General features: G+C 69.6%; 52 protein-coding genes and 2 riboswitches (1 of these 54 only partly in view). Of the genes, 21 read left to right on the forward strand and 31 right to left on the reverse strand.

Translation table 11 applies throughout. The features are described 5' to 3' along the window. Positions 1-229 carry the end of a PhoX family protein gene (locus V4F39_RS26680; protein ID WP_332293284.1) on the forward strand. The gene continues 1,262 nt to the left of window position 1, outside the view, so 229 of the gene's 1,491 nt are visible here — the last part of the coding sequence; the start codon falls outside the window, past its left edge; it ends in the stop codon at positions 227-229. A gap of 51 nt (positions 230-280) precedes the next feature. Here V4F39_RS26680 and V4F39_RS26685 read toward each other — a convergent pair whose 3' ends face one another. The 4 genes from V4F39_RS26685 to V4F39_RS26700 are packed head-to-tail and all read right to left on the reverse strand — an operon-like array spanning position 281 to position 3,661. Continuing rightward, positions 281-1,309 (reverse strand): TRAP transporter substrate-binding protein, encoded by a 1,029-nt coding sequence (locus V4F39_RS26685; RefSeq protein ID WP_332293285.1) that lies wholly within the window; start codon positions 1,307-1,309, stop codon positions 281-283. A gap of 42 nt (positions 1,310-1,351) precedes the next feature. Then, positions 1,352-2,644 (reverse strand): TRAP transporter large permease, encoded by a 1,293-nt coding sequence (locus V4F39_RS26690; RefSeq protein WP_332293286.1) that lies wholly within the window; start codon positions 2,642-2,644, stop codon positions 1,352-1,354. A 10-nt stretch (positions 2,645-2,654) separates the two neighbouring features. Next, positions 2,655-3,158, reverse strand: a complete 504-nt coding sequence (locus V4F39_RS26695) for a TRAP transporter small permease (RefSeq protein WP_332293287.1) — start codon at positions 3,156-3,158, stop codon at positions 2,655-2,657. Further along, positions 3,155-3,661 (reverse strand): gluconokinase, encoded by a 507-nt coding sequence (locus V4F39_RS26700; RefSeq protein WP_332293288.1) that lies wholly within the window; start codon positions 3,659-3,661, stop codon positions 3,155-3,157. The genes V4F39_RS26695 and V4F39_RS26700 overlap by 4 nt, the downstream gene beginning before the upstream one ends. A gap of 183 nt (positions 3,662-3,844) precedes the next feature. On the opposite strand from V4F39_RS26700, the gene gntR reads away from it, so the two are divergent. Together gntR and V4F39_RS26710 are read left to right on the forward strand one after the other, a co-directional pair. Then, positions 3,845-4,867: an HTH-type transcriptional regulator GntR gene (gene gntR, locus V4F39_RS26705; protein WP_332293289.1), complete on the forward strand. Its 1,023-nt coding sequence runs from the start codon at positions 3,845-3,847 to the stop codon at positions 4,865-4,867. Positions 4,868-4,893: 26 nt separating this feature from the next. Next, entirely contained in the window at positions 4,894-5,226 is a 333-nt protein-coding gene (locus tag V4F39_RS26710) for a cupin domain-containing protein (protein ID WP_332293290.1), read from the forward strand. 6 nt (positions 5,227-5,232) lie between these two features. Here V4F39_RS26710 and V4F39_RS26715 read toward each other — a convergent pair whose 3' ends face one another. Both V4F39_RS26715 and V4F39_RS26720 read right to left on the reverse strand, forming a co-directional pair. Then, on the reverse strand, positions 5,233-7,359 hold the full coding sequence (locus V4F39_RS26715) for a catalase (RefSeq protein WP_332293291.1): 2,127 nt from the start codon (positions 7,357-7,359) through the stop codon (positions 5,233-5,235). Between the two features lie 99 nt (positions 7,360-7,458). After that, positions 7,459-8,412: an AraC family transcriptional regulator gene (locus V4F39_RS26720; RefSeq protein WP_332293292.1), complete on the reverse strand. Its 954-nt coding sequence runs from the start codon at positions 8,410-8,412 to the stop codon at positions 7,459-7,461. Between the two features lie 125 nt (positions 8,413-8,537). Between V4F39_RS26720 and V4F39_RS26725 the strand changes: the two genes are divergently transcribed. After that, positions 8,538-9,689: an FAD-dependent monooxygenase gene (locus tag V4F39_RS26725; protein ID WP_332293293.1), complete on the forward strand. Its 1,152-nt coding sequence runs from the start codon at positions 8,538-8,540 to the stop codon at positions 9,687-9,689. Between the two features lie 37 nt (positions 9,690-9,726). On the opposite strand, the gene V4F39_RS26730 is transcribed toward V4F39_RS26725, so the two are convergent. Continuing rightward, the gene (locus V4F39_RS26730) at positions 9,727-10,734 is read right to left on the reverse strand and encodes a DUF3616 domain-containing protein (RefSeq protein ID WP_332293294.1); all 1,008 of its coding nucleotides are present in this window, start codon (positions 10,732-10,734) and stop codon (positions 9,727-9,729) included. A gap of 122 nt (positions 10,735-10,856) precedes the next feature. Between V4F39_RS26730 and V4F39_RS26735 the strand changes: the two genes are divergently transcribed. Then, positions 10,857-11,648, forward strand: coding sequence for an SDR family NAD(P)-dependent oxidoreductase (locus V4F39_RS26735; protein ID WP_332293295.1), 792 nt, complete (start codon positions 10,857-10,859; stop codon positions 11,646-11,648). Between the two features lie 25 nt (positions 11,649-11,673). Here the strand turns inward: V4F39_RS26735 and V4F39_RS26740 are convergent, their stop codons facing one another. The 3 genes from V4F39_RS26740 to V4F39_RS26750 form a co-directional block, all read right to left on the reverse strand. Further along, on the reverse strand, positions 11,674-13,497 hold the full coding sequence (locus V4F39_RS26740) for an ATP-dependent nuclease (protein WP_332293296.1): 1,824 nt from the start codon (positions 13,495-13,497) through the stop codon (positions 11,674-11,676). 135 nt (positions 13,498-13,632) lie between these two features. Further along, the gene (gene kynA / locus V4F39_RS26745) at positions 13,633-14,472 is read right to left on the reverse strand and encodes a tryptophan 2,3-dioxygenase (RefSeq protein WP_332293297.1); all 840 of its coding nucleotides are present in this window, start codon (positions 14,470-14,472) and stop codon (positions 13,633-13,635) included. A gap of 40 nt (positions 14,473-14,512) precedes the next feature. Then, positions 14,513-15,385: an alpha/beta hydrolase gene (locus tag V4F39_RS26750; protein WP_332293298.1), complete on the reverse strand. Its 873-nt coding sequence runs from the start codon at positions 15,383-15,385 to the stop codon at positions 14,513-14,515. A gap of 288 nt (positions 15,386-15,673) precedes the next feature. Beyond that, positions 15,674-15,762: riboswitch (glycine riboswitch) on the forward strand. Positions 15,763-15,769: 7 nt separating this feature from the next. After that, positions 15,770-15,860, forward strand: a riboswitch (glycine riboswitch). A 118-nt stretch (positions 15,861-15,978) separates the two neighbouring features. Here V4F39_RS26750 and V4F39_RS26755 point away from each other — a divergent pair. Together V4F39_RS26755 and V4F39_RS26760 are read left to right on the forward strand one after the other, a co-directional pair. Then, the gene (locus V4F39_RS26755; RefSeq protein ID WP_332293299.1) at positions 15,979-16,593 is read left to right on the forward strand and encodes a trimeric intracellular cation channel family protein; all 615 of its coding nucleotides are present in this window, start codon (positions 15,979-15,981) and stop codon (positions 16,591-16,593) included. Positions 16,594-16,683: 90 nt separating this feature from the next. Beyond that, positions 16,684-18,924: a penicillin-binding protein 1A gene (locus tag V4F39_RS26760; RefSeq protein WP_332293300.1), complete on the forward strand. Its 2,241-nt coding sequence runs from the start codon at positions 16,684-16,686 to the stop codon at positions 18,922-18,924. Between the two features lie 34 nt (positions 18,925-18,958). Here V4F39_RS26760 and V4F39_RS26765 read toward each other — a convergent pair whose 3' ends face one another. From V4F39_RS26765 to V4F39_RS26795, 7 genes are all read right to left on the reverse strand, one after another. Then, positions 18,959-20,320: an MFS transporter gene (locus V4F39_RS26765; protein ID WP_332293301.1), complete on the reverse strand. Its 1,362-nt coding sequence runs from the start codon at positions 20,318-20,320 to the stop codon at positions 18,959-18,961. A 24-nt stretch (positions 20,321-20,344) separates the two neighbouring features. Next, the gene (gene benD / locus V4F39_RS26770; protein ID WP_332293302.1) at positions 20,345-21,139 is read right to left on the reverse strand and encodes a benzoate diol dehydrogenase BenD; all 795 of its coding nucleotides are present in this window, start codon (positions 21,137-21,139) and stop codon (positions 20,345-20,347) included. After that, positions 21,136-22,155 (reverse strand): benzoate 1,2-dioxygenase electron transfer component BenC, encoded by a 1,020-nt coding sequence (gene benC / locus V4F39_RS26775; RefSeq protein ID WP_332293303.1) that lies wholly within the window; start codon positions 22,153-22,155, stop codon positions 21,136-21,138. The genes benD and benC overlap by 4 nt, the downstream gene beginning before the upstream one ends. Before the next feature lie 19 nt (positions 22,156-22,174). Continuing rightward, the gene (gene benB, locus V4F39_RS26780; protein WP_332293304.1) at positions 22,175-22,666 is read right to left on the reverse strand and encodes a benzoate 1,2-dioxygenase small subunit; all 492 of its coding nucleotides are present in this window, start codon (positions 22,664-22,666) and stop codon (positions 22,175-22,177) included. After that, positions 22,663-24,027, reverse strand: a complete 1,365-nt coding sequence (locus V4F39_RS26785; RefSeq protein WP_332293305.1) for a Rieske 2Fe-2S domain-containing protein — start codon at positions 24,025-24,027, stop codon at positions 22,663-22,665. The genes benB and V4F39_RS26785 overlap by 4 nt, the downstream gene beginning before the upstream one ends. A 114-nt stretch (positions 24,028-24,141) precedes the next feature. Next, complete coding sequence (gene catA, locus V4F39_RS26790; protein WP_332293306.1) at positions 24,142-25,077, reverse strand: catechol 1,2-dioxygenase; 936 nt, start codon at positions 25,075-25,077, stop codon at positions 24,142-24,144. Positions 25,078-25,144: 67 nt separating this feature from the next. Further along, positions 25,145-26,332 (reverse strand): muconate/chloromuconate family cycloisomerase, encoded by a 1,188-nt coding sequence (locus tag V4F39_RS26795; RefSeq protein WP_332293307.1) that lies wholly within the window; start codon positions 26,330-26,332, stop codon positions 25,145-25,147. A 143-nt stretch (positions 26,333-26,475) separates the two neighbouring features. Here V4F39_RS26795 and V4F39_RS26800 point away from each other — a divergent pair, with 143 nt between their 5' ends. After that, positions 26,476-27,477, forward strand: a complete 1,002-nt coding sequence (locus tag V4F39_RS26800; RefSeq protein ID WP_332293308.1) for a LysR family transcriptional regulator — start codon at positions 26,476-26,478, stop codon at positions 27,475-27,477. Positions 27,478-27,601: 124 nt separating this feature from the next. Continuing rightward, positions 27,602-27,802: a hypothetical protein gene (locus tag V4F39_RS26805; RefSeq protein ID WP_332293309.1), complete on the forward strand. Its 201-nt coding sequence runs from the start codon at positions 27,602-27,604 to the stop codon at positions 27,800-27,802. Here the strand turns inward: V4F39_RS26805 and V4F39_RS26810 are convergent. The 3 genes from V4F39_RS26810 to V4F39_RS26820 form a co-directional block, all read right to left on the reverse strand. Further along, positions 27,792-27,968 (reverse strand): hypothetical protein, encoded by a 177-nt coding sequence (locus tag V4F39_RS26810; protein ID WP_332293310.1) that lies wholly within the window; start codon positions 27,966-27,968, stop codon positions 27,792-27,794. The two genes, V4F39_RS26805 and V4F39_RS26810, sit on opposite strands and share 11 nt — an antisense overlap. 75 nt (positions 27,969-28,043) lie before the next feature. Further along, the gene (locus tag V4F39_RS26815) at positions 28,044-28,466 is read right to left on the reverse strand and encodes a VOC family protein (RefSeq protein ID WP_332293311.1); all 423 of its coding nucleotides are present in this window, start codon (positions 28,464-28,466) and stop codon (positions 28,044-28,046) included. 105 nt (positions 28,467-28,571) lie between these two features. Beyond that, positions 28,572-29,645: an NAD(P)-dependent alcohol dehydrogenase gene (locus tag V4F39_RS26820; RefSeq protein WP_332293312.1), complete on the reverse strand. Its 1,074-nt coding sequence runs from the start codon at positions 29,643-29,645 to the stop codon at positions 28,572-28,574. A 121-nt stretch (positions 29,646-29,766) separates the two neighbouring features. On the opposite strand from V4F39_RS26820, the gene V4F39_RS26825 reads away from it, so the two are divergent. Together V4F39_RS26825 and V4F39_RS26830 are read left to right on the forward strand one after the other, a co-directional pair. Beyond that, positions 29,767-30,861, forward strand: a complete 1,095-nt coding sequence (locus tag V4F39_RS26825; protein ID WP_332293313.1) for a S1C family serine protease — start codon at positions 29,767-29,769, stop codon at positions 30,859-30,861. 71 nt (positions 30,862-30,932) lie between these two features. After that, the gene (locus tag V4F39_RS26830; RefSeq protein ID WP_332293314.1) at positions 30,933-31,196 is read left to right on the forward strand and encodes a hypothetical protein; all 264 of its coding nucleotides are present in this window, start codon (positions 30,933-30,935) and stop codon (positions 31,194-31,196) included. A 22-nt stretch (positions 31,197-31,218) separates the two neighbouring features. Here V4F39_RS26830 and V4F39_RS26835 read toward each other — a convergent pair whose 3' ends face one another. Continuing rightward, positions 31,219-32,439, reverse strand: coding sequence for a multidrug effflux MFS transporter (locus tag V4F39_RS26835; RefSeq protein WP_332293315.1), 1,221 nt, complete (start codon positions 32,437-32,439; stop codon positions 31,219-31,221). A 93-nt stretch (positions 32,440-32,532) separates the two neighbouring features. On the opposite strand from V4F39_RS26835, the gene V4F39_RS26840 reads away from it, so the two are divergent. The 3 genes from V4F39_RS26840 to infA all read left to right on the forward strand — a co-directional run bounded on the left by V4F39_RS26840 (position 32,533) and on the right by infA (position 35,243). Then, on the forward strand, positions 32,533-34,443 hold the full coding sequence (locus V4F39_RS26840; protein WP_332293316.1) for a B12-binding domain-containing radical SAM protein: 1,911 nt from the start codon (positions 32,533-32,535) through the stop codon (positions 34,441-34,443). 262 nt (positions 34,444-34,705) lie between these two features. After that, the gene (locus tag V4F39_RS26845) at positions 34,706-34,939 is read left to right on the forward strand and encodes a DUF6566 family protein (RefSeq protein ID WP_332293317.1); all 234 of its coding nucleotides are present in this window, start codon (positions 34,706-34,708) and stop codon (positions 34,937-34,939) included. Between the two features lie 34 nt (positions 34,940-34,973). Continuing rightward, on the forward strand, positions 34,974-35,243 hold the full coding sequence (gene infA, locus V4F39_RS26850) for a translation initiation factor IF-1 (RefSeq protein ID WP_332293318.1): 270 nt from the start codon (positions 34,974-34,976) through the stop codon (positions 35,241-35,243). On the opposite strand, the gene V4F39_RS26855 is transcribed toward infA, so the two are convergent. Next, positions 35,240-37,576 (reverse strand): penicillin acylase family protein, encoded by a 2,337-nt coding sequence (locus V4F39_RS26855; protein ID WP_332293319.1) that lies wholly within the window; start codon positions 37,574-37,576, stop codon positions 35,240-35,242. The genes infA and V4F39_RS26855 overlap by 4 nt on opposite strands. A 315-nt stretch (positions 37,577-37,891) precedes the next feature. On the opposite strand from V4F39_RS26855, the gene V4F39_RS26860 reads away from it, so the two are divergent. The 5 genes from V4F39_RS26860 (at position 37,892) to V4F39_RS26880 (ending at position 41,864) form a co-directional block, all read left to right on the forward strand. Continuing rightward, positions 37,892-38,518 (forward strand): TetR/AcrR family transcriptional regulator, encoded by a 627-nt coding sequence (locus V4F39_RS26860; RefSeq protein ID WP_332293320.1) that lies wholly within the window; start codon positions 37,892-37,894, stop codon positions 38,516-38,518. A 135-nt stretch (positions 38,519-38,653) separates the two neighbouring features. After that, the gene (flhD, locus tag V4F39_RS26865; protein WP_250194931.1) at positions 38,654-38,977 is read left to right on the forward strand and encodes a flagellar transcriptional regulator FlhD; all 324 of its coding nucleotides are present in this window, start codon (positions 38,654-38,656) and stop codon (positions 38,975-38,977) included. A gap of 54 nt (positions 38,978-39,031) precedes the next feature. Continuing rightward, positions 39,032-39,595, forward strand: a complete 564-nt coding sequence (flhC, locus tag V4F39_RS26870) for a flagellar transcriptional regulator FlhC (RefSeq protein ID WP_332293321.1) — start codon at positions 39,032-39,034, stop codon at positions 39,593-39,595. Between the two features lie 122 nt (positions 39,596-39,717). Further along, the gene (locus V4F39_RS26875; RefSeq protein WP_332293322.1) at positions 39,718-41,121 is read left to right on the forward strand and encodes an APC family permease; all 1,404 of its coding nucleotides are present in this window, start codon (positions 39,718-39,720) and stop codon (positions 41,119-41,121) included. A gap of 89 nt (positions 41,122-41,210) precedes the next feature. Beyond that, entirely contained in the window at positions 41,211-41,864 is a 654-nt protein-coding gene (locus tag V4F39_RS26880; RefSeq protein ID WP_332293323.1) for a PEP-CTERM sorting domain-containing protein, read from the forward strand. Between the two features lie 6 nt (positions 41,865-41,870). On the opposite strand, the gene V4F39_RS26885 is transcribed toward V4F39_RS26880, so the two are convergent. The 8 genes from V4F39_RS26885 to V4F39_RS26920 all read right to left on the reverse strand — a co-directional run bounded on the left by V4F39_RS26885 (position 41,871) and on the right by V4F39_RS26920 (position 50,781). Then, the gene (locus tag V4F39_RS26885; RefSeq protein WP_332293324.1) at positions 41,871-43,031 is read right to left on the reverse strand and encodes a serine/threonine-protein kinase; all 1,161 of its coding nucleotides are present in this window, start codon (positions 43,029-43,031) and stop codon (positions 41,871-41,873) included. A gap of 50 nt (positions 43,032-43,081) precedes the next feature. After that, a complete protein-coding gene (locus tag V4F39_RS26890; protein ID WP_332293325.1) occupies positions 43,082-43,471 on the reverse strand; it encodes a hypothetical protein in 390 nt (129 codons plus the stop codon). A 34-nt stretch (positions 43,472-43,505) separates the two neighbouring features. Then, positions 43,506-46,628, reverse strand: coding sequence for an efflux RND transporter permease subunit (locus V4F39_RS26895; protein ID WP_332293326.1), 3,123 nt, complete (start codon positions 46,626-46,628; stop codon positions 43,506-43,508). 1 nt (position 46,629) lies between these two features. Further along, positions 46,630-47,742 carry an efflux RND transporter periplasmic adaptor subunit gene (locus V4F39_RS26900; protein ID WP_332293327.1) on the reverse strand — a complete coding sequence of 371 codons (1,113 nt, stop codon included), beginning with the start codon at positions 47,740-47,742 and terminating at the stop codon, positions 46,630-46,632. Then, the gene (locus V4F39_RS26905; RefSeq protein WP_332293328.1) at positions 47,739-48,302 is read right to left on the reverse strand and encodes a hypothetical protein; all 564 of its coding nucleotides are present in this window, start codon (positions 48,300-48,302) and stop codon (positions 47,739-47,741) included. Before V4F39_RS26905 ends, V4F39_RS26900 begins: the two co-directional genes overlap by 4 nt. 38 nt (positions 48,303-48,340) lie before the next feature. Further along, complete coding sequence (locus tag V4F39_RS26910) at positions 48,341-49,606, reverse strand: TolC family protein (RefSeq protein WP_332293329.1); 1,266 nt, start codon at positions 49,604-49,606, stop codon at positions 48,341-48,343. Positions 49,607-49,746: 140 nt separating this feature from the next. Next, complete coding sequence (locus V4F39_RS26915; protein WP_378235151.1) at positions 49,747-50,055, reverse strand: hypothetical protein; 309 nt, start codon at positions 50,053-50,055, stop codon at positions 49,747-49,749. 60 nt (positions 50,056-50,115) lie between these two features. Next, positions 50,116-50,781: an NUDIX hydrolase gene (locus V4F39_RS26920; protein ID WP_332293331.1), complete on the reverse strand. Its 666-nt coding sequence runs from the start codon at positions 50,779-50,781 to the stop codon at positions 50,116-50,118. A gap of 132 nt (positions 50,782-50,913) precedes the next feature. On the opposite strand from V4F39_RS26920, the gene V4F39_RS26925 reads away from it, so the two are divergent. Beyond that, the gene (locus V4F39_RS26925; protein WP_332293332.1) at positions 50,914-51,366 is read left to right on the forward strand and encodes an SH3 domain-containing protein; all 453 of its coding nucleotides are present in this window, start codon (positions 50,914-50,916) and stop codon (positions 51,364-51,366) included. A gap of 9 nt (positions 51,367-51,375) precedes the next feature. Here the strand turns inward: V4F39_RS26925 and V4F39_RS26930 are convergent, their stop codons facing one another. Further along, positions 51,376-52,254 carry a DUF4394 domain-containing protein gene (locus V4F39_RS26930; RefSeq protein WP_332293333.1) on the reverse strand — a complete coding sequence of 293 codons (879 nt, stop codon included), beginning with the start codon at positions 52,252-52,254 and terminating at the stop codon, positions 51,376-51,378. A gap of 192 nt (positions 52,255-52,446) precedes the next feature. On the opposite strand from V4F39_RS26930, the gene V4F39_RS27255 reads away from it, so the two are divergent. After that, a partial coding sequence (locus V4F39_RS27255; RefSeq protein ID WP_378235152.1) for a PIN domain-containing protein occupies positions 52,447-53,292 on the forward strand: 846 nt, incomplete at its 3' end.

The following is a 53,292-nucleotide window of genomic DNA, read 5'->3' on the forward strand; positions in this document are numbered from 1 at the left end:
GCTGCGCGGCCTGACGCTCGACGGCTCGATCTTCCCGTTCTGCCACAACAACGTGAACTTCACGGCCACCGGCGCCTACACGCGCCCCTCGGGCCGCCGCTTCACGGGCGACCAGCGGGGCTCGGAGTTCTGCGGCGCGACCTTCCACAACGAGTGGCTGTTCGTGAACATCCAGTCGCCGGGCATCACCTTCGCGATCACCGGCCCGTGGGACGACGGCGCGCTCTGAGGTGAGGTGCGCGGGCCCGCGCCCTGGCGGCGCCGGGCCCGCGGCGGCGGCTTACTTGCCGCTGCGCAGCTTGGCCAGGGCGGCCTGGGTCTCGTTCCACAGGTCCATGCCCACCTGGGTGCCGATGCCGGCGTTCACGTGGGTGAGCTTGTCGCGCATGCGCGCGGCCTCGGCGGCCGGCAGCTCGTTGATCTGCATGCCCTTGGCCTTCAGGTCGGCCAGGGCCTTGGCGGCTTCCTCGCGGGTGTCCTTGCGCTCGAAGTCGCGGCTGGCGACGGCGGCGTCGCGCAGCACCTTCTGCTCGTCCTTCGACAGGCCGTCCCACCACTTCTTGCTCACCGTGACGATCCACGGGCTGTAGACGTGGTTGGTGATGCTCAGGTACTTCTGCACCTCGTAGAACTTGCTCGACAGCACCGTGTTGAACGGGTTCTCCTGGCCGTCGACGGTGTTGGTCTCCAGCGCGCTGAACAGCTCGGAGAAGGGCAGCGGGATGGCGTTGGCGCCCAGCATCTTGAAGCTGTCGAGGTAGACGTTGTTCTGCATCACGCGCAGCTTGATGCCGTTCAGGTCTTCCATCTTGGTGACCGGGCGCTTGCTGTTGGTGAGGTTGCGGAAGCCGTTCTCCCAGTACACCAGGCCGACGAGGCCCTTTTCCTGGAGCTTGTCCATCACCTTCTGGCCGATGGGGCCGTCGAGCACGGCATCGGCCTCCTTGACGTTGTTGAACAGGAAGGGCGTGTCCCACAGCGCCATTTCCTTGGTGATGCCCACCAGCGTGGCCGTGGAGCCGACCATCATCTCCTGCGCGCCGCCGATCAGCGCCTGCTGCATTTGCGTGTCGGGGCCGAGCGCGGCGGCGCCGATGGCGCGCACCTTCATCTTGCCGCCGGAACGCTTGTTGACCTCGTCGACGAAGACCTTGGCCGCGCGGCCCTGGTTGCTCTGTTCGTTCAGGCCGTAGCCGAAGCGGATGATGCGCGGCTTGATGTCCTGCGCCTGGGCGATGGCCGGCGCGAAGGCGGCAACGCAGGTGGCGGCGGCGGCCACGGCCAGCAGGGTGCGGCGGATGAGGTTCATGGGGGTGTCTCCTTCAGTGGACAACGGGGGTGCAAAAGGGGCTCAACGCATCCACGCGACGGGCGCGGTGACGATCTGCGGGAAGATGACGAACAGCACCAGCAGCAGCGTGTAGGTGATCAGGAAGGGGTTCACGCCCTTGATCACCTGGTGCAGCGGCAGCCTGCCGACGCCGGCCACCACGTTGAGCACGGTGCCCACGGGCGGCGTGATCAGGCCGATGGCGCCGTTGAGCACGAACATGAGCCCGAAGTACACCGGGTCGATGCCCGCCTTGACGGCGATGGGCAGCATCACCGGCGCGAAGATCAGGATGGTCGGGGTGAGGTCGAGCGCCGTGCCCACGAGCACCAGCACCACCATCATCACCGCCATCAGCAGGCGCGGGTTCTCGACCAGCGGGCCCAGCCAGCCGGTGAGCACGCCCGGCAGGTCGGCCAGCGTGATCATGTAGCTCGCCACCTGGGCGCCGGCGCACAGGAACATCACGATCGCGGTGGTCTTGGCGGCGCGCACCAGCACGCCGCGCAGCTCGGCCACCCGCATCTCGCGGTGCACCAGCAGCGCGACGGCCAGCGCATAGAACGCCGCCACCACCGCAGCCTCGGTCGGCGTGAACACGCCGCTCTTCATGCCGCCGATGATGATGACCGGCATCAGCAGCGCCCAGAAGGCCTTGCCGGTGGCGCGCAGGCGCTCGCGCATCGGCAGCGGCTCGCCGGCCGGCAGGTCGAGCTTGCGCAGCACGAGCTTCCACGCCACGATCAGCCCCACGCCCATCAGGATGCCCGGCACGATGCCGGAGATGAACAGTGCCGAGATCGAGGTGTTGGTCGTCACGCCGTAGATCACGAAGGGCATCGACGGCGGGATGATCGGCGCGATGATCCCGCCCGAGGCGATGAGGCCGGCCGAGGTGGGCAGCGGGTAGCCCTGGCGCTTCATCATCGGCAGCAGGATGGTCGCGAGCGCGGCGGTGTCGGCCAGTGCCGAGCCGCTCATGCTGGCCATCAGCACCGCGGCGCCGATGGCCACGTAGCCCAGCCCGCCGCGGATGTGGCCGACCCAGGCCTGCGCCATGTCGATGATGCGCCGGCTGATGCCGCCGGAGTTCATCAGCTCGCCCGCCAGGATGAAGAAGGGCACCGCCAGCAGCGCGAAGCTGTCGACGCCGCCCACCAGGTTCTGCGCCAGCAGCTGGGTGTCCCAGAACTCCAGCACCCAGGCCATGCCCGCGCCGGTGAGCACGAGCGCGAGCGCCATGTTCATGCCGATGCCCATCAGCACCAGCATGCCCCCGCAGAAGACGATGAAAGCCAGACCTTCGCTGCTCATGACGGCCACCTCACTCCGTGTCGCCGGCGTGCCCGAGGTCGAGCGGCTTGTGGCGTACCAGTTCAATCAGGGCCATCACGCCGATGGCGGTGGCGCACAGCAGGGCCGGCAGCGGCAGCAGCGCGACCGGGTAGCCGAGCACGACGGAGCGGCTGCCCATCCCGACGACGACCTGCTGCCATGCGCCCCAGCCCAGCATCACGCAGGCGGTGATCACCAGCACGCGGATGAGCACCGTCATCACCGCCATCGCCGCGGGCTTGTGCTGGAGCATCCCGACCAGGCTGGTGAAGGCCATGTGCTCGCCGGCCGGGTAGGCCGCGGCGGCGCCGATGAAGACCATCCACACGAAGAGCAGGCGGGAGAGTTCCTCGCTGGCGGGGATGCCGTCGCCGAAGCCGTAGCGCAGCACGACGTTGATGAACACGGCCAGGGCCATCACGCCCATGCAGGCGGCCATCAGGTTCTCGGTGAGGCGGTACAGGCCCCGGGAGCGTTCGGTGGGTGCGTTCATGCCGAGGCCTCCTGGCCGTGCAGCCATCCGCTGGCCTGCTGCTGCAGTTGTTCGAGCGGCAGCCGGGCGTCGAGCCGCAGCACGCCGGGCTCGCCGACCGGCGATTCGAGCGTCGCGAACTGGCTGTCGACCAGGCTGGCGGAGAAGAAGTGCGACGAGCGCCCGGCCACGCGGGCCAGTGCGTCGTCGCGGGTGATCTCGAGGAACGCGAAGCGCAGGCCCGGCGCGGCGGCGCGCAGCGTGTCGCGGTAGCGGCGCTTGAGCGCCGAGCAGGTGAGCACGATGCCCTGGGGCTGCGCCCGCAGCTGCTCGCCCAGCGTGGCGAGCCAGCCTTCGCGGTCCTCGTCGGTCAACGGGGTGCCGCGGCTCATCTTCTCGCGGCTGGCTGGGCTGTGGAAATGGTCGCCCTCGACCAGGGGCAGGCCCTCGGCCTGCGCGATGGCGGCACCGAGACTCGATTTGCCGCAGCCGGCCACGCCCATCACAACGATCGAACCGTTCATGCTGATTGGATAGCGCTATCCCGTTGGAATCATGAAAAGGCGGCTGCATCCGCATGCTCGCCGCCCTGGGCCACCAAAGTCTTGCGTCAGGGAGAAACCTGACTATCGCCTGGCTTGGATAGCGCTATCCTACGCAAGAATCGCCAGCGCACGCACCGTGTTTTCCCTGATCCCACCCTCCCGATGACGCCTCCCACCCGATCCCGCGCCACCGGCCGCGTCACGCTGGCCGACGTCGCCCAGGCCGCTGGCGTCAGCCCCATCACGGTGTCGCGCGCGCTGCGCGGCGAGCGCGCCGTGGCGCCCGAGCTCGTGGCGCGGGTGCAGTCCGCGGTGCAGAAGCTCGGCTACGTGCCCGATCCGGCCGCACGCGCGCTGGCGTCGCGCCACAGCACGCACGTGGCGGTGCTGATCCCGCTGCTGACCAACGCGCTGTTCGTCGACCTGCTGGAGGCGGTGCAGTTCCACCTGCGGCGCGCCGGCTACCAGACGCTGATCGGCATCACCCACTACGACCCGAGCGAGGAGGAGCAGCTGCTGCGCGAGCAGCTCGTGCACCGCCCGGCGGGCCTGATCGTCACCGGCCTTGACCGCAACGACAGCACGCGGGCGCTCATCGCGCAGAGCGGGGTGCCCTGCGTGCACGTGATGGAGATGTCGGATGCGGCGGGTGTCTACAGCGTGGGCCTGTCGCAGGCCGACGCGGGCGCGGCGCTGACGCGCCACCTGCTGGAGCGCGGGCGCCGGCGCATCGCCTTCGCCGGGGCGCAACTCGACCCGCGCGTGATGCAGCGGCTCGACGGCTGGCGCCGCGAGCTGCAGGCCGCGGGCCTCTACGACGCGCGGCTGGAGTGGCTGAACCCGTCGCCGTCCTCGCTGGCGCTCGGCGGGCGCATGTTCGAGCAGATCGTCGCGCACAAGCCGGCGGTCGATGCCATCTTCTTCTGCAACGACGACCTGGCGCAGGGCGCCCTGCTGGCGGCGGCACGCCACCGTATCGCGGTGCCCAAGCGCATCGCCATCGCCGGCTTCAACGACCTCACCGGCAGTGATCTCACGCTGCCCACGCTCACCACCGTGCGCACGCCGCGCGCGGCGATCGGCGCCGCCGCCGCGGCGATGCTGCTGAAGCTGATGCGCGGCGAGGGAGTGCACCCGGGGTGCATCGACGTCGGTTTTGAGCTGGTGGTGCGCGAGAGCACCTGACGCCGCGGCGAGGCGCATACTGGCGCATGGCCCTGCAACATGCTCGATCTGGCGAACCCCTCGACGTCCAGCCCTTCGGCGCCGCGCTGCCGGGGCAGAAGACGACGGCACTCTTCAAGTCGGCGCAGCTCGAGGTCATGCGGCTGGTGCTGATGGCCGGCAAGGCGCTCCCGCCCCACCAGATGCCGGGCGAGGTCACCATCCAGTGCATCGAGGGCGAGCTCGATGTGACCGTGGCCGGCGAGAGCCACCGCCTTGCCGCCGGGCAACTGCTGTTTCTCGAGGGCGGCACACCGCACGGCGTCGTCGCGCTGCGCGACGCCTCGGCGCTCGTGACCCTCGTCCTGCCGCAGCCCTGACCCCGTTCAGTCGGTGCCCGGCTGCCCTTCGCGGGCGAAGAACTTGCCTTGGCCGGCGGCCTTGAGATAGCGCGCCACGCTGCGCCGGTCCGCCAGCGCCACCACCGCGTCGTCGCTGCCGATGCCTGCCGCCTGGGCGAGCTGCTGGCCCGCGTCGTCGAGGCCGATCGCCTTCAGGTGCCGCCACGCGTCGCGCAGGAAGTCGAGTGCGGCCGGATGGGTGAGCCAGGGGGCGATGCCGTCCTCGCTGCCCAGCACCACGACCGCGCCGAACAGGCACGAGGGCGAGCCCGCCAGTGCACCGTCCGCGGGAAGCAGCGTGCCGTCGGAGAGGGTGACCCCGGAGATCTTGTCGGCGATCACCGAGACACGGGCGCGGGCCTTCTCCAGCGCGGTCTTGACGGTCTCCACGGTTTGCGCATCCGCGCCTTCGGCCACCAGCAGCGCGAGGTGACGGCCCTTGAGGCTGCCGCTGCGGCTGGCCACCTGGCTCAGCGCCGGCGAGGGTGGCAGGTTCTGCGGGGGCCGCGCCGGCGTGGCCGGCGTGATGCTGCCCGGCGGCAGGCCCAGCTTGTCCATCACGCCGCGGGCCAGGGCGTCGTCGATCAGCAGCAGGTGCGCCACCACGCGTTCGCGGACGGCCGGCGTCTCCACCTTGCCCAGTTCGAAACCCAGCGCCGAGATCATGTGGTACTGCTCGGGCGGCGTCATCGAGCGGAAGAACAGCCGTGCCTGCGAGTAGTGGTCGGCGAAGCTCTCCGGGCGCAGGCGCGCCTTGGGGCCGGTTTCCGACAGCGCCAGGCTGTTGAAGCCGCGCTGCGGCGATTCGCGCGGGCTGCTCGGATCGAGCGAGCTGGGCTCGTAGTTGACACGGCCCTTGGGCACCATCATCTGCATCTGCGCGTCGCGCTGCAGGTTGTGGAAGGGGCACTTGGGCGCGTTGATCGGCAGCTGGTGGAAGTTGGGCGTGCCCAGGCGCTTCAACTGCGTGTCGAGGTACGAGAACAGCCGGCCCTGCAGCAGCGGGTCGTTGCTGAAGTCGAAGCCCGGCACCAGGTGGCTGGGGCAGAAGGCGACCTGCTCGGTCTCGGCGAAGAAGTTGTCGGGGTTGCGGTCGAGCACCATGCGCCCGACGATCTCGATCGGCACCAGTTCCTCGGGGATCACCTTGGTCGGATCGAGCACGTCGAACGGCAGCCGGTCGGCGGTGGCCTGGTCGAAGACCTGGAAGCCCAGCTCCCACACGGGGAAGTCGCCGCGCTCGATCGATTCCCACAGGTCGCGGCGGTGGTAGTCGGGGTCGGCGCCGGCGATCTTCACGGCCTCGTCCCAGGTGGTCGATTCGACGCCCAGTGCGGCCCGCCAGTGGAACTTGACGAAGCGCCACTGGCCGGCCGCGTTCACCAGCCGGAAGGTGTGCACGCCGAAGCCGTCGATCATGCGCAGCGAGCGCGGGATGGCGCGGTCGCTCATCGCCCACATGATCATGTGCAGGCTCTCGGGCATCAGCGAGATGAAGTCCCAGAACGTGTCGTGCGCCGACGCGGCCTGCGGGAAGGCGCGGTCGGGCTCCATCTTCACCGAGTGGACCAGGTCGGGGAACTTCATCGCGTCCTGGATGAAGAACACTGGGATGTTGTTGCCGACCAGGTCGAAGTTGCCCTCGTCGGTGTAGAACTTGACCGCGAAGCCGCGCACGTCGCGCGGCGTATCGACCGAGCCGGCGCCGCCGGCCACGGTGGAAAAGCGCGTGAACACCGGCGTGCGCTTGCGGGGCTTGGAGAGGAAGCTGGCCTTCGTCCAGTCGGAGCAGTCGCGCAGGCACTCGAAGTAGCCGTGCGCCGCGGAGCCGCGGGCATGCACGATGCGCTCGGGAATGCGCTCGTGGTCGAAGTGCGTGATCTTCTCGCGCAGCAGGAAGTCTTCGAGCAGCGTGGGGCCGCGGTCGCCGCCGTGCAGCGAGTTCTGGTTGTCGGCCAGCACGACGCCCTGGTTGCTGGTGAGCAGCGCCTGCCCCGGGCCGGCCACCTGGTGCGTCTCTCCGCCCTGGCCCGTGCCGAGGCCGGACCCCGGGCCGGCGGCGAGCTTGCGTTGGCGGTTGGTGGCGGGCGGGACGGACTTGCGGCTGGCCATGGATGTCTTCCTCGTTGGTACAACCAGCAGGCTAATGCCGCCCGTGCTGCGCGCCCTGTCGGCCAGACGCGTGGCGCGGTGTAGGACGATGCCCGCTGCTCAACCCAGCAACGTGCGGCGGCCGGCCTCGCGCCGCGTCCACGCCGCCGGCGTGAGCCCCGACCATCGGCGGAAGGCGCGGGCGAAGACCTTGTCCGATTCATAGCCCGCCTCTTCCGCGATGCGGCTGACGGGCAGCACGCCGGCCTCGAGCCGCTGCGCGGCCAGCGCCATGCGGTGCGCGGTGAGGTAGCCGATGGGCGTGGCGCCCATCAGCGTGCGGAAGCGCTCGCTGAAGCGCGAGCGCGACATGCCCGCCTGCGCGGCCAGCGACTCGACCGTCCAGCCCTGCTGCGGTGCGCGGTGGATGGCCATGATGGCGCGCGCGATCGCCGGATCGCCCAGCCCGCGCAGCCAGCCTTCGCCGGTGCCGGCGGCCTTGCCCAGGTGCTCGCGCAGGAGGTTGATCAGCAGCAGCTCGCCCATGCGCGCGGCCGAGGCGCGCCAGCCGGGCCGCCGGTCGAGTGTTTCGGTGACCAGCGCCTCCATGGTGCTGGCCAGGCTGCCGGCGATGGGCAGCGCCGAGGCCCGGATGTGGACCAGCGGCGGCAGGAGGCCGAAGACCGCATGCCGGCAATAGGCCGAGAACCACACCAGTGCCGAGAACATGTCGGTGGCCGCGCCGCCGCCGCCGTGCGCGAACACCAGCGGGTTCTCGTCGAGCGGCCCGACGGCATGGCGGGCGATCATCGTGGCGAACGGCACCGGGCTCACACCCGGTGCGGAGGCGATGGTGTGCGCGGCGCCCAGCGGCAGCATCAGCAGGTCGCCGGGCTCGGCGCGCACGGGGCGGGCGCCGGCCAGCGTGATCCAGAACGGCGCGCCGCGGGCCATGCGGATCATCGCGCCCGACACGCCTTCGGAACGCAGCGCCCACGGCGCCGAGAGCTCGAATCGCGCGGTGACGGCCCCCTCCGATCGGCAGATGGAGAGCACTTCGCTCAGGACGTCCATGGATCGGCGGGGCGGGGCAGGCTGGGACGAATGGTGCCCAATGCGGGCGTCTCGGCGGTTGAGGGCCGGGTGGCGCCTGCAAACAATGCAGTCCATCTTATCGGCAGCCTTCACGGAGAACGGACATGGCGGCACTCAGGATCGGCATCGTCGGCGCGGGCATCGGCGGCCTGGCAGCGGCCAACGCGCTGCATCGCGGCGGGCATGACGTGACAGTGTTCGAGCAGAGCCAGCGGTTCCTGCGCGTGGGCGCCGACATCAACCTCACGCCCAACGCCGTGCGCGCGCTCGACGGCCTGGGCGAGGGCATCGCCCAGGCGGTGCGCGCCTCGGCCGCGCGGCCCACGCACCGCATCAGCCGCACCTGGGATACCGGCGAGGAAACCTCGCGCCTGCCGATGGGCGACCAGGCCGAGCGCCAGTACGGCGCGCCGCAGCTCACCATCCACCGCGCCGACCTGCTGGCCGCGCTGGCCGAGGCCTTCCCGGCGCAGCGGGTGCGTTTTGCCACGCGCGCGCAGCTGATCGAGCCGCAGGCCGGCGGCGTGGCCGTGCGCTTCGCCGACGACAGCGAGGCGACGCAGCTCGACGTGCTGGTGGGCGCCGACGGCATCCACTCGGTGGTGCGCAGCGCGATGTTCGGCGCCGAGCGCCCGCGCTTCACCGGCGTCGTGGCCTTCCGCGCCGTGGTGCCCACCGAGCGCGTGAAGCACCTGCCCGACATCGCGGCCTTCACCAAGTGGTGGGGCCCGAACCCCGAGAGCCAGATCGTCACCTTCCCGCTCAACCAGGGGCGCGACACGTTCATCTTCGCGACCACCGCGCAGGATTCTTGGCACGAGGAGTCGTGGACCACGCCGGGCAGCGTGGACGAGTTGCGCGGCTTCTATGCGGGCTTCCACCCCGATGCGCGCGCGCTGCTGGACGCGTGCGACACCGTGCTGAAGACCGCGCTGTACGAGCGCGACCCGCTGCCGCACTGGGCGCAGGGCCCCCTGGTGCTGCTGGGCGACGCCTGCCACCCGATGATGCCGTTCATGGCGCAGGGCGCCGGCACCGCGATCGAGGACGCCGTGGTGCTGTCGCGCTGCCTCGCCGGGCTCGCGTCGGCCGCCGAGGTGCCGGCCGCGCTGCGCCGCTACGAGGCGATGAGGCGGGAGCGCGCCAGCCAGATCCAGGTCGGCTCGCGCGGCAACAACTGGCTGCGTGCTGGCGGCAACGCCGACTGGGTGTACGGCTACGACGCCTGGGGCGTGCCCCTGCCGGCGGCGGCCTGAGGCAGGGCGGCGCACGCCGGCGCGGGGCGCGGCGCTTTCAGCGTGCGGCGGCCGGCGGCAGCTCGGCGCTGCGGAAGGCCTGCTGCGCGGCCGGCCGGTCCTTGCAGGCGATGCCCGCGGTTTCCACGCCGCCGTCGTCGCTGAGGATCTGGAGCCGGCCGTCGGGCCATGCGAACAGCGCCTCCGGCCGCAGGCCGGCCAGTGCGCTGCCGTCGGCGAGCACAGGCGCATCGCCAGGCTGGCCGCTCCAGCGGTAGAGCGAGAAGGCGCCGCGGTCGGCGGTGGGGCCGGCGACGATCCAGTACACATCGCCCACGCGCTCGATGCTGCGGACGCCGCGCTGGCGCAGGCCCAGCAGCAGCGGCTCGCCGATGCGGGCGGGGCGGCCGGCCAGCACGTCGTCGGGATTCAGCAGCGGCACCAGCAGCGCCTGGCCGTTGGGGATGGGGTTGCGCAGGCCGATCCACAGCCCGCCGCCGGGCCGCGCCGCCAGCCCCTCGATGTTGAGGCCGCCCGGCGCTTCGGGGGCGAGGCGTGCGGCCTCCGCGAGCTTGAAGCGCTGCAGGCCGGGCGCGGCCAGCAGGTCGTCGAGCAGGCCGAGGTAGGGCGCGCCCGCCGGCACCAGTGAGGGCGGGGCGGAAGCGGCCGATGCCGGGGGCGCCACGATGTCGGTGGCGAAGAAGCGGTGGCGGTCGGGCCGGGGCTTGCCGTCCTTGTTGCGGCCGTGGGAAGCGATCCAGTAGATGCGGCGGCCGACGACGGCCGCACCTTCGATGTCGGACTCCTTCTTGCCCGTGCCGAGGAAGCCGGCCATCGGCCACTGCGCGACGGCCTTCGGCTCGCCGCGGCGGAACACGCGCAGCGTGTTGTCCTCGTCCCCGGCCACGGCGAAGTGCCGTGCGTCGAGCGCCTCGGCGGCGGAGGCGTCGCAGAGGCCTTGGTAGGTGGCGGCAGCCTGGCCAGCCGCCGCGGCGAGCCCGGCGGCGCAGGTGAGGAGCGCCGCCGCGGAGCGTGCGGCCAGGCGGTGCGTTCGGGTTCGTGTCATGCCGATGTGCAGTGGGATGGACCCGCAGCGGACCGGGGGATCGGGCGGGGCGCCGCAAGGTCGGAGGCGTCAAGGATAGAGTGCCCGCCTCCATCCCACCTCATCGAACGAGAGGACGCGCCATGCACATCGACCTTCGCGGCAAGACCGCCATCGTCACCGGTTCCACGCTCGGCATCGGGCTCGCAGCGGCCAAGGGGCTCGCCGGCACGGGTGCGCGCGTCATCGTCAACGGGCGCAAGCAGCCCGCGGTCGACGAGGCGCTGGCCGCCATTCGGCAGGCGGTGCCGGGCGCCGACGTGGCCGGCTTCGCGGGCGACCTGGGCACGGCCGAGGGTTGCGAGGCGCTGGTGCAGGCGTATCCGCGCTGCGACATCCTCGTCAACAACCTCGGCATCTTCGGGCCGCAGGACTTCTTCGAGACGCCCGATGCCGAGTGGCAGCGCTTCTTCGAGGTCAACGTGATGTCGGGCGTGCGCCTGTCGCGCGCCTACCTGCCGGGCATGGCGGCACAAGGCTGGGGCCGCGTGGTGTTCCTGTCGTCGGAGTCGGGGCTGAACATCCCGGCCGACATGATCCATTACGGCTTCACGAAGACGGCCGTGTTGTCCATCGCGCGCGGCCTGGCCAAGCGCATGGCGGGCACGGGGGTGACGGTCAACTCGGTGCTGCCCGGCCCCACGCTGTCCGAGGGCGTGGCCGAGATGCTGAAGGAAGAAACCGCGAAGACCGGCAAGACGCTGGAGGAGGCCGGCGCCGATTTCGTGAAGGCGCACCGGCCCTCGTCCATCCTGCAGCGCGCGGCCACGGTGGAAGAAGTGGCGAACATGATCGTCTACGCCTGTTCGAAGCAGGCCTCGGCCACGACGGGCGCGGCGCTGCGGGTGGACGGGGGGGTGGTGGACAGTCTCTAGCCCGCGGGTCGAACGGGGGCAAGCGTCAGCCTTCGCTCTCCGTCTCCAGCCTGCCGGGTGTTTCGTCGGGGGCACCGGCAAGGAAGAGCTGAGCCAGCAAGTCCAGCTTTTGCCCGACCTCCGCTGGGATGCTGGCAAGTGGTGCGTGAACCACCAGACGATGCAGTTCGCCCTTCTTCAACAGCATAGGGCCGCCCAGCACAAGCACCAGTTGCCTGAAGAACGTCTCTGCAACGAGGCTCAGCTTGCGGCGCTCGGTCTTGGCTTCCCAGACCAGGCGTGCCGCGTCTGCTGGCAGGCCTTGCCATGCGCGGAAGTCGTCCTGGTTGCCATCGAACACCAACTCGCCGATGACTTCTGCCAGTACTTGGTCGATGGCGCCCTGTACCTGTTGCGTGAACAGATCCTCTGCGGGGTACTGACCGGCTGCATAGCTCCGGAGCAGGTCGGGGGTGATGAAGTAGTTTTCAGCCTCGTAACGTTTCCAGTAGCGGATGGCCAGCGCGCCTTCGTCCTTGTCTTGGCGGGCTTGGCCATCGTTGTCGAGAATGGCCAGGCCTTTCAGGTTCGGCAGCAAGTTGCGCAAGCCATTGAAGTGTTCGCGCGGTGTGATGCCGAAGCCGCCTTCCACACGTTCCAACTCGGCTGCGACATCCTGCAGAGGGTAGTTGTTCTGCACATAGAACGAGTTGATCCGCTCGTCCCAGAGCGCTGCCACTGGATGGCCCAAGCGCTCGGCGAGCGCCCGCAACATGTCCACATCCGTGCCGCCTTCTACGTACAGAACGTAGCCCCGCTCTCGGGCTTTGACGTAGTGTTCGGCACCGAAATGCTTAAGGCTATTCCGGATGTCCTTCTTCTGTGCCAGGTCGTCCGCGCGGCCTTCGAGGAGCAGCGTCAAGTTGTTGTCCAGCGCTTCGTCCAGGATGACTTCGGAGTGCGTCACCATCACAACCTGCGAGCCGTTCTCGCTGGCGATGTCGCGCAGCAGCACATACACCTGCTTTTGCCTGAGTATCTCCAGGTGGGCGTCCGGCTCATCCACCAGCAGCACGCTGCGCTTGTGAGAGTAGAGGTACGCGAACACCAGCAGCATCTGCAGAAATCCACGGCCGGCCGACGACACGTCAAGCATCTCCTTGACGCCCGGCTGCCTGTACTGCAAAGCAATGCTGCCGCGCGCCGTTTCGAGCGGTGTGTCCAGCTCGACGTTAAACAAGCGCCGCATCAGCGCCACGATACGGCGCCAGTCTTCGGCAGACGACTTCACGACGGAAAGGCACAGGTTGCGCAGCACGTCCGCCGTGCGTCCCTGGCCAAGCAGTACGTCCACGCGGCCGGGCTGCAGGATCGGTTCCTCGGTATCGAGGCCGGACATCGGGTATAGGAGTTCGACCTTCAGGCCGGCGGCATGCGCGATCAGATCGAGGTCGGTAGCTACGGCCGCATCGGGCGTGCAATACACCAGTTCGTCGCCCTGGTTGCGGAATCGCATGGGCAACGCCCGAATGTCCCCCCTGAACTCCACGCCTACGGTGATGACCAGGGGGATGTCCTTGTTGCCTCTGCGCACATTGGTGTTGTGCCAGAAGAAGCGGGTGCGCTGTACCGGCACAGCGACGATGTTCAGTCTGTTCAGCGAGGTGGCCGTCCGCTCCTTGGCGGACGAGTCGCGGCGCACGTCGAACCATGTTCGTACAGCCTGCGCCCACAACGCCAGGGCCTGGATGGCACTGGTCTTGCCGCAGTTGTTGGGGCCGATGAGCACTGCGGGGTGGTCCAGTTCGATGCGCTGCCGTTCGCCGAAGCGCTTGAAGTTTTCGATCTCAAGGTAGTGCAGGAGACGCATGGCTGTGTCTGCAGTTCGAACGGATGGCGAGAAGTCGGCGGAGATCGCCGTGGCAACCAGCCAGCAGCAGGCCACTGAAGACGTCGGCGCTGGCATCGGCGCCTGATTGTCTCGGATGTTGAGCCAGGGCCCAGCCTACAAATCCGTCCGCAGCCGCCAAAGCTCCGGGAACAGCACCACGTCGAGCATCTTGCGCAGGTAGCTCACGCCGCCGGTGCCGCCGGTGCCGCGCTTGAAGCCGATGACACGCTCGACCGTGGTGACGTGGCGGAAGCGCCAGAGGCGGAAGGCGTCTTCGAGGTCGGTGAGCTTCTCGCCGAGCTGGTACAGGTCCCAGTAATGCTCGGGGTCGCGGTAGACCGTGAGCCAGGCCTGCTCCACCTCGTCGCTCGCCTGGTAGGGCTGCGTCCAGTCGCGGTCGAGGTGGCCGGCAGGCACTGGCAGCCCGCGGCGGGCCAGCAGGCGCAGCGCCTCGTCGTACAGCGAAGGCGCCTGCCAGGCCGCTTCCACCATCGCCAGCAGCTCGGGCCGGTGCGCGTGCGGCTTGAGCATCGCGGCGTTCTTGTTGCCGAGCATGAACTCGATGCAGCGGTACTGCGCGCTCTGGAAGCCGCTGGATTGCGCCAGGTAAGGCCGCATGGCGGTGTACTCGGGCGGCGTCATCGTTGCCAGCACCGTCCAGGCGCTGACGAGCTGCTCCATGATGCGGCTCACCCGCGCCAGCATCTTGAAGGCTGGCGCCATGCGTTCCTCGGCGATGCAGCCCAACGCCGCGTGCAGCTCGTGCAGCATCAGCTTCATCCACAGCTCGCTGGTCTGGTGCTGCACGATGAAGAGCATCTCGTCGTGCGCGGGTGACAGCGGTTGCTGCGCATTCAGGATGCGGTCGAGCTGCAGGTAGTCGCCGTAGCTCATCGAGCGGCTGAAATCGAGCTGGGCGCCTTCCTCGGCGACGATGCGTTGGGTGTCTTGCATGGTGGTGCTGCGGTGAGCCCCGGGCCGGCCTGTTCGGGCGTCAGGCCACCCCGAGGCGTTGGGCGATCCAGCGGCACAGCGGGCTGGCCGGGTCCTCGAAACCGTGGATCGCGGAGAAGTGGTGCGCGCCGGGCTGCGAAAGCAGCTCGCCGGGGTTGCCGGCGCGCTGCCACGCCTCGGCGTACAGCCGCGACTGGCGTTCGAACTCGGGCGACTCCGCGCCGCCCCAGCTGATGAGCGCCGGCGTGGCGCAGGGCCGTACGTTGAAGGCGGGCGAGTTGCGGCGGATGACGCCGTCGTCGAGCTGGATCAGCGGCTGCAGGTAGCTGTAGCGCAGCGGCTGCAGGTCGAACAGGCCGCTGACCAGCACCGCACCCACGAAGGGATCGGTGGGCAGGCCGTAATCCTCGGCCCAGCGCGTCTGCAGGCTCATCGCGGTGAGGTGGCCGCCGGCCGAATGGCCGCCGATCGCCACGCGCGTGGGGTCGCCGCCATGTTCGCCGATGTGGCGCAGCACCCAGGCCAGCGCGGCGCGCGTTTGCCGCACCACCTCGTCCATCGACACGTAGGGGCACAGCTCGTAGTTCGTCACCACGGTGGTGATGCCCAGGGCTTGCAGCCCGAGCGCGACGCAGCTGAATTCCTTCGACGACAGCGCGCGCCAGTAGCCGCCGTGGATGAAGACGAACACCGGTGCGCCGGGCTGCGCGGCCGGGAAGATGTCGAGCGTTTCGGCCAGCGTGGGGCCGAAGGGCACGTCGAGGGTGCAGCGCAGCGTCTCACGCGCGAGGCGGCTGCGGTCGACGTAGTGCCGCAGCTCGGCGGCCGGGTCGGTGACGCCGGTGCTGGTGTTGTACTGGGCGTCGATCTCGGGCTGGGTGGCGAATTGGCGGTAGAGGGTCGAATGGGCCATGTCGGAAGCTCTGTGTAGCGGTGTACGGGAGGGTTCACGGGCCGGCACTTCTTGACCAGTGCCTCGTGATCGTAGCCGCCGCGTCGCTGCCGCTGCGGCAGGCGCCGTTGAGCAGCGACTGCGAGAGGTGGTCGAAGAAATGGCTGGAGCGCCATCCGCGGTTCGTCACTCCCGAGCCGTTCATCTGGACAGGGCAAAGCCGCCTTGGCGACCGCTGCGGGTTACGTACAGAACGGAGCGGCGCGCTGCACTAGCGACGTCCACGGCTGTCGCTCTAGCCTACAATGGATGCTCTCTGCGGGAGAGCGGGGCCGTAGCGCCTCCACCGAAGGCGCAAGCTCCCATCATCGCTCAGGTAGCAGGACCGCAGCAGAACATCGCCGACTGGAGAGCGGCCCGGCGCGTGACCTGCGCTCCGAGGCCCACCGAAGGGGCAAGCTGCATTGGCAGCTCAAACTCTCAGGTAAAAGGACAGGGGGAGAGGCGTTTTCGGCCGCGCGTCAGGCGCGGGCGACCCTGTCTGGATTTCCTGTGCTGTTCTTTCCACTCGCCTCTGGCGGCGCACCTTGCTCGTCACCATTTCAGGTGCAGGCATGTTGACGTTCATCTACCTCGTCGCCATCGTTGCCGAAGGCATGTCCGGAGCCCTGGCCGCTGGCCGGCGAAACATGGACGTTTTCGGTGTTGCTGTCATCGCATTCGTCACTGCGCTGGGGGGCGGCACGGTCAGAGACGTGATCTTGGGCCGCTTTCCAATTGGTTGGACTCAGCATCCAGAGTACGTCGGTCTTGTCATCGCCGCAGGCTTATTGACCACGTTGATTGCTCGGCACATGCACAAGCTTCGGCGCTTGTTTCTTGTGGTTGACGCGATGGGACTTGTCGCGTTTTCGCTGATCGGGTGTGAAGTCGCGTTGCGCCTGGGCTATTCAATACCTCTGGTCATCATGTCGGGAATGATCACCGGCATCTGTGGCGGGGTGCTGCGCGATGTGTTGTGCAACCACGTGCCCGTGGTGTTCCAACGCGAGCTCTATGCCAGCGTGTCGGTTGTTGTGTGTTGCCTGTTCTTGGGCCTCGATGCCCTCGGTCTTGGCGAGACGGTCAGTACCGTGTCGAGCTTCGCGGTGGGTCTGACGCTTCGAATGCTTGCGATAGGGAGAGGGTGGAGGCTGCCCACGTTCTCGTACCAGCAACGGTGGGAGTAAGTGTTGTCGCACCCCTACTGCCCTGCCTTGCGTTCTCGTCTCAAGTCCAGCCCGTTCCTGCGAGCGGCTGCCGGCGTTCTGCTTGGGGCCATGGTCAGCTTCAGCCTAGGCAGCGCTTACGTGTTGCACGGTCTATGGACGCAATTGCCCTCCGTTCTTCTTTTGGCCGACTACCAGCCGGCACTGCCTATGCGTATTTACGCACGTGACGGTTCGCTGTTGGCGGAGTACGGCCAGGAGCGCCGCGAACTGGTCGCCATCGAGGATATGCCGGCTCGATTAAAGCAGGCGCTGCTTGCAATCGAAGACGCTAATTTCTATGAGCATGGGGCGGTCGACTTCACCGGACTCACCCGCGCCATGCTCAGCAACTTTCGCGCTGGTGAGCACGCGCAGGGCGGCAGCACGATCACAATGCAAGTTGCTCGCCTCTTCTTTCTCAGCCGCGTGAAGACGTACTCGCGCAAGCTGACGGAGATCATGTTGGCGTACAAACTTGAGTCGACGTACAGCAAGGACAAGTTGCTGGAGTTGTACATGAATCAGGTTTACCTTGGTGAACGGGCCTACGGCTTTGCCGCCGCCTCGTCCGTGTACTTTGACAAGACCCTGGACCAACTGTCCGTCGCTGAAGCTGCCATGTTGGCTGGCCTGCCAAAGGCCCCGTCAGCTTACAACCCTGTGGCCAATCGGGAGCGCGCCACGGCGCGCCAGCATTACATCCTTCGGCGCATGCACGAACTCGGCCACCTCGACACGGCTGAACTTGAGGCGGCGCTTGCGGAGGATCTTGTCCTTCGGCCCAAATCCGAAGGCGCGAACGCAGACGCGGCGTTCGCCGTGGAGCAGGCGCGGAAGTTGATGGTGGATCGCTTCGGGGAGGACGCCTACGTCATCGGCCTGGACGTGGTGACAACCATCAGCCCCGAGGCACAACGCGCGGCCAATCGGGAGCTGCGTGCCGGCTTGCTTCGCGCGCAGGAAGCTCGAGGCTATGGCGGACCGGAAGGGCACATTGAACTGCCGCCACTCAACGAAGATGCCGGCACCCTGCGTCGCCTGCTCGCACCGTGGCCGGATAGCAAAGATTTGCGCGCAGCGGTAGTGGTGAGGGCGTCGCCGCAACGTGGCATTCACGCTCGCCTGCGTGACGGCAGCGACGTGCACGTGGAAACAAGGTCGCTTGATGCCAGTGCACGAGCCGCTCTACTGGGAACCACCTTCACAAAACGAAAAATCGCGCCCGGTGCCATCGTTCGTGTGACAGCGCGCGGCGATGGCGGATGGCGGCTGACCGAGGTTCCTGGAATGGAGGGGGCGTTGGTCTCCATGGACGTCAAGACAGGAGAGATTCTCGCGTTAACGGGCGGGTTCGATTTCGCGCGGAACAGGTTCGACCACGCTGTGCAAGCCGAAAGGCAGCCCGGCTCAACCTTCAAACCGTTCGTCTTTTCGGCGGCTCTGGAAAAGGGTTACTTTCCCGGGACCGCCGTCGACGATTCCCGGCGTGTGGTCACGCCGGAGGTACGTGGACGGAAGGCTTGGAGCCCGCGAAACTACGGTAACCACTACGAGGGCTTCATCGATGCGCGTCGCGGCTTAGTTCGCTCCAAGAATCTAGTCGCAGTCAACTTGATGGAGGCTGCTGGCGTAGGCTACGTCAGCGAGTTTTCAACGCGTTTCGGCTTCCTTCCCGAGCGCAACCCTTCGCGCCTTCCCCTTGCCTTGGGTGCGGGTTCTACAACGCCGCTTCAGCTCACGCAGGCTTACGCTGTGTTCGCTAACAGCGGCCACTGGGTGCCGCCAATACTCATCAGCTCGGTGACGGAGCGACATGGGGACACCCTCTATAAAGCGCGTCCCCAACCTGGCGTTGCAGTGATCTCACCGCGCAACGCATACGTCATGGACAGCTTGTTGCGAGACACCGTGCGTCATGGCACTGGCCGGCGCGCAGCGGTGCTGAACCGCCCAGACATAGCTGGCAAGACGGGCACCTCCAACGACGCTCGCGACGCGTGGTTTGCGGGCTACGCTGGTGGGGTGGCCTCGGTTGTGTGGGTGGGGTATGACCAACCGCGAAGCCTCGGGAGGCAGGCGACGGGTGGAACGCTTGCACTGCCAATCTGGACAAGCTACATGAAAGTGGCGGTGCGAGACAGGCCCCCGCAGAAGCAAGAGAAACCCAGGGGCTTGGCCATCTCGAACGGCGATCTCGTGTACGCCGAGTACCTGGAGGGAGCCTGCGTCGACAACAAGTCTCCGTTCGTTCGACCCGAATTTGCGTGCGCCACGCCACTGCGGGCGTTCGACGGCAATTTAGTCGATTAAGCTTGGCACCACAGCATGGCCACTGAACGCTCTGTCACTTGCCGGCGACACCGCTGGCCAGTGGTGCCATGGAGGTGGCTGCGCCGTGCGCCTGTGCAGAACGCCCATGCTGGATGCAGCACACCGCAACTGCTGCAACCACTGCCGGCAAGCCGATCGCTAGGAAGTTGCTCTCCAGCGGCAAGCCCATTGCCACCAAGCTGCCAATCATGATGGGTGCGAGGATGGCACCGCTGCGCCCGACGCCCGAGGCCCACCCGATGCCGGTGGAGCGCATCGCCATCGGATAGTACTGGCCCACGTAGGCGTAGGTCACGATCTGCGTGCCGATCGTTGACGCGCCTGCCAGGCCAACCAGCACGAACAGGGCGGGTTGTGGCATGGGGTAGCCAAGCAATGTGATCGACACCGCTGCCAGCAAGTACATACCCACCAGCACGTACTTGATGTGGAAGCCGTCAGCCAGCCAGCCGCCGCCGATGGCACCGAACATGCCGCCGAAGTTCAGCACCAGCACGAAGGTCAGCGCCGAGCCCAACGTATAGCCGGCACCGGCCATCAGCTTGGTGAGCCAGGAGCTGAGCGCGTAGACCATGAACAGGCACATGAAGAAGGCGATCCAGAACATGATGGTGCTGAAGCCCCGGCCGTGCTGGAACAGCTTTCCGATGGGCGCGCCCGCATCACGGTCCTGCTTCGCCAGGTCGAAGGAGTCACCCGGCTGCGGACGGTAGCTCGGGTCCAGCCGACCGGCGATGGTCTGCAACCTGGCGTTCTGCCCCGTCTTGATCAGGAAGGGCATGGACTCGGGCACGGACCTCAGGATTACCGGGATCAGCAACACCGGCAGGCCGGCGGCCAGGAACACCGACTGCCATCCGTAGCGTTCGAGCAAGCCCTTGCCCACCACGGCCGCCAGCATGCCGCCCACTGCATAGCCGCTGAACATCAGCGTGACCATGGTGCTGCGGATCTTGCGTGGCGAATACTCCGTCATCTGCGCGACCACGTTCGGCATCACGCCGCCGATGCCCAGCCCGGCCAGGAATCGCATGACGCTGAAGGTGACCGGGTCGCTCGTGAGTCCGGCCGCCGCGGTGAACAGGCTGAACAGCGCGATGCAGATCGCGATCGCGCGGCGGCGGCCGATGCGGTCGGCGATCGTGCCAAGGAAGATGGCGCCGAACATCATGCCGAACAACGCCGAACTGACCATGAAACCCGCGTTGGTGGGGCTCACGCCCATCTCCTTCATGATCGACGGCAAGGCGATGCCGGCGACGGCCAGGTCGTAGCCGTCGAAGATGATGATCAGGGCGCACCAGAGCAGGATGCCCCGATGGAAGCCGTTGAACCTGGCTTCGTCCGCCAGCTTGTGCAGGTCGATGTGCTTCATGTTTGTCTCCGTGGACTTGTCTGCTCAGCCCAGGTCGCCACCGGCAACTGCCAGCACCGAGCCGGTAACGTACGAGGACTCGTCGGACGCGAAGAACAGGATCGGGGCCACCTGCTCGGCTATCGTCCCGTAGCGGTGCATCAAGCTGGAATTCTTGGTCTGGTCGACGACGCCCTGGTACCAGGCCGTCTCGGTGGCGGTCGGTTGGCTCGCTGGCGCCTGGTTACGCGGCACGCGCCGCGGTGGCGCGTCGGTGCCACCGGGGGCCGTGGCGTTGATGCGGATGCCGTTGCGGGCGTGTTCCATGGCCAGCGACGCGGTCAGCGCGTTCACGCCGCCCTTGGCCGCCGAGTACGGCGCGCGGTGCACGCCGCGTGTGGCCACCGACGACACGTTGACGATCACACCACGCTGCCGCTCCACCATGTGCGGCAGCACCGCACGGCAGCACCACAGCGTGGGGAACAGCGAGCGACGGACCTCGGCCTCTATCTGCTGCTCTTCGTAGTGCTCGTAGGGCTTGGCCCAGATGGTGCCGCCCACGTTGTTGACCAGCACGTCGATGCGGCCGAACTGCGCCAGGCATTGCGCCACGGCGTGTTGCGCGCCGGCATAGGTTTCGAGATCGGCGTGCGCCGAAGCGGCTTCGCCACCGGCCTCGCGGATCTGTGCGACCACCTCGTCAACGATGTCCGAGCGGTCCACGGCCAGCACCTGGCCGCCTTCGGCCCCGATGCGCAGCGCCACACCTTGCCCGATGCCCTGGGCCGCGCCGGTCACCAGCACGACCTTGTCCTGAAAGCGTTGTGCGGTGCTCATGTGGCCACCGCCTGGTTGGGCGTGAACTTCTCGTAATGGAAGCTGGCAGGCGTGATGGCCTCTGCCTTGAAGTACTTCTGCACGGCGTCCACCATCGGCGGCGGGCCACACAGGTACACATCGACGTTGCCGCCGTGCAGTGCTTGCGCAGGCATGTGCTGGGTCACATAGCCCTGCTGCGGATGCGTGGTCTGCGGGTCGGCCACGCAGGTGCCGTAGGTGAAGCCGGGAATGCGGCGGGCGTACGCCGCCAGCCGGTCGACCATCACCAGATCCTGATCGCGCGTGACGCCGTAGATCAGGTGCACGGGCTGCTGCGTGCCTTGCTCTGCCAGCACTTCCAGCATGGACAGGAACGGTGCCAGCCCCGTGCCGCCCGCCAGGAACAGCAGCGGCCGTGTGACGGCCCGCAGGTAGAAGCTACCCAACGGGCCGGTCATCTGCAGCGGCTGACCGGCCGTGGCAGCGCCGAGCCAGCTGCTCATCAGCCCACCAGGCACCTGCTTGACCATGAACGTCATGCGCTTGTTGCCCGGCGCGGAGCTGAACGAGTAGGAGCGGTGCTGCCCGCTGCCCGGCACGTCGATGTTCACGTACTGGCCGGGCAGGAACACGGGGGCCTCCGCCGGAACATCCAGCACCAGCTCGTAGGCCGCGTCGGCGAACGCCGTCACCTCACCGACCGCGGCCGCGAAGTGCGCGGTGCCGGTCTTGCAGGCTGTCGACGGCACGGGGACCGAGATCACGCAGTCCGACTTGGGGATCATCTGGCAGGTCAGCACCAGGCCTTCGTCGGCCTCGTCCTGTGTCAGCGCGTCTTCGATGTAGTCGTCGCCGAGGTCGTAGCGGCCGGCCTCTGCGCGGCACTTGCAGGTGCCGCACACGCCGTCGGAGCAATCCATCGGCAGGTTGATGCGGTTGCGGAAGGCCGCGTCCAGCACCTTCTCGTTGGCGCCGCAGTCGACGAAGCGGGTCACGCCGTCTTCGAAGTTCAGGGCGATGCGGTACTTGTTCATCGTGTGTCTCCCCCAAATCTCAGAGGTGGTAGATGTCGACGACCTGGCTGATGTAGTCGTCCTTGAGGACGACCTTCTTGCGGGCGAACAGGTAGCCCGCGTCACCGCCCTTGCGCAGCGTGGCGAAGACGGTGCCGAAGTAGTGGTCGGTCTTCTTGTAGCGGTGGCTCAGCGTGTGGAAGTTGTAGCGGACGTCCACCTCGTCGCTGCGCTCGGCCAGCACTTCCACATTGGTCAGCATGTGGTTGGTACGCGGCTCGGGCATGGACGCGCTGGAGCGCTCGGTCTTGATGCGGAAAACGCGGTCTTCCAGCCCATTGCGGTTGGGGTAGTAGATGAGCGAGATCTGGCTGTGCGGGTCGTCGGTGAGCTGGTCGTCGTCGTCCCAGGCCGGCATCCAGTACTCGGCATCGAGCGCATAGAGCTGGAGCCATTGCTCGAACTCGCGGTCGTCCAGGTGGCGTACTTCGCGGTACAGGAAGGCGCAGATGGCGTCGTGGTTGGTGCTCATGCCTGCTCTCCTTTGCGTTCCTGCTGCACACCCTTGCGCATGGCCTTGGCCCAGTAGTCGTGCTGGCAGACGAACAGGCCTTCGTCTTCACTGCGCTCGCCGCTGATCAGGGGCTTCATGCCCATCTTCCTGGCGTTCTCGTCAGGCCCTTCGATCCACAGCGGCGCGCCACGGCTCAGGTCGTTCCAGGGCGCTGCCTTGCCGGCGTAACCGGTCTGGCAGGAACGGAACTCCTCCAGATCGTCGGCCGTGCCCATGCCGGACACGTTGAAGAAGTCCTCGTACTGGCGGATGCGCACGGCACGGTCTTCCGCGCTCTCGCCCTTGGGCGCGAAGCAGTAGATGGTGATCTCGGTCTTGTCCACGCTGATGGGCCGCGTCACGCGGATCTGCGTGGAGAACTGGTCCATCAGGTAGACGTTGGGGTACAGGCACAGGTTGCGCGTCTGGCTGACGATGAACTCGGCCTTGCTTTCGCCCAGTCGCTCCTTCAGCTCATCGCGGCGGCTGTAGACCGGGCGCACCTCGGGGTTCATCGTCTTGGTCCACAGGAGGATGTGGCCGTTCTCGAAGCCGTAGACACCGCCCACGCTCTTGCTCCAGCCGGCGGCGTCCACGGCCTTGGTCCCGCCGGCGGCGCGGCGGCCCATCGTGGCGGCGTAGTTCCAGTGCACGGAGCTGACGTGGTAGCCGTCGCTGCCGTTCTCCATCTGCAGCTTCCAGTTGCCGTCGTAGGTGTAGGTGGAGTTGCCACGCAGCACCTCCAGCCCGTCGGGTGCCTGGTCGACGATCTGGTCGATGATGACCTTGGTTTCGCCCAGGTACTCGTCGAGCGACTGCACGTCGGCATTGAGGCTGCCGAACAGGAAGCCCTTGTAGCTCTCGAAGCGCGCCACCTTCTTCAGGTCGTGCGAGCCTTCCTTGTTGAACTGGATGGGGTACTCGGAGGTCTTCTCGTCCTTGACCTTGAGCAGCTTGCCGCCGTTGTTGAACGTCCAGCCGTGGAACGGGCAGGTGAAGCTGCCCTTGTTGCCGTGCTTCTTGCGGCACAGCATGGCGCCGCGGTGGGCACAGGCGTTGATCACCGCGTTGAGCTTGCCGTCCTTGCTGCGCGTGATGACGATGGGCTGGCGGCCGATGGTGGTGGTGAAGTAGTCGTTGATCTCGGGGATCTGGCTCTCGTGCGCCAGGTAGACCCAGTTGCTCTCGAAGATGTGCTTCATCTCCAGCTCGAACAGCGCAGGGTCGGTGAAGATGTCGCGGCGGCAGCGGAAGACCCCGGCGGCCTTGTCGTCTTGCAAGGCGCTGTCCAGCAGTTGTTCGACGTCGCCATACTTGTCGGTGGTTGCGGTCGTGTTCATGGTGATGTTCCCTTCAGGGTGAGGTCATCCCCCACGACGCAAGTCGCGGTATGGAACCAGCGGGATGACGGGCTGACCAGGGCTGCGGCGGCCTGCGCTGCAGCACGCGGGCGCTCAGGCGGCCAGGCGTGGCCGGTCGACGATCTGGTTGTCGACGCCGTTGACCAGGGCGCTCAGCCGGATGTCGAACACAATCTCCGCGAACGGCCCGCTCAGCCCATGGGCCTGGATGCTGGCCGCGTCCGTGCGCTCGACCAGTGGCGGCACCAGCCCTTCGCGCGTGGCGTAGGCGAAGTCGTCGTACACCAACGGGTCGCCGTCGATGTTGATCTGCGTGGTCAGCTTGCGGTGCCCTTCGGCGGTCACGAAGAAGTGGATGTGCGCCGGGCGGTTGCCGTGGCGGCCCAGCTGGTTGAGCAGCGCCTGCGTCGGGCCATCGGGCGGGCAGCCGTAGCCGACGGGCACGATGCTCTGGAACTTGTAGCGGCCCTGTGCGTCGGTCACGATGGTGCGGCGCATGTTGAACGGCTGTTGTTCACCCGTGGGGTCGAAGTGCGAGTAGAAGCCCTTGGTGTTGGCATGCCACACCTCGACCTTGGCATCGGGTACCGGTTCGCCGTTGGCGCCATAGACCGTGCCGTGCATGACGAGGAGGTGGCCGGCCTTGTCGCTGCCGTCGTCCAGCCGCGCGAAGCCCTGCTCCACCGGCGCGCCCGCCACATACAGCGGACCTTCGATGGTGCGCGGCGTACCGTTCTCGATACCCAGTGCCGCGTCCTGTGCATCCATACGCATGTCGAAGTACCGGTCCAGGCCCAGGCCCGGCGACAGCAGGCCGGCCTCGCTGCGCGCGCCGAGTTGGTTGAAGTAGGCGATGCCGGCCCAGTACTCGTCGGAGGTGATGTCCAGGTCTTCGATGGCCTTGAACAGGTCGGTCAAGATCCGGTGGACGATCGTCTTGATCCGGGGACTACCCCCCTCCTGGTCCAGGCCGCTGGCCAGGCGCAGGAAGTCCTGCACTTCGGTGGTATTGAAGATGTGAACGCTCATGGCTGTCTCCGTAGGGTGGCTTGGCTGGAAGTGAATCTCTGCGGGTCGCACGGCGGCGTGGCCCCCGTCAGCTCAGTGAAGTCGCGACCGGCCCGACAGTCGTGCGGGTGCGGTCACGGCGGAAATGCTGGACACGGTCCTCGTCCAGCGTGATGCCCAGGCCGGGCAAGGCCGGCACGGTCAGGTGGAAGTCCCGGTAGTCGAGCGGCTGGGCCAGGATTTCCTCGGTCAGCAGCAGCGGGCCGAACAGCTCGGTGCCCCAACGCAATTCGCGGAAGGTCGAGAACGCATGGGCCGAAGCGATCGTGCCGACCGCCCCTTCCAGCATCGTGCCGCCGTACAACTCGATGCGCGCCGCATCCGCAATGGCCGCCACGCGCTGGGCGGCCTGCAGGCCGCCAGACTGTTCGGTCTTGATGGCGAACACGTTGGCGCCCGCCGCACGGGCCAACGCGAAGGCGCTCTCCGGTCCCACGAGGGACTCGTCGGCCATCACCGCGATCGGGTACTTGCCTGTGAGCCGCGCAAGCGCGTCGGCACGGGCTACCGGTTGCTCGACCAGCTCACAGCCGGCGTCCACCAGTCCGGCCAGCCCGTGTTGGGCTTCCAGTTCGCTCCAGGCCATGTTCACATCGACGCGCACCGAGGCGAGGTCGCCCAGCGCCTTCTTGATGGCGGCGACGTGCGCCACGTCTTCACGCACGGCACGGCGGCCGATCTTGAGCTTGAAAATCTGGTGTCGGCGCAGTTGCAGCATGCGCTGCGCTTCTTCGATGTCGCGGCCGGTATCGCCGGAAGCCAGGGTCCAGGCGACGGGCAGCCGATCACGCAACCGGCCACCCAGCAGCTCGGAAACAGGTAGGCCGGTGCGATGCCCCAGCGCGTCGAACAGCGCGGTTTCGACAGCGCACTTGGCGAAACGGTTGTCGCGGATGGCGTTGTTCAGGCGGCCCATCAGCGCGGGCACCCGGTTCGCATCCGCACCCACGAGCTGCGGCGCGAAGTAGGTGTCGATGGCCAGCTTCATCCCCTCAGGGGACTCGGCACCGTAGGCAAGGCCGCCGATCGTCGTGCCTTCGCCGATACCCACCGTGCCGTCCGAACAGCGGATGCGCACGAGCATCAACGTCTGGCCGTTCATGACGGCCATCGAGAGCTTGTGCGGACGGATCGTCGGCAAATCGACCAGCATCGTCTCGACGCGATCGATGACGACGGCGCCGGTGCCGGCTTGTTGGTAGGCAATATGTTGCATGGGTCGTATTGAACGACTGCAGCGGATTGCGAGCCAACACCGAATTCATCTGATGCAATACCCTGTAGGTATGCTTCGCTTGTTTTCCCCGGTAAAACAAGCACTTAGCGCTTAATCTGCGGTGGAAGGCATGGTTTTCCCTTATGGACCTGCGTCAACTCCGTTATTTCGTGGCGGTAGCCACAACCAGGAACTTCACGCGTGCGGCGGAGCAGATGCACATTGCTCAACCGCCGCTGAGTCGTCAGATCCAGATGCTGGAAGAGGAACTGGAAGTTCAGCTCATTCAGCGGAATACACGCCCGGTGCGCCTGACCGAGGCGGGCAGGCTGTTCTACGAACAGTCCTTGCAGGTGCTGCATCGGGTCGACCAGATGAAGAACACGGCGCGGCAGGCAGGCCGCAACCATAGGCAGTCCATCTCGATCGGCTACGTTCCTTCGACCCTGTATGGCGGGCTGCCGATGCTGGTCCGGACCTTCCGCCAGCGCTATCCCGACACCGACGTCCACCTGGTCGACTTGGGGTCTATCCAGCAGATCAGCGAACTCAAGTCCGGCCGAATCGACCTGGGGTTCGGACGCATCAGGAGCAACGACACCTCGGTGGCGCGCACCGTGCTGCGCGAGGAGCGGCTGGTGCTGGCCATCCCGCCTGGCTGGCCCTTGGCGGCGGACACAGGCCCGGTGAACCTGAAGGATCTCGATCAGCCTAAGCTGGTCGTGTTCCCCAAGGAGCCGCGCCCCAGCTTTGCGGACCATGTGGTCGGCCTGCTGCACGAACAGGGCGTGAAGCCGACCGAAGTCCACGAAGTGCGGGAACTGCATGCCGCGCTCGGCCTGGTGGCTGCGGAGGTGGGCTTGTGCATCGTGCCGGCCGCCGCGCGCCTGCGTTCGGATCTCGTGTATAGGCTGATCGCGGACGACAACGCCACTTCTCCCATCATCCTCAGCCACCGGCTGAATGACGACTCCTGGTACCTCGCGGCCATCAAGCAGTTGATCGCCGAGATGTACGCGCAGAACCCCCCGTGGCTGGACTTCCAGACCAACGCCTTTCCGTCCAACCCGGCCGCCACCGAAGCGTCAGGACCTGTCGACGAAGGTGCTGACTTGAAATCCAGTGCGGTGCGCGTGAAGTTATAGAACTTGTTGGCCCGGGCTGGAAAAGTGCGGATGGCCACCGAGATCCTGGCCAAGGTGAGCCGAGCCAAAGCCGTCTTGGCGACCGCTGCGGGATAGGTACAGAACAGAGCGGCGCGCTGCGGTAGTGCACCGCGCCGACGAAGGCCAGCGCGTGCGGCGCGGCGCCTTCGGTGGTGTACACGACGCGGTCGGTGTCGGCGCCGAGACGGAGATGATCAAGCCGGGCCAGGGCGACGACCTGCCGCTCATCAGCCGCAAGAAGATAAAGCAGCTCGGCAAGGACGTGCCGCCCGAGCTGGCCGGCTGCAACTGTTTCACCGAGTGATGCCCGGCATGCGGCGGCCTGGCCGTTCGCGGTGCAGTACCGTGTGGTGCGCGGCGTGCGCCCGGCCGATGCGATGGGCGCGCTGCCCGGTGCCGGTGGTCACCTCGAGCCTGCTGCAGGTGCCGTGGGTGCAGTCGCTGCTGCCGCCCGGGCGCACGGTGGGCATCCTGGCATCGAGCGCGCAGGCGCTGACGCTGGCGCACCTGCGCGCGGCGGGCATCGACGCGGACCGGCCCGCCGCTCATTTGGCGAACAGCTGGCCGATGTCGGCGAAGGCCTTGAACTCGAGTGCGTTGCCCGACGGGTCGAGGAAGAACATCGTGGCCTGCTCGCCCACCTCGCCCTTGAAGCGCACGTGCGGCTCGATCACGAAGCAGGTGCCGGCCGCGGTGAGCCGATCGGCCAGCGCCTGCCAGTCGGCCATCGGCAGCACCACGCCGAAGTGGCGCACCGGCACGGCATCGCCGTCCACCGCGCTGGTGGCCACGGCGCTGCATTCGTGCGGCGACAGGTGGGCGACGATCTGGTGGCCGTGCAGGTCGAAGTCGACCCAGGCTTCGGAGCTGCGCCCTTCGGGGCAGCCGAGCAGCTCGCCGTAGAAGCGGCGCGCGGCGGCGAGGTCGTGGACCGGGAAGGCGAGATGGAAGGGGGAGAGAACAGCCATGGCGTCTGGGGAGCGTGGGCAACCTGGGAACGCCGATGTTGCCAGACCGAAGCGCAGCGATTCCCTCGCGTGAAAAGGCTCTTGGCCGCTTGCTGCGCCGCGCCGTCAGGGCGTGATCGCCACCTTGAGCACCCCGTCGCGCTGGTGCGAGAACAACTCGTAGGCCGCCTCGATGTCATCCAGCTTGAAGCGGTGCGTGACCAGGGCGCCCAGGTCGGCCCGCCCGGCCTCGATGACCGTCATCAGCCTGCGCATGCGCTCCTTGCCGCCGGGGCACAGCGAGGTCACGATCTTGTGGTCGCCAAGGCCCGCGGCAAAGGCGCCGAGCGGGATCTTGAGGTCGGTGGAATACACGCCCAGGCTCGACAGGGTGCCGCCCGGCCGCAGCACGCGCAGCGCCGCCTCGAACGTGCCCTGCGTGCCCAGCGCCTCGATCGACGCGTCGACGCCGCGCCCGCCGGTGAGCTTGAGGATCTCGTCGACGGGGTCCGACTTGCTCGCGTCGATCACCACGTCGGCGCCCATGCGGCGCGCCATCTCCAGCCGGGCGGGCACGCGGTCGACGCCGATCACGAGCGTCGCGCCGCTCAGCTTGGCGCCCAGCGTGGCGCACAACCCGATGGGGCCCTGCGCGAACACCGCGACGCTGTCGCCGATGCGGATGCCCGCGCTCTCGGCGCCCGCGAAGCCGGTGGACATGATGTCGGGGCACATCAGCACCTGCTCGTCGGTCAACGCATCCGGCACGGGCGCGAGGTTGGCCATCGCGTCAGGCACGAGCAGGTACTCGGCCTGCGCGCCGTCGATCGTGTTGCCGAAGCGCCAGCCGCCCAGGGGCTTCCAGCCGTGCGTAGTTCCGGCGCCGTCCTGAGAGCCGCAGCCGCACAGGCAGGCGTTGCTCCAGCCGCTGGGCGTGATGGCGCCGGCGATCACGCGCTGGCCCTCGCGGTAGCCCTTGACGGCGGCACCGAGCTTCTCGATCACCCCGACGGGCTCGTGCCCGACGGTGAGCCCGCGCTCGACGGGGTACTCGCCCTTGAGGATGTGCACGTCGGTGCCGCAGATGGTGGTGGTGCTTACGCGGATCAGCGCGTCGAGCGGGCCGACGTCGGGCACGGGCTTGTCCTCGAGCACGATGCGGCCGGGTTCGACAAACACGGCGGCTTTCATCTTCGGCATCACGGGCCTCCTGGCAATTGAGGGAACATCGAGGGAACGTTTTTCAGCTTAGGCACTGCGCCGCAGGCCTGCCTTGACCTGGCGCAAGCCTCGGCGGCCGATGCCCACGGAACATCCGCCCATGCCCCGGTTTCTCTCTGCCCGTGCCGCGCTCGGCGGCGCGGCGCTCGCCTGCTGCTTGCTTCTTAACGCCTGCGCCACGCCCCAGCCGACCGCGGCCTGGGGACGTTCGTCGGCGTCGCTCTCGTTCGCGCCCGCGTTGCAGCGCGGCCTGCCGTGGACCATCGGCGTCTATGGCACCAGCGCCCGCGCGCAGCCCGCCGACGACGAGGAGCGTGCGGAGCCCTTCGCCCGCGACGACACGGGGCCCGATCCGGTCGACCCCGAAGGCCTGCTCGACGTGCGCATCGGCGCCGGCTTCTTCATTGACGGCGAGGGCCACGCCGTGACCGCCGCGCACGTGGTGCAGCACATGGCGCAGGTGGTGGTGCGCCTGCCGGACCAGCGGGTCGTCGAGGCCGAGCTGGTCGGGCTCGACGAGGAGGCCGACATCGCGCTGCTGCGGGTGCCCCAGGCGCCCGCGGGTCGCCCGACGCTGGGCCGCACGCCGCCGCTGCGGCCGGGCGACTGGGTGCTGGCCATCGGCGAGCCTTACGGCCTGAACCGCTCGGTCTCGGCCGGCGTCGTCGGCGGCAAGGACCGCCATTTCGGCGACGACCACGAGCTGCTGTTCATCCAGAGCGACCTCGCGCTGAACCCCGGCAACTCCGGCGGCCCGCTGCTCGACGCGAGCGGCGCGATCGTCGGCTTGAACCTGCGCACGATGGCCGGCGTGTTCGGCACGCCGGGCGTGAGCCTGTCGGTGCCGATCGAGATCGTGCAGCTGGTGGCGGCCGAGCTGAAGGTGGCGGGCGGCGTGCGCCGGCCGCGGCTGGGCGTGCAGTTCATCGACCTGGCGCCGCCGGCGGCGCACAGCCAGGGCCGGGGCTACGCACAGGGCGCCGTGATCGTCAGCGTCACCAGCGGCAGCCTGGGCGAGCGGGTCGGGCTGCGCACGGGTGACGTGGTGGTCGGCATGAACGGCCGGCCGGTGGGGCACAGCGCGGACTTCGCGCGCCTGCTGCTCACGTGGCGCGAGCCGCTGGGCACCCAGTTCGTCGTGCGGCGCGGCGCGCAGCTGCGCCGGCTCGACGTCGAGGCCGCCGCGCTCGAGTGACTTCTGCCTTTAATACGGCCTTAAGCCGGCCTCGACAGACTCCCGCAACGTTCGCTCGATCGGGAGGTGCGATGACGAGGGGAGATGCCGGGAGGCTCGGCCGCCACTGCTGCGCGATGGCCGCGGTGGCCGTGTTGAACCCGTACACGCTGTTCGGCCGGGACACCGGCACGTTCTGGCTCGCGGCCTTCGTGCTGCCGGTGCTGTTGAGTGCGGCCTACGCGATCGGGCGGCGCGGGCCGCGTGCGCCCACCTCGGCCGCGGCGAAACGGTTCGTGCAGGCGGGGCTGCCACTGGTGGCGGTGGTGCTGATGCTGCAATGGGCCGACGTGTAGCGCGGCGGCCCGCCTGCCGTGTTCAGCCGGCGTCCCGGGTCGCGATGCCGTAGCCGGCCCGGCCGGGGCGCAGTGTGGCCCAGGCCAGCACGACGGAGACGAGTGCGCCGCCGGCCATGCCGGCCACCATCGGCAGCGGCGTGCCGTCGGCGAACACGCCCACGATCATCATCACCAGGGCCCCCACCAGCATCTGCAGCGTGCCCATCAAGGCCGAGGCGGTGCCGGCGTTGGCACCGTGGTCTTCCAGCGCCAGCACGGCCGTCGTCGGGATGACGAGGCCCATCAGCGCGCTGGCGATGAAGTACAGGACGATCAGCACCGCCAGGCTGCCGCCGCCGCCCGCGAAATACAGCAGCATCGTGCACATCACCGCGCCGCAGGCGGTGACGGCGCCCTTGGCCACGGCCGCGAGCCCGAAGCGGTCGCCGAGGCTGCCGTTGAACTGCGAGGCCCCGAAGAAGGCCGCGGCATTGACGCCGAACGCGACGCTGTACATCGTGGGCGACAGGCCGTAGTGGTCGATCATCACGAACGACGAGTTGGCCAGGTAGGTGAAGAAGCCCGCCATCGCGAAGGCGCCGGTGAACACCAGGCCCAGGTAGCTGCGGTCCTTCAGCAGCAGCGCGTAGGCCGACAGCGCGCTGCCCAGGCCTGCACGGACCCGGTCGGCCGGCGGGCGCGTCTCGCGCAGCGAGGTGAGCATCAGCCCGATGCCGAACACGGCGGCCACGGCAACCGACCAGAACACGCTGCGCCAGCCGGCGAGGGCGATGGCCACGCTGCCGGCCAGCGGCGCGAGGATCGGGGACACGCTGAACACCAGCATGAGCAGCGACATCAGCCGCGCGGCGTCGGTGCCGGTGTGCACGTCGCGCACCACGGCGCGTGGAATCGCCATGCCGGCGGCCGCGCCGAGGCCCTGCACGAAACGCAGCGCGATGAGGGTCTGCACGTCGGTCGCGAGCGCGCAGCCCACGCTGGCCAGCGCGAACAGCACCAGCCCGAAGTACAGCGGGGGCTTGCGCCCCAGCATGTCGGACACGGGGCCGTAGGCCAGCTGCCCCACGCCGAGTGCGAGGAAGAACACGGTGAGGCTGGCCTGCACGGTGCCGATGTCGGCGCGCAGGCTGGCGCCGATCGCCGGCAGCGCGGGCAGGTACATGTCGATGGCGAAGGGGCCGATGGCCGACAGCAGGCCCAGGACGAGTGCGAGCTTGAAGTAGCGGGGGGAAGAGGGCATCCGGTCGATTCTGGCAGGCAGCTGCAGCCCCGGGGTGCATCGCCGACAATGCCCACAGCCGCGGCCCGCCCGTGTGTACCCGCGTCCCCGCCCATGCCGACCGACCCCTTCCGCGTGCTGTCCGTCATCCCGCCGATGACGCAGCTCAACACCCCGTACCCGTCCACCGCGTACCTCACGGGTTTCCTGCGCTCGCGCCAGATCGAGGCGGCCCAGGAGGACCTCGCGCTGGCGCTGGTGCTCGACCTGCTGTCGCCGCAGGGGCTCGAGCAGGTGCGCGCCTGCGCCGAGGCGCTGGCACCCGCGGCCCGCTCCGCGCAGGTGGCGGGTTTCCTGGCGGCCTTCGACGACTACCGCGCCACCATCGGCCCGACCATCCGCTTCCTGCAGGGCCGCGATGCCACCATCGCGCACCGCATCGCCGGCCGGCGATGGCTGCCGGAGGGCGCACGCTTTCGCACGCTGGACGTTTATGTCGACGACGAGGGCGGCGATCCGCTGGCCTGGGCCTTCGGCGCGTTGGGCCTGCAAGACCGCGCCCGCCACCTCGCCACGCTGTACCTCAACGACCTGGCCGACGTGCTGCGCGACGCGGTCGACGGCCGCTTCGAGTTCGTGCGCTATGCCGAGCAGCTCGCGGCCAGCCAGCCCAGCTTCGATCCGCTGGCCGAGGCGCTCGCCGCACCGCCCAACCTCGTCGACGAGCGGCTGGCCGCGCTGGCGCTGCAGGCGGTGGAGCGCCACCGGCCGAGCCTGCTGCTGCTGTCGGTGCCGTTCCCCGGCTCGATGTACGCGGCGCTGCGCATCGCGCAGGCGGTGAAGGCGCGCCACCCGCACATCGCCATCGCGCTCGGCGGCGGCTTCGTCAACACCGAGCTGCGCGAGCTGGCCGAGCCGCGGCTGTTCGACTTCGTCGACGCCGTGACGCTGGACGCCGGCGAGCGGCCGCTGCTGGCGCTGATCGAGCACCTGCAGGGCCGGCGTTCGCGCCAGCGCCTGGTGCGCAGCTTCGTGCGCGATCCCCAGGCCGGCACGGTGCGCTACGTCAACTTCCCCGAGCCCGACGTGCCCTTCGAGGACGTGGGCACGCCCACCTGGGACGGCCTGCCGCTCGACCGCTACCTGTCGTTGCTCGACATGCTCAACCCGATGAACCGGCTGTGGAGCGACGGGCGCTGGAACAAGCTCACCGTGGCGCACGGCTGCTACTGGAAGAAGTGCAGCTTCTGCGACGTCAGCCTCGACTACATCGCGCGCTACGAGCAGGCCTCGGCCGCCACGCTGGCCGATCGCATCGAGGCCATCGTGCAGGAGACCGGGCAGACCGGCTTCCACTTCGTCGACGAGGCCGCGCCGCCCAGCGCGCTGCGGGCGCTGGCGGCCGAGCTGCAGCGGCGGCGGCTCGACATCTCGTGGTGGGGCAACGTGCGCTTCGAGAAGACCTTCACCCCCGGGCTTTGCGAGGAGCTGGCCGCCAGCGGCTGCATCGCGATCTCGGGCGGCCTGGAGGTGGCTTCCGACCGGCTGCTGAAGCTGATGAAGAAGGGCGTGTCGGTCGAGCAGGTGGCCCGGGTGACGCGGGCGTTCTCCGATGCCGGCATCCTGGTGCACGCCTACCTGATGTACGGCTTCCCGACGCAGGATGCGCAGGACACGGTGGACGCGCTCGAGTACGTGCGCCAGCTCTTCGAGCAGGGCTGCATCCAGAGCGGTTTCTTCCACCGCTTCGCCTGCACCGTGCATTCGCCGGTGGGGCAGCGGCCCGAGGAGTACGGGATCACGCTGCTGCCATTGCCGCCGGGCCGCTTCGCGAAGAACGACGTCGGCTTCATCGACCCGACCGGCGCCGACCACGACGCCTACGGCCGCGCGTTGAAGAAGGCGGTCTACAACTACATGCACGGCATTGGCCTGGAGGCCGATGTGCGCAGCTGGTTTGACACCCGCGTGCCCAAGCCGACCGTGTCCCGCCACCGCATCGCACGCGCGCTCCAGGCAGCCTGACACGTCTGCGGTTATAATTCACGGCCAACCCGCGATTTGCTCTCTCACGCGGCAGTTGTCCCTGACACGGCTTCCGTCTCATCCCAGACGCACGCCATACCACCTCGACCGGCTCCCCGCTGGTCCCCGCGGTCGTCAGCCCCACCCAGCGGCGAGCCCATCGCCGGTCGATTCCCCTCCATCGGCCGGCCCCGTATCCAGCGACCTCTGTCGCTTCAGCGAACTTTCACGCGCGCGGCCGTCATCGGTCCGTGCGGCTTTGATGATCACGAAACACGAAAAGAACTTCTCCGTAGGCAAGTACCTTGTCTCTCCCCTGATCCGCAGGACGGATGCCGGCGCCTATGTGGCCGCCGTGTCGATCCGCAGCGGTCGCGGCAGCGGCACCCATGACCGCGTCTTCCGATTCGTCCCGAGCTTTCCCACGCGGGAAAGCGCCGCGCGCCATGCCGTCGAGCAGGGCGTGACCTGGATCCAGTCCCACGGCCACGCCTGAGCGCGCGGCCTTTCCCACCCCTTCAAGGAGTTTCATGAGCAAAGAAGAGCTGATCGAAATGCGCGGCAAGGTCGAGGAAGTGCTGCCCGACTCGCGTTTCCGCGTGCTGCTGGACAACGGCCACTCCCTCGTCGCCTACACGGCCGGCCGCATGCGCAAGCACCACATCCGCATCCTGGCCGGCGACAACGTGTCGCTGGAGATGTCGCCCTACGACCTCAGCAAGGGGCGCATCACCTTCCGGCACCTGGAAGCCCGGGCCGGCGGCGCGCCGCGCCCTGCGGCACGGCGCGTCGCCCGCTAGAAGCTGCCGTCGGCTTTCGCTTTCAGCACCTGCGTCGTGAGGCCCGGGTCTGCGAGCACCTCCTGCTCCGTGAAGCGGATGTCCAGGTAGTTGCCGGCGCTGTAGCGCCGGGTCTGGTCGGTGTGCAGCGGCGAGGTCGGGTCGTCGGACTGTCCCTGCACCTGGATCTGCTTGCCCACCGGCCCGCTCGCCCTCATCTCGACCCAGTAGATGAAGCTGCTGCCGCTCGTCGCACGCCAGCCGTCAGCGCCGGCGAACGGCGCGGTGTTCAGGCGCTGGAAGATGTTGCCGCCTGGCAGCGGAATGCGTTCGCTGCCGACCTGCCGGTACTGGTAGCCGCGCAGGCTGGCGTCGAGCGGGATGCCGCTGCCTGCCAGGTCGTTCATCGCGCCGTACAGCGCGTCGCGCACCGCCGTCGATCGATTCAGGCCACGCGGCGTGTTCAGCGGGTCTGCCGGATCGAACGGCACCGTGTAGCGGTCCGCACCGGTCCCGCTCCTTTCGACGAACCGGCGAAAGAGCACGGCGCCCGGGTCGTCGAGGTGGTAGGTGCCCTTCCATCCGGCGATGGCGGTACAGGCCTGGCCCAGCGAGGCGGGGGCACCCGCGGTGCCCGCCAACTGGTTGCAGTAGTCGACCAGGTCCGCCTGCCACAGGCGCGCGTACTCCCGCCCGTCGAACAGCTTGCTGACGAACAGGTCGAGCGTGAAGCCCTTGCCGGGTGCGCCATCGGTCCCGGCGATCCGCTCCTCGATGATCTGCAGGCCGGCACGCGTGCGGTGGCTCTGCACCGTGCGCTCCGGGCCGAAGAGCGACGGATAGCCTTCCAGCGGTTGATGCGGGTTCGAGATCCAGTGGGAGTCGTTCGCGTTGTACGTGTAGTCGTCGCGGAACTGGAAGGGCATCATCGACGGCGGGAAGACTCCCGGGAACGGCGCGGCCGCGTCCTGGATCGGCGCGCAGGCCTGGCGGCGGCCGTCGAGCACGCCGGCCGTGACGCTGCAATTCGCGATCATTTCGTCGGTCACGTACGGCAGCGGGGTCGGCATCGAGCGGTAGGCGCGGCCTTGGGTGTCGGCCGCCGTCGTGTTGATCCATGCCACGCCCATCGTCCGGCGGTCGGCCTGGTGGACATCGTCCACCGACTGCGCCTTGGCATACAGGTACCACATGTTCAGGCCCGAGACCTTCAGCGGGCTGTGCTTCCAGGTGTAGGCGTGCTCGGCGGTCCAGGGGCGGCTGGTGGAGACCGACACCGTGCCGAACATCGTCTCGTAGAAGGTGTGCGTGTACGGCTCGACGGCGCCCGAGGCGTTGCGGACCTGGACCGTCACCCGGGTCGGGACCATCTCGTGGCGCACGCCGTCCACGATGTAGCTGGTGGGCGAGCCGGGCACGAGCTGCAGCCGGTAGCGCACGCCGTTTGTCACCGCCGCACCGGCCGAGGTGTGCCCCCAGGCGACCTTGTCGTTGTGGCCGATGCCGATGACCGGGCTGGCGCCGAAGGTCATGCCGTTGACGTTGAGCAGGCCGGGCACCGTCATGTGGGCCGCGACCATGCCGTCGGCGGTGTTCCATTCCCAGTGCGGGTTGGAGAACAGCATGCCGTGGCCGCTCTGCGTCGCCCCCTTGCCGAGGGCGACCATGTTGCTGGCCGTCACCTTCGGGGCCGGCTCGTCGGCCTGCGCCGCCGCGGCCACCTGCGCCGGCGTCGCGGCGGCTCCGGGCGGCACGGCGGCCAGGTAGCCGGGCAGCTCGTTCCTCACCGCGGTGAGCATGTCGGCCCACCAGGTCGCGTTGAGGTAGACGTCGCGCTCGGTGATGGGCCGGATCCAGTCCGCACCCGCGCAGCGCGGGTCCGACAGGGTGTAGTCCACCTCCTTGAGGTAGCGGTTGTAGCCGGCCACGTAGCCGCGCACGAGCTCCCGGACCTCGGGCAGCACGCCGGTGGGCCCCTTGTCCTGCATCAGGCGGTCCAGCCAGCCCTCGGTGATGAGCTTCTGGATGTAGAGGTCGCTGGCGAGGTTGCCGTTGCGGGCGTCGAAGCTGAACGTCGGGCCGTCGCGCCCGAACCGCTGCGCGGCCTGCGCGCTGGTGGTGAGCCAGCGGCCGGACATCGTGCACGCATGGTCCTGCGCCCAGACGTAGCCCATGCCGTAGCCGGCGCTGGCGAGGTCGGTGCCCTTGACGTGCGGCACGCCGCCGGTGGTGCGCCGGATCTCGACGCTGTAGCCCTTGTCGTCGTCGCTGCCGCCGCACGCTGCCAGGAGCGCGCAGGCGCAGGCAGCCAGCGCTGCAGCGCTGCATCGAACGAACTGCTTCGAATGCCTCATGGGTTGTCTCCGTGTATCCCGCTTCTTGTCGCGGGCTGTTTTGACTACGTTGCCGGACGGCGGGCGATGCAAGCGGCCGTGTCAAGCAGCGCCCTCACGGGCGCGGCCGACCGCGTTGAATTCATTTACCGACCGTCCGGTAAACGAATCTAGCCGAGATCGCCGCAGCCCGCGCCCCGGGAAAAACCCCCGACATGTCAGGACCCGTATCCGCCGCTGGGCCGGCACAGCGCGGCGCCGTGAGGCGCGCGCGGGCGCGTCGATCTGCGATCATCCGCGCGCGCCCGACGGGCACGGCGCGGGGAGAGGAGCAGGATGGGACGGCCGAGGTCTGCCGGGTTCGATGATCACCGACGAGACATCCTGGATGCAGGCGCCGCCCTCTTTGCGAAGCACGGCTACCTCGGCACGTCGATGAACCAGGTCGCGGAAGCCTGCGGCATCACCAAGCCCGCGCTCTACCACTACTACCGCGACAAGGACGACCTGCTGCTGCAGATCGCCGACGGCCACGTGTCGGCCCTGGTGGACCTGGTGACGGCCGTCGAGCGCGACGCGGAACCCGGCGAGCCGCGGCTGCGGGCGCTGCTGGACCGCTTCCTGGTGGTGTACGCCGAATCGAAGGACAAGCACCGCGTCCTGACGGAGGACGTCAAGTACCTCCAGCCGGACGACCTCGCGCGTGTGCTGGCCAAGGAGCGGCTGGTGGTCGACGCGTTCGCCAACGCGATCGGCGAGCTGCGCCCGGACCTGCGTGAACACGGCCTGGTGAAGCCCGTGACGATGCTGCTGTTCGGGATGATCAACTGGCTGTTCACCTGGTGGCGCCCGGGCGGCAGGCTGGGGCTCGAGGCGCTCATCGTGTTGATCGACCAGTTCGCGATGGGCGGCCTGGCCGCCGTCAAGGGCCCGGCCGGCAGCGGGCCCCGCCCGGTCCTGTAGGAATTTGCCTGACAGGCCCCACGGAAGTAACGGGACTCAAGTCCTGGAAAAGGGCCACTGTTGGCCGCCTGTTCCGGCTTCTACAGTTCACTCCATCGCGGCGCAGGCCGCACAGGAAGAACCCAGGAGCCCGCCATGACCGCCGACCAGATCCTTGCCGAAATCCGCGAAGCCAACCTCAGCTACCTGATGCTGGCGCAGAGCCTGATCCGCGCGGACCGCGAGCAGGCCCTGTACCGCCTGGGCATCAGCGAGGACACCGCCACGCTCATCGGCACGCTGTCGGCTGCCCAGATCATGAAGATCGCCTCGGGCAACACCCTGCTGTGCCGCTTCCGCATGGACGACGAACTGGTGTGGAACCTGCTCACGAGCCACGGCAAGGCCTCCGCCAACGATGCGGTGAACCGCCTGCACGCCTCCATCCTGATGGCCGGCCGCCACCAGGAAGCGGCCTGACACGAGCCGGCGACGAACGGCACGGCAACCCACCAGGACGGAGCACACGACACCATGGCACGCAACAAGAGCATCCTGACCGAAGCCAAGCAGATCGAACGGGCGGTCACGCTGATCAAGCTCGGCGCCCGGCTGCAGGTCCTCGAATCGGAGACCGACCTGAGCTACGAGCGCCTGCTGCGCCTGTACAAGGAAGTCTCCGGCAAGAGCCCGAGCAAGGGCCAGCTGCCTTTCTCGACCGACTGGTTCATGACCTGGCAGCCGAACATCCATTCGAGCCTGTTCCTGAACATCCACGAGTACCTGAACAAGACCGCCGAGATGGACGAGATCGACGTCGTCATCAAGGCCTACCAGCTCTACCTGGAGCAGATCCACGCGCAGAACCTCGAGCCGCTGCTGTCCGTCACCCGCGCCTGGCGCCTGGTGAAGTTCGTCGACAACGGCATGCTCACCATGACCAAGTGCAACGCCTGCGGCGGCCACTTCGTGACGCATCCGCACGAGATCGCCCGCCACTACACCTGCGGCCTGTGCAACCCGCCCGCGCGCGCCGGCAAGGGCAAGGCCGCCGGCGGGCTCACGATGGCCAGCGCGTCTTCGCTGCCGGCCGACTGAAGGGCGCCCCGGCGCCGGTGCTTCCAAGCGGACCCCCTGCGGGTCCGTTTTTCATGGGCAAGGCGTTTGCTGGCGCTGGGTGTCCGTCAACCCGAGCGCGCATGCGCAGCCACGGAGGCCCCATGAGCAACACCCCCCCGACCGGCGCCGGCGCCACCGGCAGCACCCCGCCCGCCGCGGAACCCACGCTGCACCGCGTGATGGGGCCCTGGCTGCTGCTGCTGTTCATCGTCGGCGACGTGCTCGGCACCGGCATCTATGCGCTGACCGGGCAGGTGGCCAAGGAGGTCGGCGGCGTCGTGTGGCTGCCGTTCGTCGTCGCTTTTGCGGTGGCGGTCGTCACGGCCTTCAGCTACCTCGAGCTGGTGACCAAGTACCCGAAGGCCGCCGGGGCGGCGCTCTACGCGCACAAGGCCTTCGGCATCCACTTCGTGACCTTCATCGTCGCCTTCGCGGTGATGTGCTCGGGCATCACCTCGGCGTCCACCGCCTCGCGGGCCTTCGCGGCCAACCTCTCCCAGGCCTTCGACCTGGGCTTCGAAGGCGGGCTCGGCATCACGTTGGTCGGACTCGGCTTCATGGCGCTGGTGGCGGCGGTCAACTTCCGCGGCGTGAGCGAGAGCGTGAAGTTCAACGTGCTGCTGACCTGCGTGGAGCTGAGCGGCCTGCTGGTCATCATCTTCATCGGGATGTCGGCCATCCTCGGCGGGGAGGGCGACGTCTCGCGCATCACGCAGTTCAGTGCGGCGGGCGACCGCGGGGCGTTCTGGTCGGTGATCGCGGCCACCACGCTCGCGTTCTTCGCGATGGTCGGCTTCGAGGACTCGGTGAACATGGCCGAGGAGTGCAAGGATCCGGTGCGCCACTTCCCGAAGGTGCTGCTGGCGGGTCTGGTGATCACCGGGCTCATCTACGTGCTGGTCTCCATCTCGGCGATCACGCTGGTGGCGCCGGACAAGCTCGGCGAGGGCGAGACGCCGCTGCTGCAGGTCGTGCAGGCGGGCGCACCCGGCTTCCCGCTGGAGGTGTTCGGGGTGATCACCATGTTCGCCGTGGCCAACAGCGCGCTGATCAACATGCTGATGGCGAGCCGCCTGGTCTACGGCATGAGCCGCGAGCACGTGCTGCCGCCGGTGCTGGGCAAGGTGCACGCCGTGCGCCGCACCCCGTACTTCGCGATCGGCTTCACCACGCTGCTCGCCTTCGGGCTCATCACCTTCGTCGGCGAGGTGCCGGCGCTGGGCGGCACCACGGCGCTGCTGCTGCTGTGCGTCTTCACCGTGGTCAACGTCGCCGTGCTCGTGCTGCGGCGCGATCCCGTCGAGCACAAGCACTTCCGCACGCCCACCTGGCTGCCGGTGCTGGGCGCGCTGTCCTGCGGCTTCCTGGTCGGCCCCTGGACGGGCCGCGCCCTCGTGCAGTACCAGATCGCGGGCGTGCTGCTGGGCATCGGCGTCGTGCTGTGGATCGTCACGGTGCTGGTCAACCGTGCCGTCAAGGGAATGCCCGCGCCGGTTCGTCCGTAAGCAGCTTGTGCGGGCGACTCGGCCCGCACGCCCGAGCGGCCGCACGCCGATGCCGGCCGAGGGCGGCCTTTGCAGGAGCGAACCACATGATGCGTGACACGAGACGCTTGCTGTGCGGCCTGGCCGCCGCGGGGATGCCGCTGCTGGCCCAGGCGCTGGACGGCATCACCGACAGGCCGGGCGACTTCCTGGCCACCTTCGCCGGCAGCAGCACGAGCACGGACCTGGACGTGCTCAGCGCCACCGTCACCTACGACGCGTCGAGCGACCTCTTCATGCTCAGCAGCACGATGAGCGGCGCGATCGGCGGCACGCCCACGGGCTTTTACGTCTGGGGCGTGAACCGGGGTGCCGGCACCGCGGGGTTCGCGGCCAACGGCATCGACGGCGTACGCTTCGACCGCGTTGTGCTGCTGCGGCCCGACGGCACCGGCAGCGTGGGTGGCGCGGGCAACCTGCCGGCGGGGTCGGTCACGATCTCCGGCAACACCATCACCGGCATCGTCAGCGGCGCGCTGCTGCCCTCCACCGGCTTCGACAAGCGGGACTACACCTGGAACCTCTGGCCGCGCGACGGCAGCTTCTCCGGGTTCGCGGCCATCTCGGACTTCGCGCCCGACAACGCCAGCTTCACCAGCACGCCCGGCCCGGTGCCCGAGCCGTCGACCTACGCCTTGATGCTCGCGGGCATCGCAGCCGTCGGCTGGGCGGCACGCCGGCGGGGCACCCGCGCAGGCGCTTAGCAGGCCTCAGCCCAGCCAGCGCAGCGCGGCGAAGGCCACGCCGGCCAGCGCAGCCGCCGCGATGGCAGCGGCCAGCATCGGCCGCTGCCAGCCACGCGATGCCTGACGGGGCGCCGCCGCAGCAGCGGCGGGCGGATGCGGCCGCGCGGGCGGCGCGGCCGAGGCCTCGCGCGCCGCGGCCGGCCGCCGCGGCACCATGATGGTCTTCGGGAAGCTCGCCGTCAGCCGCTCGCGCAGCGCGGCCATCGACGGCGGACGGTCCTCGGGGCGCACGGCCAGGCCGGCGTCGATGGCCTCGAGCAGCTCGGGCCCGTAGCGGCCGGCGCCCAGCGTGGCGGCCGGCGGCATCTCGTCGCGCACCGCGCGGGCCACCGCCGAGGGCGGGCTGCGCAGCGCGATCGATGCGTACAGCACCGCCGACAGCGCATACACGTCCGTCCACGGCCCCTGGCGCGACGAGGCCTCGCCCTCGTACTGCTCGATCGGCGAGTAGCCCGTCTTCAGCAGCGCGGTCAGCGCCTGCGTGGCATCGCCGATCACGCGCCGCGCCGAGCCGAAGTCCAGCAGCATCGGCCGCGGGGGCTGCTCGGTCAGCGGGCCGGCGTCCGGCCCGTGCAGCAGCAGGATGTTGTCGGGCGCCACGTCGCGGTGCAGGCACTGCTGCGCATGCAGCACGCCCAGCGCATCGGTCAGCTCGGTGGCGAGCCGCCGCAGCCAGGGCTCGCCGGGCGGCACCTTGGCCCGGCGCAGCACCTCGTGCAGCGTCGTGCCTTCCAGCAGCGGCATCTGCATGTAGGCGGTGCCGTTGTCGGCCCACACGCGCTGCACCTTCACCAAGGCCGGGTGGTCGAAGGAGGCCAGCAGCCGCGCCTCGTCGAAGAAGCTGCGCAGCCCGTGGCGGAAGGTCGGCAGGTGCCGCGCCGAGCGTGCGTGCACCACGCCGTTGGCATCGCGCTGCGCGATGGTCGCGGGCATGTATTCCTTGACCGCCAGCAGGCGGCCGAGCTGCAGGTCGCGCACGCGGTAGACGATGCTGTAGCCGCCCGTGCCGATGACGCCCTCGATGCGCAGCTCCTGCAGCAGGTGCCCGACCGGCAGCGCCGCGTCGATGTCGCGCCGGGGGATCAACTGCGTGCGGTCGTCGGGCGGGGAGGCGTCGGTGGGCATCGAGGTACTGCGGTGGCGCCGCGCAAGTATCACCCCGATGCCCGCGCCGGCTACTTCAGCGTGAAGCGGGCCGTCGCCGCCGGCTTGCCCGGCCGGGTGACCACGACGACGGCCTTGGTGCCGGGCGCGAGCCGGAAGCTGCCCGCGGCTTCCAGCTTGCCGCCGGCGGGCCTGAGCACGGCCTCCTGCTTGTCGGTGCCGGTCAGCAGCGTGAGCCGGGCGCTGGCCTGCGAGACGTCGGCCGGCTTGCCGTGGTCGCGCAGGTGCAGCTGGACCGCTGCGGGCCGGGCGACGAGCTCGTAGTCGACATCCTTGACCTCGACCACCACGCCGCCGTGCAGCGGCTGGTGTTCATGGGCATGGTCGTGCTCGCCGGCGGCGAAGGCGGAGGCGGCCAGCGCGAGGGCGAGCGGGGCGAGCAGCGCGGGGGTCCTGTACATGGTTTGTCCTTTCATGGGAGGGGAGGTCGGGGAATCAAAGCGCCTGGGCGTCCTTGTCGTCCATCAGCCGCTCGGCCGGCCTGCGGCCGAACAGCCAGAACATCGCAGGGGTGAGGAAGGTGTCGAGCAGCGTGGCGCTGACGAGGCCGGAGAAGATCACCACCGCCACCGGGTGCAGCACCTCGGTGCCGGGCTGCTCGGCCTCGAACAGCAGCGGCGCCAGCGCGAAGGCGGTGACCAGCGCGGTCATCAGCACCGGGCTCAGGCGCTCCAGCGAGCCGCGCACGATCATCGGCAGGCCGAAGGCCTCGCCCTCGAAACGCATCAGGTTGACGTAGTGGCTGACCTTCAGGATGCCGTTGCGCACCGAGATGCCCGCCAGCGTGATGAAGCCCACCAGCGCCGCCACCGACAGCGGCTGGCCCGACCACCACAGCCCCAGCACCGCCCCCACCAGCGCCAGCGGGATGTTGGCCATGATGAGCACCGAGAGCACCGCCGAGCGGTAGCGGCTGTAGAGCACCACGAACATCAGCGTCAGCGAGACGATCGACAGCAGCCCGACCCGCCGCGAGGCCTCTTCCTGCGCCTGGAACTGCCCGCCGAGGGTGATGAAGTAGCCCTCGGGCAGGCGCGTGTCGGCCACCACCGCGCGGATGTCGGCCACGACGTCGGACAGCGGGCGGCCCGACGCGTTGGCCGACAGCACGATGCGCCGGCGGCCGTCGTCCCGGCTCACCTGGTTGGGTCCGTCGCCGTCCTCGATCGCGGCGATCTTCGACAGCGGGATGCTGCCGCCCGGCGTGTCGATCAGGATGCGGCCGAGGCCGTCGATCGACCGTGCCGTCTCCGGCAGCCGCAGCACCAGCGCGAAGCGCCGGCCGCCCTCGACGATCTGGGTGACCTTCTCGCCCTCCACCAGGCTCTGCAGCGTGGCCAGCACCTGCGGCGCCGGCACGCCGTACTGGGCGGCGGCGGCGTGGTCGATGCGCACCTTGACCTGCGGCGCCAGCACCTGCTTCTCGACCTCCAGGTCGGCGATGCCCGGGAGGGACGCGAGCCTCGCGCGCAGCGCGTCGGCCTGGCCCCGCAGGGTGTCGAGGTCCTCGCCGAAGACCTTGATCGCGATCTGCGAGCGCACGCCCGACAGCATGTGGTCGATGCGGTGCGAGATCGGCTGGCCGATGCCGATCGCCGCCGGCAGGTGCGCTAGCCGGGCGCGGAGGTCGGCGGTGATCTCCGCCATCGGCCGCGCCAGCTCGGCGGCGGGCTTCAGCCCCACGTCGAGCTCGCTCACGTGCACCCCCTCGGCATGTTCGTCCAGCTCGGCCCGGCCGCTGCGCCGGCCGACATGGATGACCTCCGGCACCTGCTTGACCAGCAGTTCCGCCTGGCGCGCCAGGGCCGCGGACTCCGACAGCGTCACGCCCGGGTTCAGCCGCAGGCCGATCAGCAGCGTGCCCTCGTTGAAGGGCGGCAGGAAGGTGGTGGGGAAGAACGGCACCGCCGCTGCCGCCGCGGCCGCCGCCACGCCCGCCGCCGCCAGCGCGGCCCTCGGCCGGCCGAGCACGGCCTGCAGCCCGACGCGGTAGCGCGCCTTCAGCCAGGCCAGCAGCCACGTGTCGCCGTGGTCCAGCGTCTTCATGCGCGGCAGCAGGTAGAAGCTCAGCACCGGCGTCACCGTGACCGAGACCGCCAGCGATGCCAGCGTCGACACGATGAACGCGATGCCCAGCGGCATGAAGAGGCGGCCTTCCAGCCCCGGCAGCGCAAACAGCGGGATGAAGACCAGCACGATGATCACCGTGGCGTAGAGGATGGCCGAGCGCACCTCCATCGACGCGCGGGCCACCAGCTCGATCGGGTGCAGCCGGTGCTGCGGATGCCGGGCCCGGTCCTCCTTCAGCCGCCGCATGATGTTCTCGACGTCGACCACCGCGTCGTCGACCAGCCCGCCGATGGCGATGGCCAGGCCGCCCAGCGTCATGGTGTTGATCGACAGCCCGAACCACCGGAAGACCAGCGCGGTGACGAAGATCGACACCGGTATCGCGGTGAGGGCGATCACGGTCGGCCGCAGCGTGCCGAGGAAGAAGAACAGGATCACCGCGACGAACACCGAGGCGCCGATCAGCTTGCCCTGCAGCGTGGTGATCGAGGCCTCGATGAAGCTGGCCTGCCGGAAGGTCACACGCGGCGCCTCCATGCCGGCAGGCAGCGCGCCCCGCAGCCCGGCCAGCGCCTCCTCGATCGCCAGCGTCAGCGCGATGGTGTCGGCGGTGGGCTGCTTCTGCACGCCCAGGATCACGGCCGGCCGGCCCTCGAAGCCCGCGTCGCCCCGCTTGGGGGCGGCGGCGAAGGCCACGTCTGCGACCTGGCGCAGCAGCACCGGCTGGCCGCCGCGGGCCGTCAGCGCGAGCTGCTGCAGGTCCTCGAGCCGCGACGTGCGGCCCAGGTGGCGGATCAGGTACTCGCGGCCGTTCAGTTCGAGGAAGCCGCCGGAGGTGTTGCCCGCGTAGCCGCGCAGCGCCGCCGACAGCTGCTCGTGCGTGATGCCCAGCGCCGCCATGCGCGCGGTGTCCGGCTGCACCTGGAACTGCCGCACCTCGCCGCCGATCGGGATGACCTGCGCCACCCCGGGCACCGACATCAGGCGGGGCCGCAGCACCCAGTCGGCGTATTCGCGCGCCGCCATCCGCCGGGCCGGATCGGCGGCCTCGATCGGGATGGCGATCTGCATGATCTCGCCCATCACCGAGCTGATCGGCCCCATGCGCGGCACCACGCCCGGCGGCAGGCCTTCCTCCATCGAGGACAGCCGCTCCGACACGAGCTGGCGGGCGCGGAAGATGTCGGTGCCCCAGTCGAAGGTGACGTAGAGGAAGGACAGCCCCGCCGACGAGGTCGACCGGATCGCCTCCACGCCGGGCAGGCCGTTCATCGCCGTCTCCAGCGGGAAGGTGATGAGCTGCTCCACCTCCTCGGCGGCCATGCCGCCGGCTTCGGTCATCAGCGTGACGGTGGGCTTGTTGAGGTCGGGGAACACGTCCACCGGCGTGCGCGAGAGCGTGAACCCGCCATAGGCCATCAGCACCACGGCGGTGACGATGACCAGCAGCCGGTTGGCGAGGCTGCGGTCGAGTAGCCACTTGAACATGTCAGCGCACCTGGTTGATCAGCGTCGCGCCCTGCACGGCGACGCGGTCGCCGGCGCGCAGCCCCGACGTCACGGCGGCGTGCAGGCCGTCCAGCGGCTCGGCCGTCACCGTGCGCGGCTCGAAGCGCTCGGGCGCCGTCTTGACCCACACGATGGCCTGGTTGGCCGGGTTCTTCATCAGCGCGGCGACCGGCACCGCGATCGCGGCGATGCGGCTGCGCGTCTGCACGAACACCTTCACCGGCTGCCCCACCGCCAGCCGCGAGAGCGCCGCGCCCTCGGCGCGGAAGCCCAGCGGCAGCGCCTGGTCGCGCAGGCTGCGCGCTGCGCCGGCAAAGACGAGCGGCACCCGCTCGCCTCCCAGGGCCAGCGTGGCGCCGCCGATGTCGGCGGCCAGCTCGGGGTCGTAGGCCAGCGCCTCGATGCGCAGCCGCGTGGGGTCGACGATCTCGAACACCAGCTCGCGCGCATCGACCACCTGGCCCGCCACCACGTTCGCCGAGGCGATCACGCCGGCCACCGGGGCGGCGAGGGCCTCGCGGTGCGACAGGCCCGTGCTCGCCGCCGCGCTGCGCTCCGCCAGGCTGGCGGCCTCGCTCTCGGCGGCCTCGATCTCCTTGCGCGGCACGGTGTCGGCCAGGGCCTGCAACCGGGCCACCCGCTTGTCGGCCAGGGCCTTCGCGGCGCGCAGCTCGGCCACCTGGGCGGCCTGGTTGGCGCGTTCGATCGGGGCGGCCGACGCCGCCACGTAGGCGAGCACCTCGCCCTTGCGCACGGCCTGCCCCGCGGAGGGCAGGCCGTGCGGGCCGGGTTCGATGCGGCCGGGGTTGAGCGGCTGCACCTTGCCGCCGGCGTTCGGGTCCATCACGACCCGGCCGCCCAGCTCGACCGTGCGCGGCAGCGCGCCCGCCTCGGCGACGAGCGTGCGCACGCCGAACTGGCGCTGCGCCGGCTTGGGGAGGAACACGCTGCCGTCGGGCTGGCGCTGCGGGCCGTTGGCGCGGGGCGCGGCGGGGGCGTCGCCATGGTCATGGCCTTCGCCGGCTTGGACGGCGGCCGCCAGCGGCAGCCAGAGGGCCAGCGCGAGCCCGGCCTTTTGGAGCGTGCGCTTCATGCCGCACCTCCGGCACGCAGGCTGCGGTGCGCCCTGCGGCGTGCGGCCCACAGCAGCGCACCCGCTGCCGCCAGCCCGGCGATCGCCCCGCCGGCCGCGCCGCGCCAGCCGCCGGCTGGCGGGGCCTCGTCCGCAGGGGCCGGCGCATGGATGTCGAGTTCACCGGCCAGCAGGTCGGCTTCGTCGCCGGCCACCACCGTCACGGTGACCGGCAGCACGCCCGGCGGCGGGGCCGCGGCCAGCAGGGCTTCGAATTCGCCGTCGCCGTGCGGGTCGGCAGCGACGGCGGTGCCGCCGATGTCGAGCTCGAGGCGCGCGCCCGTCACCGGGCTGTTGTCGTCGGGGCGGTCGAGGTAGAGCGTGAGGCGCCGGCCATCGAGCACGCCGACCAGCTCGAAGAGCTCGGATTCGGCGGTGAAGCGGGGCAGGGCGGCGGCGGCCGGCGCTGGCGCGTCGCCATGGTCGTGTCCATGGTCGTCGGCGGCGGGCACGGCCGTGGCCGCGAGGGCGCACAGGGCGAGGGCGCCGCCGCGGCGGGCGAGGGAGGCGGGGAGTTGCATGGGAGGGCGGGGTAAAGGTGGTCGGGAGGGGCGCGTCGTCACTGCGGCAGCAGGCCGAGCGCCTGGCGCCATGCGGAGATCGCCGCGGCGAGTTCGATGTGCTGGCGGGCGGCCTGCCGCCGGGCGTCGGCCGCTTCGGCCTCGATGCGCAGGCGCGTCGGGAGGTCTGTCTCACCGAGCCGGAACGACTTGTCGAAGAAGCCGCGCGAGGCTTCGGCCAGCTGCGCGCGGCGATCGGCCGCCGCGGCCTGGCGCCGGCCGGCGTCGACCCGCAGGCGGGCCGCGTCGCGGTCGGCGGCCAGGCGGGCCTGCTGGAGCACCAGCTCGGCCTGCGCCTGGGCGGCCTCGGCGCGGGCGGCGGCGGCCCGGGCCTCGGCGCGCGGGCCGCTGCCGAAGGGGATGCGCAGGCCCAGCGTGAGCGTCTGCGCGTAGCGCTCGCCGAATGCGCCGCGCTCGCGGGTCGCGGCGAGCGTCAGCTCGGGGTTGGCACGCGACTGCGTGGCGATCAGCGCGGCGGCACGCTCGGCCACGAGGGCCTGGTCGCGCAGCGCGGCGAGTGCCGCGTGCGGCTCGCCGGCGGCTGCGGGAGGCGGTTCGGGTTCCGGCTCGGGCGGGGCGTGCGGCCCCGCGGTATCGGCGGCGCCCGGCAGCGCGCTGCCGGGGCCGCCGATCGCCGCCTCCAGCAGCAGCCGCGCCGCGGCCAGCGTGGCATCCGCCTGGGCCATCGCCGATTCGGCGGCCGCGACGGCGGCGTCGGCCTGGTGGCGGTCGGCCAACGCCAGGTCGCCGGCGGCGAGGCGCCGTGCCACGTCGGCCGCGAGGCGCTGCGCGCTGCCGTGCTGGTCGCGGGCGATGCCGGCCTCGGCGCGGGCCCGCTGCCAGTCCCACCAGGCCTCGCGCACTGCCGCGGCCACGCGCGCCTGCGCCGCTGCCGTGCGGCTCTCGACCGAGCGGCCTTCCGCCTCGGCCAGCGCCGCGCTGCGCGCGCGCTCGCCCGGCAGCCAGATCGGCACGGCGATGCCGATCTCGTGCTCGCGTGCGCCGTCGTTGCGGTGCAGGCGGTCGGTCTTCGCGGCCAGCTCCAGCGCGGCCGGTTCGGGTGTCCAGGCCTCGGCGGCCTGCCGCCGTGCCTGGGCCGCATCGCGCCAGGCCTGCCGCGCCAGCGCCTCGGGCTGGCGGGACCAGGCTTCCTCGAAGGCCTGCTTCAGGGTCTGCGGCTGTGCCTGGGCGGCCAGCGCGCAGGCGGCGAGCGCCGCCAGGGCCCCGCCGCGCGCGCGGGCCCCTCGTCGTGTTCTTCGGTGCATCCGATGCTCCAGTGTTGAGAGACAACCCCACGGGAGATCGGCGAGCCGCGGCCATGCGGCCGCGCTGCAGCAAGCACCGTCATCGACGGTGCCGTGTCAGCTGCAAACGGTGTGTTGGGAGGAACGGACCGCCCCGCCGATCAGGCGAGGGTCGGCCACTGGGGGCGTTCGGGCCGGGGCGGGGCGTGCGCCGCCGCACGGCCGTCCGGCGCGGCCGGCGGGTGCGCGTGGGCGGGGACGCCGGACGCATCGGGCGCCCGGGGCAGCATCGCGCTGCCATGGCCGTGGCAATGGCCGCAGTCGTGGCCGGCTTCGCCGGAGGCGTCGCCGTCCGATGGCTGCGCATGCTCGTAGCCGTCGAACTGCAGGTCGTGGCCCGGCGCCGCGTGCGCCTCGTGCTCGCAGTAGGCGGCCACCGCGGCCCAGCTGATCTGGAGCGGCAGCAACACGAGCAGGAGGAGGGTGAACCAGCGACGCACGGGCGGCAGTGTAGCGACGGTCCGTGACCGTCAGCGCCAGGCGAAGGCGGGCTGCTCGAAATGCGCCACCCGCGTCGGCCGGCCCAGCAGGCAGACCTCGCGGAACTGGTACAGCACCGCCGCGGTGGGAGCCGCGATCCAGCTCTGCCCCACGGGCATGCGCAGCACCGGGTGCTCGCTGGAGCTCACGGCCTCCAGCCGCGGCGCATCGGCGCGCAGGAACTCCTCGACCGGGATGCGGTGGATGCTCGCCACCTCGCCCGGGTTGGGCACCAGGTGCCGGGCGGCGCCGGCCCATACGACGACGGGCGTGATGACGAAGCCGGAGCGGGTGACGAAGTCGTCGAGCCGGCCCATCACCGTGGCGGCATCGAGCTGCAGGCCCACCTCCTCGGCCAGTTCGCGCAGCGCGGCCTGCTCGGCCGTCTCCCCGGCATCGAGCCGGCCGCCGGGCAGCGCCCATTGGCCGGCATGGTGGCGCAGGCCGGCCGCGCGGCGGGTGAGCAGCAGCGCGGCGTCGTCCTGCCAGGGTGCGTGGCGGGGCAGGCCGCCCACCTCCGCGCCATGCCCCGCATCGACGATGGCCACCGCCACCGCGGCGCCGCGGTGCGCCGGATCGGCCTCGCCGGCGGCCCGGACATCGAAGGACTGCAGGTGGCCGAGCACCACGTCGCGGAGGGCGGGGGAGCGTTGCATGCCCCGGATCATCCCGCACCGGCGGAACTCTGCCGCGGGCTGCGGAACTACAAACCGGCATGCTGTGTGTGTGCAGGCGGCCCCGCGCCGCCGCAACGGCCCTCGACAAGACTGGACAAGGATGTTTTTCCGATGCGTTTGATCCCCTCCCTCCGCTCGATCCTGCTGAGCTGCGCCGTGGCGCTGCTGGTGTCCCCGATGGCGCATGCGCGCGAGATGGTCAGCGTCGCCAAGCAGGTGAACATGCGCTCGGGTGCGGGCACGCAGCACGACGCGTTGTGGCTGCTGGAGCCGGGCTACCCGCTGCAGGTGGTCGACCGCCGCGGCGCATGGCTGCGGGTGCGGGATTTCGAGAACGACAGGGGCTGGGTGTACCGGCCGCTGACGAACAAGGTGCGGCACCACGTCGTCAAGTCCAAGGCGGCCAACATCCGCCAGCGCCCCAGCACCCGTGCCCCCATCCTCGGCCGCGCCGTGTACGGGGAGGTGCTGAAGACGGTGGAACGCCGCGAGGGCTGGGTCAAGGTCCGCCAGAGCGGCGGCACGCAGGGCTGGGTCGCCAACCGCCTGCTCTGGGGCTGGTAGTCGCGCCCGTCAGGGTTCGATCGCCAGGCCGGCCAGCACCGCGCCGCCGGCCACGGTGCCGATGCGCGTGGCGCCGCCGGTCTTGAGATCAACGCGGTACAGCACGGTCGCCTTCGCGCCCGGGGCGGTGATCGCGGCATAGGCGTTGTTGCCGACGTCGCTGATGTCGAAGTGCACCTGGCCGATCGGCCCGGCGTTCAGCGGGCCCACCGTGAACAGCCGGCCGGTGTTCGGCGAGACTGCGGGCTGCACGCCTTCCGCGCTGCCCTGGCGCACCAGGGCACCCAGGCCGGCGTCGATCGCGAAGTTGGTCGTGATCTTGTCGTTGTCCTGGTTGTAGGTGTAGCCGGCGGCCGCGACCTTCGGCGTGCGGCCGGCGTTCCTGTCGGCCGCATCGTAGGCGAGCCGGCCGTCCAGCTGCAGGCCGGCCGCGTTCGGGTCGCCGTCGACGACGGCGCCGGTGTCGGGGTGCAGGCGCAGGTTCAGGCCCGCGTCGCTCACCACGCGGATGCGGTCGACGGTCGGGTTGAAGTCGAAGCCGAACTGCGTGCCTTCCAGGGTGGTGGCGATCGGGGCGCCGACCGGTGCGAGCGCCGCGGTGGCGGTGTCGATGCGGTAGAGCCGGCCGCTGCTGCCCAGCGCGAACAGCTGGCCCCGCGCGACGCGGTAGTCGATGCCCAGCAGGCGCTCGCCCGGTGCCAGGCCGGTCAGCGCGCGGTCGCTCAGCAGCTTCTGCGGCTGGCCGCCGTTGAAGCTGACGAGACGCTGCGACGCGGTGACGGCGAACACCGTCTCCTTGGCGGCCGGGCCGATGGTTTCAGGGGGCGGGGAAGCGCAGCCGGCGGCGATCAATACGGATGCGGCGAGGCTGGCGAGGCGAAACGACATGGGGGTGACTCCGTGGGCTGGCAGGGCGGCGCCCGGGTGGCGTGCCCTCGGCGAGTCTCGCCCGCGCCTGCGGCCCGCGAGCGGCGGATGAGCAGGGGAAAGCACGGCCTGTTGCGACCGACCGGGACGCACCCCGCAGCGCCGATACTTGCGTGCTGCCGGCCGCCGCGCCGGGCTTCTAGGAGGTACCGATTGGACCTGTCAGCGCTGCAGACCACCTTGCGCGAGTTCGCCGCCGAACGCAACTGGCAACCCTTCCACACGCCCAAGAACCTGGCCACGGCCCTGATGGTCGAGGCGGCGGAGCTGGCCGAGATCTTCCAGTGGATGACGCCCGAGCAGTCGCAGGTCGCGCACCACGACCAGGTGACGCAGGAGCGCATCGCCGACGAAGTGGCCGACGTGATGCTGTACCTGCTGCAGATGGCCGACCACAGCGCCGTTGACCTGAAGCGGGCGATCGGCCGCAAGCTCGTCAAGAACGCCAGGAAGTACCCGCCGGTCAAGCCGGGCGTGCCGGTCGGCCCGACCGCCGCGGCCGCGCCTCAGACACACGTGCTCGTCGACTGGGAGAACGTGCAGCCCAAGGACGCCGACATCCGCAGCCTGGTGCCCGATGTGACCGACGTGTGGCTCTTCCACGGCCCGAACCAGCGGCGCGTCGACAAGGACCAGGCCTCGTTTGGTGAACGCGTGACGCTGGTGCCCATCTCGCGGGCCGGCAAGAACGCGCTCGACTTCCACCTGTCGTTCTACATGGGCTACATCGCGTCGCGCAACCCGGCGGCGCGGTTTGTCGTGCTGTCGAACGACCAGGGCTATGCGCCGATGCTGGAGCATGCGCTGGGCCTGGGCTTCTCGGCGACGTTGGTGGGCTTCGGCCCCGGCCGGGGGCCGCGCGTGGCGGGCAAGAAGGCGGCGGCCAAGGCGCCGGCGCGCAAGGCGTCGACGGGCCGCCGGGCGGCAGCGCCAGCCAAGGCCGGGGCGCCCCGGCCGGGGGCGGCGCCTGCACCCGCGCCGAGGCCCGCACCCCAGCCG

It is taken from the genome of Aquincola agrisoli, from assembly GCF_036621135.1.
GTDB lineage: Bacteria > Pseudomonadota > Gammaproteobacteria > Burkholderiales > Burkholderiaceae_C > Aquincola > Aquincola agrisoli.

Excerpts from the sequence above, each read along its gene's own strand:
- V4F39_RS26700 (WP_332293288.1), bottom strand. The coding sequence starts at position 3,661 with ATGAACGGTTCGATCGTTGTGATGGGCGTGGCCGGCTGCGGCAAATCG.
- V4F39_RS26920 (WP_332293331.1), bottom strand. The coding sequence starts at position 50,781 with ATGCAACGCTCCCCCGCCCTCCGCGACGTGGTGCTCGGCCACCTGCAG.
- V4F39_RS26740 (WP_332293296.1), bottom strand. The coding sequence starts at position 13,497 with ATGCGTCTCCTGCACTACCTTGAGATCGAAAACTTCAAGCGCTTCGGC.
- V4F39_RS26720 (WP_332293292.1), bottom strand. The coding sequence starts at position 8,412 with ATGGACGTCCTGAGCGAAGTGCTCTCCATCTGCCGATCGGAGGGGGCC.
- V4F39_RS26820 (WP_332293312.1), bottom strand. The coding sequence starts at position 29,645 with ATGCCGAAGATGAAAGCCGCCGTGTTTGTCGAACCCGGCCGCATCGTG.
- V4F39_RS26845 (WP_332293317.1), top strand. The coding sequence starts at position 34,706 with ATGATCACGAAACACGAAAAGAACTTCTCCGTAGGCAAGTACCTTGTC.
- V4F39_RS26900 (WP_332293327.1), bottom strand. The coding sequence starts at position 47,742 with ATGAAGCGCACGCTCCAAAAGGCCGGGCTCGCGCTGGCCCTCTGGCTG.
- V4F39_RS26800 (WP_332293308.1), top strand. The coding sequence starts at position 26,476 with ATGGACCTGCGTCAACTCCGTTATTTCGTGGCGGTAGCCACAACCAGG.
- V4F39_RS26880 (WP_332293323.1), top strand. The coding sequence starts at position 41,211 with ATGCGTGACACGAGACGCTTGCTGTGCGGCCTGGCCGCCGCGGGGATG.
- benB (WP_332293304.1), bottom strand. The coding sequence starts at position 22,666 with ATGAGCACCAACCACGACGCCATCTGCGCCTTCCTGTACCGCGAAGTA.
- V4F39_RS26765 (WP_332293301.1), bottom strand. The coding sequence starts at position 20,320 with ATGAAGCACATCGACCTGCACAAGCTGGCGGACGAAGCCAGGTTCAAC.
- V4F39_RS26785 (WP_332293305.1), bottom strand. The coding sequence starts at position 24,027 with ATGAACACGACCGCAACCACCGACAAGTATGGCGACGTCGAACAACTG.
- V4F39_RS26875 (WP_332293322.1), top strand. The coding sequence starts at position 39,718 with ATGAGCAACACCCCCCCGACCGGCGCCGGCGCCACCGGCAGCACCCCG.
- V4F39_RS26930 (WP_332293333.1), bottom strand. The coding sequence starts at position 52,254 with ATGTCGTTTCGCCTCGCCAGCCTCGCCGCATCCGTATTGATCGCCGCC.
- V4F39_RS26885 (WP_332293324.1), bottom strand. The coding sequence starts at position 43,031 with ATGCCCACCGACGCCTCCCCGCCCGACGACCGCACGCAGTTGATCCCC.
- V4F39_RS26715 (WP_332293291.1), bottom strand. The coding sequence starts at position 7,359 with ATGGCCAGCCGCAAGTCCGTCCCGCCCGCCACCAACCGCCAACGCAAG.
- V4F39_RS26710 (WP_332293290.1), top strand. The coding sequence starts at position 4,894 with ATGGCCCTGCAACATGCTCGATCTGGCGAACCCCTCGACGTCCAGCCC.
- V4F39_RS26895 (WP_332293326.1), bottom strand. The coding sequence starts at position 46,628 with ATGTTCAAGTGGCTACTCGACCGCAGCCTCGCCAACCGGCTGCTGGTC.
- V4F39_RS26855 (WP_332293319.1), bottom strand. The coding sequence starts at position 37,576 with ATGAGGCATTCGAAGCAGTTCGTTCGATGCAGCGCTGCAGCGCTGGCT.
- V4F39_RS26685 (WP_332293285.1), bottom strand. The coding sequence starts at position 1,309 with ATGAACCTCATCCGCCGCACCCTGCTGGCCGTGGCCGCCGCCGCCACC.
- V4F39_RS26905 (WP_332293328.1), bottom strand. The coding sequence starts at position 48,302 with ATGCAACTCCCCGCCTCCCTCGCCCGCCGCGGCGGCGCCCTCGCCCTG.
- V4F39_RS26925 (WP_332293332.1), top strand. The coding sequence starts at position 50,914 with ATGCGTTTGATCCCCTCCCTCCGCTCGATCCTGCTGAGCTGCGCCGTG.
- V4F39_RS26690 (WP_332293286.1), bottom strand. The coding sequence starts at position 2,644 with ATGAGCAGCGAAGGTCTGGCTTTCATCGTCTTCTGCGGGGGCATGCTG.
- infA (WP_332293318.1), top strand. The coding sequence starts at position 34,974 with ATGAGCAAAGAAGAGCTGATCGAAATGCGCGGCAAGGTCGAGGAAGTG.
- catA (WP_332293306.1), bottom strand. The coding sequence starts at position 25,077 with ATGAGCGTTCACATCTTCAATACCACCGAAGTGCAGGACTTCCTGCGC.
- benD (WP_332293302.1), bottom strand. The coding sequence starts at position 21,139 with ATGAGCACCGCACAACGCTTTCAGGACAAGGTCGTGCTGGTGACCGGC.
- V4F39_RS26750 (WP_332293298.1), bottom strand. The coding sequence starts at position 15,385 with ATGGCCCATTCGACCCTCTACCGCCAATTCGCCACCCAGCCCGAGATC.
- V4F39_RS26830 (WP_332293314.1), top strand. The coding sequence starts at position 30,933 with ATGACGAGGGGAGATGCCGGGAGGCTCGGCCGCCACTGCTGCGCGATG.
- V4F39_RS26695 (WP_332293287.1), bottom strand. The coding sequence starts at position 3,158 with ATGAACGCACCCACCGAACGCTCCCGGGGCCTGTACCGCCTCACCGAG.
- V4F39_RS26860 (WP_332293320.1), top strand. The coding sequence starts at position 37,892 with ATGGGACGGCCGAGGTCTGCCGGGTTCGATGATCACCGACGAGACATC.
- V4F39_RS26760 (WP_332293300.1), top strand. The coding sequence starts at position 16,684 with ATGGTCAGCTTCAGCCTAGGCAGCGCTTACGTGTTGCACGGTCTATGG.
- flhC (WP_332293321.1), top strand. The coding sequence starts at position 39,032 with ATGGCACGCAACAAGAGCATCCTGACCGAAGCCAAGCAGATCGAACGG.
- gntR (WP_332293289.1), top strand. The coding sequence starts at position 3,845 with ATGACGCCTCCCACCCGATCCCGCGCCACCGGCCGCGTCACGCTGGCC.
- V4F39_RS26735 (WP_332293295.1), top strand. The coding sequence starts at position 10,857 with ATGCACATCGACCTTCGCGGCAAGACCGCCATCGTCACCGGTTCCACG.
- V4F39_RS26730 (WP_332293294.1), bottom strand. The coding sequence starts at position 10,734 with ATGACACGAACCCGAACGCACCGCCTGGCCGCACGCTCCGCGGCGGCG.
- V4F39_RS26890 (WP_332293325.1), bottom strand. The coding sequence starts at position 43,471 with ATGTACAGGACCCCCGCGCTGCTCGCCCCGCTCGCCCTCGCGCTGGCC.
- flhD (WP_250194931.1), top strand. The coding sequence starts at position 38,654 with ATGACCGCCGACCAGATCCTTGCCGAAATCCGCGAAGCCAACCTCAGC.
- kynA (WP_332293297.1), bottom strand. The coding sequence starts at position 14,472 with ATGCAAGACACCCAACGCATCGTCGCCGAGGAAGGCGCCCAGCTCGAT.
- V4F39_RS26910 (WP_332293329.1), bottom strand. The coding sequence starts at position 49,606 with ATGCACCGAAGAACACGACGAGGGGCCCGCGCGCGCGGCGGGGCCCTG.
- V4F39_RS26825 (WP_332293313.1), top strand. The coding sequence starts at position 29,767 with ATGCCCCGGTTTCTCTCTGCCCGTGCCGCGCTCGGCGGCGCGGCGCTC.
- V4F39_RS26725 (WP_332293293.1), top strand. The coding sequence starts at position 8,538 with ATGGCGGCACTCAGGATCGGCATCGTCGGCGCGGGCATCGGCGGCCTG.
- V4F39_RS26755 (WP_332293299.1), top strand. The coding sequence starts at position 15,979 with ATGTTGACGTTCATCTACCTCGTCGCCATCGTTGCCGAAGGCATGTCC.
- V4F39_RS26810 (WP_332293310.1), bottom strand. The coding sequence starts at position 27,968 with ATGCCCACCGTGCGCCCGGGCGGCAGCAGCGACTGCACCCACGGCACC.
- V4F39_RS26835 (WP_332293315.1), bottom strand. The coding sequence starts at position 32,439 with ATGCCCTCTTCCCCCCGCTACTTCAAGCTCGCACTCGTCCTGGGCCTG.
- V4F39_RS26815 (WP_332293311.1), bottom strand. The coding sequence starts at position 28,466 with ATGGCTGTTCTCTCCCCCTTCCATCTCGCCTTCCCGGTCCACGACCTC.
- V4F39_RS26795 (WP_332293307.1), bottom strand. The coding sequence starts at position 26,332 with ATGCAACATATTGCCTACCAACAAGCCGGCACCGGCGCCGTCGTCATC.
- benC (WP_332293303.1), bottom strand. The coding sequence starts at position 22,155 with ATGAACAAGTACCGCATCGCCCTGAACTTCGAAGACGGCGTGACCCGC.
- V4F39_RS26840 (WP_332293316.1), top strand. The coding sequence starts at position 32,533 with ATGCCGACCGACCCCTTCCGCGTGCTGTCCGTCATCCCGCCGATGACG.